Genomic DNA, 46,853 nt, shown 5'->3' on the forward strand with positions numbered 1-46,853 from the left:
CACCGGCCTGAACATGCTCAACACCTTTCATCACACCTCAAAAGCCGATCGGTGGATCGAGGCTTAGGTGCTTCAGCCGATCGACCACCGAGTGGTTCGCCATCCGTAGCACGGACTCGCCGCCCTACCATGCGTTCCATGTCGAACACCGGGTCGGCCGATCGACGGTCGCCGACCCCGCGTCGCGGAGTCTCCTGGCCTCAGCCGAGACCGAAGGTGCTCCTGAGGTTCTGGTCGATGTGGTTGGTTGTCCTCGTCGTCGCGCTGATCGTCACGGCGGTTTGCGCCTCCGACGGGCTCGGCTATCCCCTCGTGTTGGTGCCGTTTCCCACACTGCTGGTCGCGGCTCTCGTGATTCCGTGGCTCACGCCCTGGCTGTCGATCGAGGCGGCGTGGGTAACGCTCGTCGCCACGTCGTGGGCCGTGATGATCGCCGGCCTCGCGTGGTTCGGCATCGGATTCGCCGCCGGTTTCACCACATTCCTGTACGACGTCGTCGTTCGCGGCCTGCTTGCACTGTATTTTCGCCGCCGTAATTTGTCGGTACCACCTGCGAAACTCAAGGCATGAATAGCAATCAACGAAAACGCAATCGCATAGTCATGACCAGCAGGCAGGACGCCGACGGCATGATGCTGCGGACGGTGACGCTCACCGAGGACGGTCAACTCAAGATCGAGGGCCACGATCTCGGCGCGCTTCGACAGCAACCACGCCCTCGAGCAGTTCCTCACCGACAACGGCATCGAGGGCTCGTTCTGGAATCGGATCGGTGACTGACACGGCCCGGCGATAATCGCCACGCCTGCAGAGCTTCTCTCGCGATACGAAGCAGGTATCCCCTGTCCCCCAACCGAAGTAGTCCACCCAAAGGACGCGAAATGCGCCAATCGTCCTGCGGCTAGGCTTCGCTCCGTGAAACGTACTTTTCTGGCGATCCTCGCTCTGATCGCATTCCTGGCACCGGTCTCGGTCTTCTTCTCGGCCGGCACGGCCCACGCAGACACCCCGTCCAACGCACGATTCATCTCCCACAGCGATTGGGCCGGCTACGTCACGCTCCAGAAGGCCTACCTGTCGAGCAGTACCGCCACCTTCACCGTTCTGATCCAGGCGACCAAGGGCGAGATCCCCGTCAATCCCCTGTATTTCGTGGCCAAGGCCGACGATGGAACCACCTACGACGACGTCGAGTACGGCGACGATGCCACCACGCTGCGTGCGGGCTATCTCTCCGCGGGCGAACAGGCGAAAGGCACTGTTGCCCTTGAGGTCGACGGCCCCGACCCGAGCGCACTGATCTATGAGGCCCCGCTCGGCGAGACCCTCGCGAAGTGGTCGATCACGTGGCGCAAGGTCAAGCCCAAGCCGGCACCGGCGCCGCCGTTCGGATCGTCGTCGTAGTCAACGACGCGCGGGTCGGTGCAGGTACTGGACGAACCGAGCCCGAATTGTCCGAACCTCGTGATCTACTCCACCCATGGTTGCCACTCTCTGCCTGCTCGCAGTGATCGTCGTTGCGGTGATCGCCGTCAGCATCGAGGATCGACGGGATCGACGGCCTCGGGCGGCGCGCAAGCGCGGCACCGGGCGTCGATCACCACGACGGACACACCCACTCGACGTATTCACCGCCGAGCAGCGTGACCAACGCCGAGACCGTCGCAGCGAATGCCAGCGAATCCGCCGCGTCACCGATGCTGCGACGCACCAGGGCGACGCCACTGAGGGTGGCCACTTCGCAGGCCACGTCGTGCTGGTGCACGACGTGTGGCGTGGGGCGGATTTCACGCTCCGCAATCGCGCGGTCGGCATGGGCTGGCTCCCCTTTGTCGACGTCCCCGAGCATCATGAGACCGCCGCCGCCGCTACCGCGCGGCTCGACCGTGCCTACCGCCTCAACGGCGAAGAGAAAGAGACCCTCGAGCTCATCGACGAGGACGACGCCGGCCAGATCGCGTTGGCCATCGGCCAGATCGCGGCTCGCATCCACCGATACCCCGCATGGCGTCTTCCCTTTTTCGACGAGAATGGCGTCCGAGTCGATCTCACCGCAGAAGTCACGGAAGTCACCACAGCAGCCAAACGGCTTCGTGCACAACGAGAAATCCTCGGGCCTGCTCCTTTCGGCGCTCTTCGCGCAGATGATCTGATCGTCAGCACGTACATCGCGAAGGCACGCACCCTCGATACCCGCGTCGACGGACTCATGGACCGTTTGCGCGCACTTGCCGAGTACCGCACGGTGGTCGCACGCATTCAGGAGCGCCACGACAAGCAAGAATGGATGGCACGTGTCGACGCCATCGACGATTTCGATCACGCGGTGGAATCGGAGCTCGACCGCCACCACGGCGATGACATACGGGGAGCGGCCAACGAGTCGGAGCTGCTGGCGTCGGTGTACCTCGATACCTTGACACCTCTGACAGCCACACTGACCACCACCGATGCGCCGCAACGCGATTGACGTCACTCACCCGTTCGGGTGAACCTCACCCAAGTGGCGAGTGCCCCACACTCGGGACATCAGCCCGGTCTCACTTCCCCTTCAGTTCGACGATGCTCTGGCACATGCGTGACACCACAGCGGGGCTGTGGGTGATGATCACCAGGGCGAGCCGGCGTTGCACTCGGATTCCATCGAGCAGAGCGAGGATTCGCTCCTCGGTGACGGTGTCAACGGCGCTGGTCACCTCATCGCACAGCAGAATCGACGGATTCGTGGCCAACGCTCGGGCGATCGCCACGCGTTGACGCTGCCCGCCCGACAGGTCGGTCGGCAACCGGTCGGCCAGCTCCGAATCGAGGCCGACATCGCGGAGCAGCGCGTCAACCCGCCCGCCGGTATCGTGGCGGCCTGGTAGCGCTCGGGTGATCGAAGTTCGCACGCGCAGAGCCGGATTGAGTGCGGTGTCGGGGTCTTGGGGTATCAGCGCCACCGGCCTCGGCTGCCATCGGCGGCCGCTGCGTGGCACGGTGTCGATGGTGATCGACCCCGACAGCGTCGGGGCGAGCCCCACCATCGCACGTACCAGCGTTGATTTCCCCACACCGGACGGGCCGATCAGACCGACGGACTGGCCGCCGGAGACCGTGAGATCGACCGGCGCGAACAGCGGCGTCGTCGATCGTCCGGCGCCGACGGTCACCTGATCCAGACGCAGCTGCACACCGCTGTCGGCGTCGCCGTCGGCGGGTACACCCGAGCGGATTGCGTCGTGCGCGCGCACGATCTCACGCAAGGCCGCAGACGCGGGACTGTCGAGAACGTCTGCGATGGAGCCACTTTCGACTGCACGACCGGAGTCGACGACGGTGACCGATGTCGCCAGTTCGCGGGCCACGTCGAGATCGTGAGTGATCACCACGAGAGTGAAGCCGTGTCGGCGGCGCGCGTCGTGGAGTTCGTCGATGACCTGCGTGACCGCGGTGGCGTCGAGTCCGGCGGTGGGTTCGTCGACGATGAGCATGCGGGGTGCGCCGGCGAGTGCCCGCGCCAACGCCACGCGGCGTCGTTGCCCGCCGGAGAGCTGATGGGGATACCGCGCGACGAATTCGTCGTCGGCGGGCAGCCCGACCGACAGCAGGATCTCGGTGGGCTCGACGGTGGGTATCGCGAGCTCGGCGATCGCCGACCCGACGGTCTGGGTCGGCGTGAGCGTGCTACCCGGATCTTGGTGCAAGTATCCGACGCTGCGCCGGAAACTGCGTAACGTGCTGCCCGCCAACGCCAGTGGCCGAGTACCGAAAACAGTCAGGTCACCGCGCGAGTGCCGAAGCCCGCGGGGCACATATCCGAGGAGCGCCAATGCGGCCGTGGTCTTCCCCGATCCCGATTCGCCGACCACGGCGTGCGCGCTGCCGTCGCCGATGCGGAGGTTCATTCCGGCCAGGACGGCGGTACCGGTCCTGTCGTGGACCCACAGGTCCTCCATGTGCACCGTATCCGAGCGCACCGAATCCTGTTGTGCCGAAGTCGGGGTCATCTCCGTCGCTCCAGGTATATGTCGGCGAGGATGTTTGCCGGGATGGTGATGACGGCGATCATCGCGGCCGGTGCGGCCACCGACCACGGATTGAGCGCGAGGCCCGCGGCGTTCTGCTGCACCATGCTCGCCCAGTTGGCTGTGCCGTCGAGCGTCGCGGCGCCGAGGAAGCTCGCGGTCGCCACCAGATAGACGGCGCCGACAAACCGCGTCCCGAGGTCTGCGGCCACCGGGACGATCAGGTTCGGCAGGATCTCACACACCATCACCCGCGCGGTCGAGTCGCCCCGCGCCTGCGCTGCCGCAACGAATCCCGACGACACCAGCGGTGTGGCCAACGCCTGCGCGTATCGGCTGACGAACGGCAGGCTGATCATCAGTACCAGTAGGATCAGGCCGAGCGGATTCGTGCCGGAGGCGGTGAGCACCACCAGCAGGCTCACCGCGGGCGGCACCACGAGCACCACGTCGAGCAGGTACCGCGTCAGACGTTCGGACCGTCGGGTCTGCGCGAACCAGATGCCGGCCAGCACGCCGACGGCCTCGGCGAGGATCACCGCGATCAGCGGGATGACCACGATGGTCGCGCCACCGGCGAGTACGCGCGCAGCGACGTCACGTCCGAGATAGTCGGTTCCCAACGGATCGTGCGCCGACGACGGCAGATACGACGCACCGAGCGTGCGGTCCGGCCCGCCGTGCACCCGATCGGCGATGAACGGCCCACCGAGAGCAACCAGCAGTCCGGCACCCAGAACGGCCGCGCAGACGGCGATGAGGAGCCGCCGCAACGCTGGGGATTTCCCGAGTCCGGCCGTCATCCCACGGTCTCGTACGGTCAACTGACGACCCCCACCGAGCGCCGATCATAATGTGCGACAACGGCGTCAGCGGCGACATACGCGGTCACGGAGACCGCGGCGAGGAGAGTCACCACCGTCAGGACCGTCGCCTCGTCACGCGCGGCGATCCGGTCGACGAGCAACGACCCGATCCCCGGGTACCCGAAGACCCGCTCGATGACCACCGCTCCCCCGATGAGGTAGGGCACCACTTGCGCCCCCACCTGCGCGATCGGACCCCATGCCGACGGCAACACATGTCTGCCGAGCACGGCGGCCGTCGGGAGGCCGGCGAGGACGGCGGCGTCGACGTGCGGCGAGTCGGCGGCCACGCGCACCGCCGCGCGCACCAGACGCGCCATGCTCCCGGCCGCATACAGGCCGAGGCACAGGGCGGGCAGCACAAGGATCTGTGGGGCGCTCAGGACGTTGCCGCCGACCGGCACCAACGACACCGCGGGCAACCAGTCGAGTTGATAGGCGAACACCAGGATCGCCACGGTCGCCACCACGAATTCTGGGCTGCTGATGAGCACCAGTGCGGCTCCGCTGATGATCCGATCGGTCACCGAACCCGGTCTGAATCCGGCTGAGATTCCCGCACCGAGCCCCACGACGACGGCGATGAGAGCGGCGATACCGGCGAGAATCAGACTGCGCACCAACGGTTCCCCGATGAGTTGGGCGACCGGCTGCTGACCGGGCAGCGAGGTACCCAACGTGCCGTCAAAGACACCACGCCACCACTGCAGGTACCTTTCCCACACCGGCTTGTCGAGACCGAACTCGATGCGCAGGTCGTCGACTCGTGTGTAGGACGCAGAGCCTGCGGCCTGAGTGGCTGCGTCGCCGGGAAGTGCTGCGACGCCAAAGAATACGACGATGTTCACGCCGAGCACCACCAGAAGCGCGTATCCGCACCGCCGTACGGCAGCAGATCCCACCGCCCGCCGAAGCCGGTCACTCACGTGAATCGGGCGGTGGCCAACAGCGGGATGCCCTGGCTGTACTCGGCGACCTGCACACCGCGAGCGCTGCCGTTGATCGTGTCCTGATAGCCCCAGATAATCTCTGCGCCATGATCATGGAGATCGCGTTGAGCCGCATTGTATTCGGCAGCCCGCTTGGCCGGATCGACGGTGGTCGTGGCGGCGTCGAGCGCCTTCTCCAAGGCCGGCGAGGAGTATCCGGAGAAGTTGTACGGCGAGGTCGGTCCGGTCATGAACGGCAACGAGGCTGCGACCGGGCGGTTCACGTAGTACATGGTGAGAAACGGTGTCGAGAGCAGCGAGGGCATGTCGGAGAAGAAGCTGGACGGATCCTTGGTCTGCACGGTCACCTCGACGCCCACGTCGGCGAGCTGTTGCTTGACCAGTTCTGATGCGGCGTTGGTGCCCGGGGCGATCTCCGAACTGACCAGTGTCAACGTCCGCACTCCCTTGGCCGCGAGCACACTGCGCGCCCGGGCGACGTCGCGGGTGCGCTGGGGAATCGATGCGTCGTAGCCGGGTAGCCCTTTACCGACGAGATCGTTGCCGACCTGCCCTTGACCGCGCATCACCACGTCGACGAGTTGGTTGCGGTCGACGGCGATCATCATGGCCTCGCGGACCTGCGGATCGTCGAAGGGCGCCATTCGCGTGTTGAGCACCAACGACATGGCGCGGGAGCCGGCACCGCCGAGCCGGGTCACCGTGAACGACGGATTCGACGACAACGTCTGGGCGCCGGTCGCACTCAACTCGAGGGCCATGTCGACTTCCCCACTGGTGAGCGCGTTCTGGCGAGCGGTGGAGTCGGTGATCCCCCGGATCTCCACCTGGGTCAGCGACGGCGTCGTACCGCGGTAATGCGGCGACGGCCGCAGCACATACCCGTCGGTGGCGTTGCCCGAGGACAGCGTGTAGGCGCCGGAGCCGATGGCGGGGTCTGGTTTACCGGAGCGCATCACGATGCTCATCATCGCCAGCGTCGCTTCGACGAAATCGGCACGTGGACGCTTCAGCGCCAGCGTTGCGGTCCGCGGGTCGGTGGCGCGGGACGCGGAAAAGTCTAGGTCGCTGTAGAACTGGGCGATATTCGGAGAAGCCGCAAGCGAACGCAGGCTTGCCAGCACATCGTCGGCGGTCACGGCTGAGCCGTCGGAGAAGCGCAGTCCGTCCTTGAGTCGAACCGTCCACACGGACGCATCGGCGTTCGGTGTGATCGATTCGGCCAGTTGCATTGTCACCTTGTCGCCGACGATCAGTGCGAGGCTGTCCCAGATGTTGTATCCGGCGATATAGGTCATCACGCTGTTCGCCGTTCCCATGTCCAGCGTGTCGGTGGGACTACCGAGCGCGGCGATGCGGAGCCGGTCGGTGGTGGGAGTCGACGACGTCCCGCACGCCGCACCAACCCCCACAACGGCGCTTGCGGCGCCCAAAATCATTGATCCACGCAGAAATTGGCGTCTGTCCACGACACGATACCTCCGGATTGGGCCCACGGTGGGGCGTTGGGTGTTGACGAGCGGTCGACGAGGACCGGTCAGGGGGTGATGGCCCAGCCTTGGGCGCGGCGCCGTTGCTCGAAGAAGTCGCGGTACACGCCGTCCACGCCGATCAGCTGCTCGTGGGTGCCGGTTTGCACCACGGCACCGTCGTCGAGGACAACGATCGCGTCGGCGTCGCGGACGGTGGGCAGTCGATGCGCGATCATGAGAACCGTACGTGCGCGGGCGAGTTCGGCGATCGCGTCCTGCAGCGCGCGCTCGTTGTGGGGGTCCATCGCGGAGGTGACCTCGTCGAGCAGGACGACGGGCGCGTCCTTGAGCAGTGCCCGCGCGATCGAGACGCGTTGCTTCTCGCCGCCCGACAGTGCCGTTCCCCCTTCACCGACGCGGGTGTCCCATCCGTCGGGGAGTCGCGCGATGATCTCGTCGACCCGCGCGGCTGCGGCGACGTGCGCGAGTTCGGCGGGGGTGGCATCGGGTTTGGCCTGCCGGATGTTGTCGGCGATGGTGCCGTCGAACAGATACACGTCCTGGAACACGATGCTGATGTGGTCGAGGAGCCCGGCGGTGCCGATATCGCGGACATCGTTGCCGCCGAGCAGAACTGCGCCGTCGTCGACGTCGTAGAAACGGGCGATCAACCGCAGAATGGTGCTCTTTCCCGACCCGGACGGGCCGACGAGCGCGGTCAACGATTGTGCCGGCGCAGTGAACGACACACCGGTGAGGACCTGGTCGCCGTCGTACCCGAAGGTGACGTCACGTAGTTCGATGTCGAGCCCGGTGACCGGTGCGGGCGTGGCAGGTTCGGGGAGTAAGGGGGCATCGAGAATGGTCATGGCGCGCTCGAGGTGACTGCGTCCGACGCGGAGGTTGCCGGTCAGCTCGCCGAGCTGCAGGAGCGGCTCGACGAACCGGACGCTGAGCACCAGCAGCGCGATCAGCATCCCCGCGTCGACGGTGCCACCCACGTACAGATAGGTGCTCAACGCGATGACTGCGGTGAGGAAGATCTGAATGATCAATGCCGAGAACGACATTCCGACGAATCCGGCCACGAGGGTCAGCCGCCGACCGGCCCGCTCGAAGCGATCGAGCGCGTCGTCGACGAGCCGACGGCCACTGCCGGCACGCCCGAAGATGCGTAACGCAGGCTGCGTGACCGCATACTCGACGATCCGGGCCGACGAATCTGCCAGGCCTGCTTCGTAATCGACCTCGTACCGTTTGACGATCCCGGTGAACAGTCGGGTTCCGGCGACGACCGCAGCGCCTCCGACGACGAGCGCCACCGCGAGTTGCCACTGAATGACGCAGAGTGCCACCACGATGGTCACCGGAACCCCGGCCGCGACGATGATGGGACGCAACAGGTTTGCGGGGGCGGAGGCGATCTGGACCGTGCCGGTGCCGGCCAGTCGGGTGAGTTCACCGGTGCGTTCGGCGTCGAACCAGCCCAGCGGAAAGGTGGCGACCTGAGATCCCAGGCGCCGCAACAGCGTGGCGAGGGTTCGGCACGACAGGTCGTTGCCGACGGCCACCGAGCGTGCCATGAGTAGCAGGTAGGCGAGGCCGAGTGCGGCGATCGCGCCCGCCGCCGCCCACGCCGATCCCCACCGGGCGTCGAAGACCGACCGCAGGAGCGGCACCAGCAGCACGTAGATCACGCCTTGGAGAACCGTCAATACAGCGAGGAGCACAACCAGCCCGCGGAGACGCCGCACATCCGGGGCGTCGAGGAGCTTCGACAGCAAGGTGATCACCCGCGGTTCCCCTGTCGTTCCTGGCGTTGCTCGTCCTCCCAGAGCGCGGCGTATGCACCGCCCGTGTCGACGAGTTCGTCGTGGGTGCCGATCTCGGCGATGCGTCCGTGGTCGAGGACGACGATCTGGTCGGCGTGGCGAATGGTGCTGAGCCGGTGCGCAATGACCACGACGGTCTTGCCCCGCAACAACCCCGTCAAGGCTTGCTGGATCTGCGCTTCGGACTCCGGGTCTGCCGACGCCGTCGCCTCGTCGAGCACGAGGATCGGGGTGTCGGCCATGACGGCGCGGGCGATGGCGACACGCTGCGCCTCACCGCCGGAGAGCCGCAAGTCGGTGCCGACGACGGTGTCGAGGCCCGCCGGCATCTCGGCGATCCGTGTGCCCAGTTGAGCGGTGTCGGCGGCAGCGCGGACCTCGGCATCGTCGGCGTCGGGGCGCGCGAGTCGGATGTTGTCGCGCACGGTTGTTCGCTGCAAAAGCGGGTCCTGAAAGACCAGCGAGACTTTCTGGTAGAGCACCGATTCCGGCAGCTCACGCACGTCGATGCCGTCGATGCGGACAGCGCCGGTCTCGGGATCGCCGAACCGCGCGAGCAGCGCGGCCAGTGTTGACTTGCCCGACCCGGACGGCCCCACGATCGCGGTCACCGTGCCTGGGCGCAGAGTCAGGTTCACCTCGGCGAGCGCACGCGGAGCTGTTGATTGATAACGGAATCCGACGTTGTCGAGGGTCACCGTGGGCTGCTCGCCGACGAGTGCTGGCGCTTCATGGGCAAGGGGTAGTTCGGGCTCATCGACGAAGTCGAGGACGCGCCGGGCCGCCTGCGACGCTTCTCGCAGGGCCTGCGCGCTGTATCCGAGCACCGTGATGGGTGCGGTGATCCCCAGTCCGAGAACGAGAAAGGCGACGAGATCGGGCAGCGTGAGCTGTCCGGCCTGGGTCAGGGCGAGTCCGGCCACACCCACCGTGACCAGCGTGGTGACCGGGCTGGTGGCCAGCTCCATGATCAGCATGCCGCGTTGCGACATTCGCATCCAGGTGGAGTAGAAGGTGCTGAACTCGTCTGCTGCCGAATTGAATTGGCGGTGCGCCACACCGACACGGCCGAATGCCTTGACGACGCTGATGCCGTTGACGAACTCGACCGTCGACGCCCCGAGCTCTCGGGTCGCGGCGTCGTAACGCATGAACATCTGCTCACTCCCGCGCATCGCGAGTGCGTAGCCGACCGCCCCGAGCACCAGTGGCACCACCGTGATCAGCGCCATCACCCAGTCGACGACGATCAGGTAGGCGAGAATAACAACCGGCACCGTGATCGCGCCGGTCACCTCCAGCACGGCGTGGGCGACGAGGTGGTGCAGTGTCTGGACATCGTCGTTGACGGCCTTCTTGACCGCCCCGCTGCTCGCGCGGGTGAAGTATCCGAGGGGAAGTCGCCCGAGTTTGGTGACGAGTTGGCGCTTGAGCGCGCTCGCGAGACGGATGTCGGCGTGATGGGAGAGCCATCCGCCGGCCATCATGAAGGTCACTCGCACGACGAGACCACCACCGATGGCGGCCACGACCCACCACACGCGTCTGCTGTCGAGCGGGCCATCGGCGATCACCAGGCGTGCGATCTCGACAACCCCGATCAACGGCACCAGCGACGACGCGGTGGACACGATCACGCAGGTCAGGGCAGCAAGGAGTTCGCCCCGGGCCGGCCGCAAGACCGTCAACGAGGGACTCTCAACGCGCTCGCCACCCTTGCGCGTACGCGTACTACTTGCAGTCATTGTCGTTAAGTTACAGATATGCCCGTCTCGTGTACATAGCGGGGCGGGTCGAGTAGGTCAGGTCACAGTTCGGCGAGGGCGGGGGGACGCCGTGTGGCGGGTCGACGCGGTGATCGAATAGTTTCTCGATGGCACTGCCGCCAGAACCGTCAGATACCCAACCGGCGCGCCACATCGATTCCACCGACGCTGCACACGAAGTCCGGATCGCCGCACACCACCAGCTGATCACGAGCCCGCGAGAGCCCTACGTAGAGCCGCTCTTTGGACCGGTCCCGAGGCGCGGACTCGTTCAGTGCGAGAACGACGACGCGCCGCTCCAAGCCTTTGAACCCGAGGACGTGGCCGTAGAAGACTTGATCGTCGTCCCAGAAGGTGTCCCAATAGGCCTGTGGCCCTTGTTGTTGCCGCGCGATCTGCTCATTGTGCCGGCTACCGGTTGTGAGCAGAGCGATGTCCTGGAAACGCCAGCCGTCGTCGAGTAGCAGGTCGACCTGATCGTCGGCCCAGCCGAGCGCCTCGTTCGGGGTACACGCCACGAAGCGCACATCGGGCCCTTCTCCTCCCCGCAGTTGCATGCGCTGTCCGACAAGCGGACTGAAGGCCGAGGCGATCTGGCGGGTGTTCCGCAGGTTCTGATCCAGGAGCAGCGGAACCAACGGCACCGCCGGCGCCCCGTGCCGATCGAACACGCGCTGCGCCTCGTCGCTGAACACGTAGACGCCACTGTCGTCGGGGTCTCGCAGGCACGCCAGTATTGGCCGCCACCATTCGTCGGCGAAGTCTTGCGCCTCGTCGATGACAATGGCGTCGAAGCGGTGCCCGGGGTCCAGCGCCTCGGCAAGATCAGTCATCTCGTTCGGCAGCTCGTGCTCCCAGAAGTGTTGTGCGGCATCGCTGACAACCGACTCGTCAGGTCCCGTTGCCGCTCCCCATTCGATGCCGAGCTGATGGAATTCGCCCACGTATGCGGGTCGTTCGGTGTACTTCCAGCCGCCCACCAGACGGGTCAGATATGAGGCGAGACCGTGCGAGTAGCAGAGCAGCGCCACCCGTTGGCCGGCCTTGGTCAGTCGCCGGGCCTGCTCGACGGCGAGGAAGGTCTTGCCACTGCCGGCCCCGCCGCGCACCTCCACACGGTGCAGCAGTGTGATGGCGTTCAGTAGCACCGACTGTTGCTCGGTCAGCGCGTCGGCAGCTTCCTCATTCTCGAGTGATCGGGCAACGACGTCACGTTGAGGCAGTCCGCGCCCGCTCAGCGTGGTGACGAGTTGCTCGATCGCGGAGGCGTCGAGGGCTGGCAGGTTCTGCTCCTTGTCGAGGAGGACCCGACGGATGAGTGGGACGAGGTGATCGAGCTGGTTACGATCGACGACCTTCCATCGCGGGCAGTCCGGCAGCGCGAAGTCGTCGTCGATCAGCGACTGCGGTAGCACCACAACGTGATCCCACCGCAGCCGTCCGCGAGTCCACGCGGGGTGAGTCTCGACGTAGGACCGCAACACATAACACGCGCCGCGTGCTTGGGCAACGGGGTCGATCCGCTTCGGCCGGTTTCCCGGCCGCGACTGCAGCCAGCCGTCACCGTCGTGCCAGACCTCACCACCCTTGACCTCGAGGCACACGATGCCCGCGCCGGCGATCGCGACCACGAAGTCGGCCTCGTGGTCCTTCTCGTGATCGGTGACCCGCTGACCGTGGATCACCAGATCATCGTCGGCCAGCTGGTCACGCAGCGCGAACCACACCGATCTTTCCGTTGGCGTGGCGAAGCGCGGGGACTCGGGGTACATCTGGGGCACGCGACCTCCGTTCGGGCTCACCCTGCACTCTGTCAGATCCAGTCGAGTGCAACGGTGAAGATCGTGAACTCAACTGCGTGGCAGACGCTCACAGACGAGCCACCGCATCACCCTCCCCTGACCATCGACGAGTACCGCGCTTACGGATACCCGCGGTTTGCTTGGTACGACGATTCGTTGGCACGCCAAGGGGAGTCGCCCTTCGCATCCGCACGAACGGTGAAACACACGTCGGTGACTCCCTGTGCGAGCAACCACTGCCCGACAACCCCACCTTCACACCACCGACGCCGATTGTGCTCGGTCCAAAGATCTAGGAAAATCTTGTCTTCCAAGAGTTCTGACACAACTCCGCTGCTCGTCGGCGCAGTGTTGGTGATCGGCGCAGTCATCTGGTTCGTGATCCATTTCTGGTACGTCGTTGTCGGACTGATCGCAGCCGGTGCCCTTGTGTTCGTCGTGATCAAGTTGGTCCAACGGAACGCCGCGCGACGTGAACATCTCGAGGCCGAAAAGACCGCGATGCTGGCGCGTTGCGAAGAAGAGAACAAGCGATACGACGCCGATCCGGAGCGCTATCTCTCAGCACTGCACCCAGACTCGACGATGGGGACACAGAACTGACAACCCAACCCGCCGATCATCTCCCCGCATGTCCACCACCCGGAGGAACCTCCGGGGAAATCGGACTCTTCGGACGTGATTAGTGCGTACCGTTCTGGCGATGCACCTCACCGTGGGCGTGGAAAATTCAGGAGGATCGGTAACGATGAAGACGGTATCTCGTTGTGTGGCAGCTCTATCGGTGACCTTCGCAGTCATACTGACAGCGTCCGCGTGTAGCAGCACCTCGTCGTCCTCGGAGGCCACCTCGACGACCACACCCGCTGTCGCGCCGAATACGGTCACCACGACCACCGAGGTCCTGCCTTCGACCACTGTCGCCACGACGCAGAATGCGGTTCCGCCGGCGGCAACCACGACGGCAGCGGCCGAACCCGCAACCATGCCGAACGTCGTCTGCATGAACCTGCAGGCCGCGCAGAACGCCATCCAGCGTGCCGGAGTGTTCTTCTCCCGCAGCGAAGATGCAACCGGCGAGGGCCGACGCCAACTCGTCGACAGCAACTGGATCGTCGTGTCGCAGACTCCTCCCGCCGGAAGCCCGGTCACCGAGGGCCAGGCCGTGCTGTCGGCGGTGAAGATCGGCGAGCCGAATCCGTGCTGAGCACTGAGCCGCCCAGCTTCGTCTCACCCGGGAGCTCCGCCTGCAGCGCCACCACCCGCACTACACTCCACCCATGCCCACCGATCCGCTCACCCTCGGCCAGCAGTTGGTCGCGGTCCTGGAGGGCGGGCACCGCACGGCGACCTACAAGCTCGCGGTGATGGTCGCGTTGTTGGATCTCGCGGTCGAGTCGGTACCCGACGATCCGGGTGCCGCGGTGTCAATCGATCTCGACGATCTCACCGAGCGGGTGATGGCGCTCTACTGGACGCAGCTTCGGCCGCTGGACGAGAAGTCGCACGTGATCCTCCGCCAGTCCAACGACGGGCGTGGGGTCGTGTTCAGTCAGCTCACTGCGCTGCGTGCTGCGTGTGCCACGGCGCGACTGCGTCAGATCCCGATCGAGAGCGCCAAAATGGCTGTGCCACAGGAGTACCAGGCAGCGCAGTCCGCGATTAAGAAGAACCTGGTGCGCTATCCGCTGAAGCTCCTGCAACGCGTCGGCACCGGCACTTATGAGTGCTTCCTCTACGACGACTCGTGGTTGGGCACCGATTCGACGCGCGTCATCGACGCTCACGGCAATCAGATCGAACTGTTCCCCGGTGTCTGCCACACCCTCGCCCGCCTCGCCCCGCTGGTGAAGCCGGCGTTCCAGCTCGCCTGGGTCGACGACGTCCGGCGCATGAACCGTGAGGTTCTCGGCGATGAGCCCGATATCGCCGCGCACCTCTTCGGCACCGAACGCGTCTCCCTCGCCCGACCGGCCGAAGTGCTCGCCGACCACTTCGGCAACGACTGCTTCTACTGCGGCACGCGGCTGGGCGCGGGACGCCACGTCGATCACGTACTCCCGTGGTCGCGCGTCGGGATCGACGGACTGACGAACCTCGTATTGGCCTGCCAATCCTGCAACAGCAGCAAGTCCGACCTCCTCCCGGCGCCGGCACACGTCACCCGCGCACTCGATCGTGGTCGCGTCGTCCTCGACTCTCTCGCCGAAACCATTCACTGGCCAAGCCAATTCGATCGCGTCGTGTCCGCATCCCACGGCCTGTACTCGACGCAACCCTCCACCACGCCGACGTGGTATGCCCTCAAACGCATCGAACCCCTGCAGCGCGGCGACTTCCGGTGGACGGACGCTCAGCTCTGACCCGACCCTGTCGGTACCCACGTCTACTGTGCGAGTCACCCCGCCACCTGCGGGGAACACTCACCGCTGACGATGGAGCCGCATGACCACCTCTCCCGAACAGATCATCACCGACACCTGGCGAGAGTTCACCGAGGATCTCGCCGCCCGACTCGGCGACCTCGCCCCCGGACGATTCGACTTCCTCGAATGCTTCCGTGCCTCAGATCGTCTGCAGCTCATCACCTTCCGCGCCACCAAACCCGGACGCATTCGCTGCACCATTGCCGACGACGCGCTGGGCGAGGACGGCCACAGCGAAGCGGCGTTGACCAGCGCCGGTTTCCGGCACCTACCCAGCCGCCGTGAACACGTCCTCGACATCACCCGACACCAGCACGGTGTGACCGCCGTGCACTGCATCCGGCTCTTGCGCGAGACCTGGGAGATCCCGTTTCCCACGTCCCTGTTGTTGCGCGACGCCTGCAGAACTGCAACGCCGTTCGCAGATCACGCGCCGCTGTACTCGGCCGCCACCAAACGCCATCTGAGGGCGGTACCCGACCTCGAGGACTGACCCCCACACCGTCCTGTGGATAACCAACACGGCCCCACCCGCGGGCCGTGTTAGGTTCATCCCCGACCGGACAAACGGGACATACGGGGGTGTGGTGGACGTCGATCCAGATGCGTTGCGCGCATTCGGAACACAGGTGACGCAGACGTCGAAGGCGGTGGCCGACGCCCACCTCGCCGATGCGATCACGGGTGCCGGGCGGTGCATTCCCGGCTCGACCACGGCGTACACCGCAGCTCTCGTCGGCGAGGGATTCGTCGATCTCGTCGACACCTTTGCCCGCCACCTCGACGCGATGGGTGCAGCCGTGCGGGGCAGCGCCAACAACTAAGTCGATCAAGACACCGAGGTCGCCACCGCCCTCTCATCGGTGTGGAAGTCCTGACACCGCATGCTGCCCAGTCGTTCTCGCCTGCAGAGCTGGCACCCGGAACAACTCACCGAAGCCGCCGACACCGTAAAGACCGCGGGGTCTGCCATCGAGACCGCGGCCGAATACGCGGCGGGGCAATGCGCCGGACTGCCCGAGTACCAGGGGTGGACGGGCCCGGCGCAAACCGCGGCCCAACGGTCGTTCGATCAGGCCAAGCGTGCAGCGTATGCGATCGCCGATGCGGCCGAGGCCGTCTCAGGTGCATTGACGATCGGGGCACACGATCTTGCGTGGGCACGGTCGTCGCTGCTCGATCACGTGACCGCCGTGGAGACCGGCGATCTGTGGGTGAACGACCTCTGAGTGGTCCTGATCCGACCGAAGGAGTACACGTCGGCGGCGCTGGTTGAGCTACGCAAACAACGGGATTCGGCGCAGGCGACGACCAATACCAAACTCCTCGCCGTCGGCACCGCCGACGACTCGACTGCCAACAGCCTGCGCGCGGCGGCACAATCGCATGCCGTCACCCTGCCGCAGGCGCCCACCATGATGGAGGCGATGATCAACACCAGTGCGGCTCCTCCGCAGGACGAGGTACCCAATCCGGCTGAACTCACGGGGCAGCTCCGGCAGGGCCAGATCCGCGACGTCGACGCCGCGACCACGATCGCCCGCGTCGACACCGACACCGTCGTCAACGGCTCGACGACGACCGTGCTCATGCAGGACGGTAGTCGGACCGTGATCACCGACCGCACGACGTCGGCGGTCGGGAACGACGGCGTCGTCGAGGCGGGTTCGCCGCGGACGACACTCTCGCCTCGCACACCGAAACTCAGTACGATCCGCAGGGCAACCTGGTGGTCGCCATCAACGAAACCCGCGGCGACCGTTCGGGAACCGTTGCCACACGCATCCAAACCCCGTCGGGCGGTGCGTACAAGGTGGTGGCTGCCGACGGCGCCAAGAAGGGGTGGACGCTCAATCCCGACGGCACCCGCAACCAAGACCTGCCGGCCGACGCCGGCTACTTCACCCATCAGAGCGAGACACTTTTCGGCGCCGGCATGGCCTCGATGGAAGTGGCTGCCAAGAACGGACACCTCGAAGCCGGGCCCATCGCCCGCGCCGGCATCGCGTCGGGGATGAAGTTCGGCGGCCCCGCGCTGTCGATCGCGGTCGCGGCATCCGACATCATCAACGCCGACAACAACTACGAGGCATGCCGTGCACTGATGAGCGGGGTCATGGGCGGCGCGGGCGGATGGGCCATGGGCGCCGCAGCAGCAGGGGTGTCAGCCCCGGCCGGCCCCCTGGCAGTGCCGGTGCCGGTGCCGGCGCTGCGGCCGGCACCTGGGTATTCGGCAAAGCAGGCGACGAGATCGGACGGTTGGTGTGCCCGAAATGACAACACGACAACAACTTCCGCTGCCCACGGTGTGGAAGCGGACGCAGCAACTGACCGCACTCTTCGGTCTGATGGTCACTGCGTGCGGTGTCTGGATCCTGGTGGTGGCGGCGATCGGAGCGCAGGATCGCACACCGGCGCACGAGATCTATCTGCTGTCCTGGGGTGTCACGTTCACGATCCTCGGGCTCAACATGTTCGTCCTGCTGTCCATCGACAGACGTTCGCTTGCCCGCGCACCGGTGCGATCGACCGCCAGCGGGCTGGTGATCGACGTGCGTCCGCGGTCATGGGCACTATTGCCGAGCTCGCTCGCAGCGTTCATCGGTTGTCTGGCAATCGGTTACGGCGTACACACCGGGACGGTCACCAACATGGCCGAACCCGGAGACGAGACGCTGGTGACGATCATGATGCTGGTTGGTGCAGCTCTCTGCTTCTGCGGAGTCGTCGCCGCGTTCCGACCGCACACGGGCGTCCCAGTGATCCTGACGCCGACAAAAGTGACCTTCGAACCGGGCACCAGGCGGGAATTCACCACGCCGTGGGAGGCACTCCTCGAACTGCACCCCGTGCGGTTCAAAGCAACGATGCGCGTCGAAGTGCGTTCCCTGGCAGGCCGAACCGACTACGACGCATCGCTGTCATGCGTGGGACCACTCACCCTGCACACACTGCTGCACTACTACTGGCAGCATCCGCAAGCACGGGATGAGCTCGCAGACCGGCGCAGCCGGGAACGACTCCTTGAGCGCCGCTTCGGAATCGAGTGATCTCACGCCTTCGGCGTCGACGCCGCCTCAGTCTTACGGAACGGGCCCGTCACCCACTGCCGCGAGATCCGCGGTTCCGGTTGTCCGGCAACAGAAGTCACCGTGCGGTCGCGGGCCGGACGGCCGGCGAGTCGGTGCGAGAGCCACGAGACGGCCAGCGGCCCCGACAGCGGCAGCAGCGAGTAGTGCTCACTGAGTTGATCACGCACATACGTCACCGACGCCCCGTTCTCGCGGTAGCGCTCGACCAGGCTGTCGATGTCGTCGACGTCGATCACCTCGTCGCGCACCGCCTGCACCACCAGCAGCGGGATGGTCGGTGTGTGACTGCCGAGTTGGATGTCGGTCATCATCTCGGCGATCTCGGGTTGCGCGAGCATGTCGGCTACCGGGATGTCGAGGTAATCGTCGACGTCGTGATTCTTGAATTCGCGCAATGCCTCCGGTGTTCCGGTGCGCGCGATCGCGTCGAGGTTGCGCCGGCCTGCCTCGGTGGCGTGCTCGTTGATGGCGGCGTCGAGCGCGGGGTAGACGCGCCGCAGCCCGGCGATCACCATGATCGGCAGCGCAGCATGGAATCCCCCGTTGAGACGCAGCAACGCGGAGGCCATGTTGCCGACCGGCGAGCCGAGGACCGCGCCGATCAGATTCAGTTCCGGTGCGTACGTCGGTGCCATTTCGGCAGCCCACGCGGTGGCCAGGCCGCCGCCGGAGTAGCCCCACATGCCGACCGGCACGTCGGGGGCAAGATCGAGTTCCGGGAGCGCGAGAGCCGCACGGATACCGTCGAGCGTGCGATACCCGGGTTCGCGGGGCGCACCCCATGCACCAAGCATGCCCTCGTGGTCGGGAATCGACACCGCCCAGCCCTTCGCGAGTGCGCGCCGCACCACCAGGAACTCGAAAGGCGCCACCGCACGCCGCGCCCCTGTCCCCTTGCGCAACGCGTACGACGGGAAACAACTCGAGGTGACGGCGTCAATGGCGCACTGAAACGACAGCAGCTGGAACTTGGCCCCGGTCGCCCGACGTCGCGGCAGGACGATGGTGGTCGCGGCCACCCCGGGCACACCGTTGAGGTCGGTGGAGCGGTACAGCACCTGCCAGCCCATGTTGCGGTGATGCGAGGTCCAGAAGTCCTTGAGCTCCACCTGCCGCGTCCGAATGATCTCGCCCGGCTTCAGGCTCTCCAAGCCCTCCGGCGCATCGTAGAAATCGTCCTCGGTGGGCAGGATCGGCGCAGGAACTTCGTCCACGACGTCCGCGCCGTGCGCCGCCGCATTCGCCGTGCTCAGGTCGGCAACCATCACACACCTCTTTTCCGTGTCGCGGCACCCGCACACCAGGTCAGACGGATGCGAGTGCCTTCTACGTCGTTCAACGGTCGGGGGCCGCACACATTCCAGCATTGCCAGGTTCAGGGCGTACTTTCAGGTTCGACGAGTCGACGCACACGCAAGGAGAACCATCGTGACCATGACCACTCTCGACCCGATGACCGCGCTGATCGTCATCGACATGCAACGCGGGATCGCGTTCCGTGACGATCTGGCGCCGCATCCGACGGCGCAGGTCATCGAGCGCATCGGCGAGCTGGTCACCGCCTTCCGCGCCCACGATCTGCCGGTGGTGATGGTCAACGTCGCGGGCATTCCGCCCGGCCGGACCGACCGCAACGCCGGGCAGCCGGCGCGCACCATCGCACTGGAGGCCACCGAGTTCATCGACGACCTCGCTCCCGAGCCCGGCGACATCGTCGTCACCAAACACTCGCGGAGCGCGTTCGTCGGTACCGGGCTCGCCGAGACGCTGCGGGCGCGCGGCGTCACGCAGGTCGTGGTGGTCGGCATCGCCAGCGGGGCGGGCGTGGAGTCGACCGCCCGCGACGCCCACGAAGCGGGCTTCCATGTGTCACTGCCGACGGATGCGATGACCGACTCGAGCGCTGAGCGTCACGCGCACAGCGTCGAGTCGATCTTTCCGCAGATCGCCGAGACCGGTTCCACAGCAAACGTTCTCGCGCTCATCCGCGCGGACTCCACCAGTCGTCAGTAACCGATCTGGTCGTCGATACGCCTTGGTCCCGACCCCTTCCTGACGGCGCCACGCACACGTGGTCACCGTGCCGACGAGTGATCTCTCGACCCACAAGTCCGGTCGCTCTGTTCGCACCGTGGAGTGTTGTCCGATTCCCGCCTCTGGATTCGGTATCGGTCTGCTACCGCCCCACACATTCCGGACGAGCAGCACCCTCGACCGGGAACCGGCTCCGGAACTCCGCGGCCGCATCGGCCATCGTCACAAACTCGACGCCGTCGAACGACGCCCATCGATCGAGCAACCGCTCGAGCATGAGCAGCACCTGCGGACGCCCCGACACGTCGGGGTGCAGGGTCATCGGGATGACCGCATAGTCGAGCTCCCTATATACCCAGTCGAATTGGTCGTTCCACATCTGCTCGATGTCGCGGGGGTTGACGAAACCGTGTGAGTTGGCGTGGCCTTTGATGAACATCATCGGTGGCAGGTCATCGACGTACCAGTTGCCGCAAAACTCCACCAGATCGATCTCATGCCCGTGCACCAGGGGATGCATCCACGTATGTGCGGGCGCCGAGGTGTCGATGGGAGACCACGTGTCACCGACCCGCGCGTAGAACGGAACGAAATCGTTGTAGTTCTGCGAATGGTCGTAGGTGAATCCGTATTCGGCCAGAATTGCCGTCGTGTGCTCGCTCATCTCCCACCAGGGCGCAACGTATCCCCGCGGCCGTGCCCCGGTGAGTTGCTCGATGAGCGTGACACTGCGTTCCATCACATCGCGCTCCTGCGCGAGACTCAACGACCTCGGATTCTCGTGGCTGTAGCCGTGCGCCCCGATCTCGTGCCCGGCATCGACGCACATCTGCGCCTGCCGCGGGAACGTCTCGATGGAATGGCCCGGCCAGAACCAGGTACTCACCATGCCTCGGCGCGCCAGCAGCCGCAGCAGTCTGGGAACGCCGACCTCGCCGGCGAAGACCCCTTGCTGCATGTCATTCGGTGAATCCTGGCCGCCGTACGAGCCCAGCCACCCTGCACAGGAGTCGACGTCGATGCCGACGCACACCTGGATCGTCTTCGCGGTCATCTCTTCTCTCCATCTCGTCCGGCTATCAGTGCTGCAGTAGCCTTTCCGGCTGTGTCCATCGCTGCGACATCGGCGGCCGACCATTGGCGTTCGCTTCGGCTGTGCGCCGAAAGCCAGGCCGTCACCTCACCGCCGATCTCCACCGGACCGAGCATCTGGGCAGCTATCCCATACACCTCCCGAAGCGACGAGGGCGGAAAGGGCGGACTCTGAAAAGAATTCTGCACCAGCACTTCCCGGTGCCGCAACAGCCACTGCACGGTCTGCATCGACCGCTGATCGACCGGGCCGGCATGCATCATCGACGGCTCCCCCGGCGCGAGAGCCTCGGCAACACTGGTGTCGACGTGCAGGCCGAGTTCCTCATGGTCGACGCGCAGGGTGACGCGGGCACAGCCCAATTGGCGACGTAGTTCGTCGACGATCGCCATGGCTCCGCGCCGAAATGACGCCTGCCTCAGTAGGGTTGCGTGCCCGACGATCTCGGTACCACCGCCCGAGGCTTCCAGCGCCCACCACAACGTGGCAGCAACGCTGTCGAGCACCGGGATTCCCAGTAGGTGCTCCATCTGGCCCGCCACCGCCTCGCCGTCGACGTTGGTGCAGATCAGTGCCACCGCTTCCGGCGCGCTGTCACCGACCGCAGCAGCGAGCAACTCGGCCACCTGGGCCGGCGGCGGATCGGCGAAGGATCTGTTGTCGCTCAATCCCCATTCGGCGTGTGAGACCACACAGATACCGTGCGTGGCGTACTCGGCGGCGATGGCGGCCACCACATCTGGCGTGTACGGGGTGGCGACGGCCAGGCGGGTCACACCGAATGCACGGCAGGCCGCAATGATTGCCAGCGTCGAGGTCGTCGCGGGCACCCCGGTGGCCGCGGTGATCGCGGCGCAGATGTCGTTGTCGTATCGCACACCGAGCCACGATCCGGCGGTGCCGTTCCAGACGATCACATCGACGCCGGCGTCGGCCAACAGTCGTGCCGCCGACACCATCGACTCGGCGTCGAATGCGGCGCCGCTACCTTCGATCGTGATGGTGTGCACGCGGATCCGCGTGTGCACCACTGTCACGTCAGGCCGATGCGCGAGCATTCGCGCGGTTGTCGGCTCCACCACGGTGTTCGACGACGGGACTATCATCCCGATGATGGTCACCTGCCCGCCCCTTCGCTCAGTGCGGCCGGTACCCCGGCGTTGTCGATCCACCACCGCGCGATGTCGATTCGCCGGGCGAACCACACGTCGTCGGATCGCTGGACAGCGTGGTCGAGAAACCGCCGAACTGAGCGAGTACGCGCGGGTCGACCCGCCAGACGCAGGTGCAGGCCGACGCTCATCATGCTTGGGCCCGCCGCACTGTCGGCAACGAGTTCATCGAGGGTGTCGATGAGCTCGTCGCCGAACTGCCGTGCGCCGCTCAATCCCGGCGAGGTCGCGAACCGCATGTCGTTGGTGTCAAAGGCGTAGGGCACCACCAGATGCGGTGATTCCAGGCTTCGGTCCCAATAGGGCACGTCATCGTCGTAGGCATCGGAGTCGTAGACGAATCCGCCCTCCTCGGCGATCAGCCGCCGCGTGTTGGGGCTGGTTCGTCCGGTGTACCACCCTGCGGGTCGCCGACCGGTGGCCGTCGTGATCGCTTCCACGGTGCGCTCGATATGCTCACGCTCGGTGTGTTCATCAACGCCGTGGTAGTCGATCCATCGATAGCCGTGACCGCAGATCTCGTGGCCGCGGTGGGCGAACTCGACGGCCAGCTCGGGATACCGCTCGACGGCCATACCCGCGGCGAAGACCGTCGCCGGAATCCCGTACCCGTCAAAGAGATCGAGGAGCCGCCACGCGCCGACGCGGGTACCGAACCCGTACATTGACTCGGTGCGCAGATCCCGTGCGTTCAGACGCGCCTCGCCGTCGGCGACATCGCATCCGGCGCTCTCGGAGGTCGCGTCGCCGTGCAGCACGTTGCGCTCTGCGCCCTCTTCCCAGTTGATCACCACGCTCACCGCGACGCGTCGTCCGCCGGGCCATCGCCACCTCTGAGGGCTCCGGCCCCGCCCTCGCAGATCACGCGGGTACTCGGCGACACCGCGACCGCCTCCCACACCGGTCGACTGAATCATGATCTCCGTCCTGCGCTGTGCAGAGTCGACTCCGATGCGCTCTGGTTCAACGTGCGCTGCCCAGTGGTCGCAGCCAGTGCCTGAGCGAGATCGCACAGGTCGAGCTCGCCACCGGGCGCACCCACGAGCTGCACCGAGATCGCGCGCTCGCCATCCACCGGCATCGTCATCGCCGGTAGGGCGGTCAGTGATACGGCGCGCAGGTGCGCCATCAGGGCATGGCCTTCCACTCGGACGCCGTCGACCTCCACACCCGCGCCGAACGGTAACGCGCCAGCCGCGGCGCAGGGCATCAGAATAGCGTCGTAGGAGGTCATGGCCTCCCGAAGGCGCTCCCGAAGGCGCAGCGCAGTGGTCCACGCGTCGCGGATCTCGTCGTCGATCACGACGTGGCCAGGGGCGTCCGCCAACACCTCGCGCGTCTGATCACACAGCAGATCCTCATTGCCCCGGACCACAGCGGCCACATCAGACTGATCGTCGAGCCGGGCGCGCAACAGGTTGTAGGTGTCGATGGCCCCGGCAAAGACGTCCTCGGCCATATCGACGGTGTACCCCCGCTCGGTGGCCCGCGCCGCAACCTCGACCACCGCAGCGCGGACCTCACGCGAGATCGGGGCGATCTCGGTGCCGAAGGAGAGCAACAGCCGTCGCGTCCGCGCGCGAGGAATACGGAAATCACACACGGCGTCGGTGGCTCGCCGCAGCGTCTGCGGATCTCGCGCCATCACGCTCACGGTCTCCAGGTGGTTCAGTCGCCACGGTGCAGAACCGCTCCCGGTGGGAGCGCGCCGTGTGGCACCAAGACCGCCGATACGGCCGTCGAGGGGCACTGCGCCGATGCCCGTACGCAATCCGTGGATTCCGAGCGCCTGGGCGGGCCAGCGGGCCGATCCGCCGTAGTCGCCGGCGATGGCGAAGTCGGCGATTCCGGTTGCGACGGCCACGGCATCACCGCCACTGGACCCGCCGGGCGAGAGATCGTCCCGAAACGGGTGCAGGACACGACCACCCAGTCGGGTCTCGGTGTCGATACCGAATCCGAACTCCGCACAGTTGGACTTGCCGACGAACACCGCGCCGGCCTGCCGTGCCCTGGCGACGGCCGTCGCTTCGACAGTCGGCCGATAACCCTGCAGAACGAGACTGCCTGCGCGCGAGGGCACTCCGCGCACCGCGAACAGATCCTTCACACTGAACTGCAGGCCGTGCAGCGGCCCGGGAGGCGCCGACGCCGCCGCCGCGCGGATCGCATAGGGGTCGAAATGGACCATGCAATTGGTCCAGACGTATTCCTCGTGGCACGCCAGGACGTCGGTGATCCGGTCATGTGTGCTCACCGCGTCCGCTCACGTTCGGCGCGGACACCGGCTTCGATACGGTCGGCGATGGCCCGGCGCAGTGCGTTGAAGTCGGGTGCGGTCACGTCGCGTGGATGGGGTGAGCGGACCTCGAAGATCTCGGTCACCTTGCCATCGGCCATGGTGGCCACCCGATCGCTGAGTACCAGCGCCTCCTCGATCGAGTGGGTGACGAACAACGTGGTGACGTTGCGTTCCTGCTGCAGACGCACGGCCAGCTCCTGCATTTCGCGTCGGACGTAGGCGTCCAGTGCAGCGAAAGGCTCGTCCATCACCAAGACGTCGGGACGCATGGCCAGTGCCCGTGCGATACCGACGCGCTGCGCCATACCTCCCGACATCTGGTGCGGATACCGGCCGGCGGCATGTTCGAGGCCCACCTCCGCGAGTTGCTCGATGGCACGGCTCTTCCGTTGCGAGCGCGATAGTTTCAGATGGCGCATACCCTCGGCGACGTTGCCTGCCGCAGTGAGCCACGGGTACAGCGTCGGCGACTGGAACACGACGGCGCGGTCGGGGCCGGGGCCGCCGACGTCGCGGCTACCGATCCGGACCGTTCCCGCGTCCGGGCGCTCGAACCCCGCAAGCAGATTGAGCAGGGTGGTCTTGCCCGTTCCGCTGGGGCCGAGCAGGGAGAAGAACTCCCCGGCTTCGATGTGCAGCGAGCAGCGGTTCAGCGCGGTGGTGCAGCGCCCCTTCTGCCAGTACTGCTTGGTCACGTCATCGAGGTGGACCGAGGTTGCCGCGGTGGCGGCTCGCACCTCTGCGGGGGTGGCACTCATGCGCGAACTCCTGTCGCGGTGTGCCAGCGTAGGGCCGACGAACTGATCGCACGCAAGATCATGTCGGTCGCCAGACCGCAGATCCCGAGAACGATCATGGCGGCGAACACACCCGGGTAGTCGAGGTAGTTGTAACAGTTCCAAATCGTGTATCCCAAACCCGAACGGACAGCCAGCATCTCGGAGGTCACGGCCATCATCCAGGCCAGGCCTAGACCGATCCGCAGGCCGCCGACGATTCCAGGGAGTGCCGCGGGTAACACGATGGCGAAGGTGACGCCGAGCCGTCGACGCCCCATCATCCGCGCCGCACGGACCAGATCGCGCGACACTCCCGAGACCGCCACCGTTGCCGATGCCGCCACCGGGAACACCGCACCGAGAAACACCAAGAAGTAGTTGGTGAGCGAGCCGATGCCCAACACGACGATGCACACCGGAATCCAGGTGGTCGGCGGAACAGGCCCGAGGATCCGCATGGTGGGCGTGAGAAGTTCGTCTGCCCATCGGGATACACCGATGAGGAGGCCGAGGAGAACTCCGACGACGGCGGCCGAGACGAAGCCGATGCCCACTCGCTCGAGGGTCGCGGCGGTGTCGGTCAACAACTTTCCGCTGTAGAACATCCCTCCTTTCGATCCGGTCGCCCAATCGCCGAGGGTCGCCAGCACCATCGACGGCGAGGGGATCAAGGCCGTCGGGAATACTCCCGCCCGCACGATCAGGTCCCAGCCCAGGAGGATCAGGATGGGGACCACCGTCCCCACGAGGACTCTGCGCACCACGCTCATCGAACCGGCTCTTCGTCGATGTTGCTTGGGCGCCAACGGCTCCGGCGGATCTACCACCCCCGTGGCCGACGGTGTGTCACTTACCACCAATACCTCACTCACTGGTTGTCTCCGAGTTCGGCGGGTGAACTCCCGGTCGCTTCCGACAGCGGTGTGTAGTCGACGTGGTCGCGCAGTTGCGCTGCGGTCAGCGACTCGGGAATCAGCTTCTGTGCGTACATCGCGTTGGCGATCGCCTCGATCTGACTCATCGGCATGTCGTAGTCCGGGCTGAGCTGCGGCATCGCCGCAGAGATCGCGGCGTCGGGTACGTTGGTGTATTTCTTGATAGCCGCGACCCACGCTTGCTGTCCGGCAGTGGTTTTCAGATACGGCACGAGCTTGCTCATCCCCTTGGCGATCTCTTTGACCTTGTCGGGGTGCTCGGTGAGGTAGGTCTTGCTGACCACGACGACGTTGGTGAGGTCACCCGCCGGCTGGTCATAGGGGTAGGCGAAGTGCTGGGCGAATTTCTTGTCGATGATCTCAGCGGCGAAGGGCTGTGCCGGGATAGCGGCGTCGACGGACCCGTTCGACAGCGCCTGTCCCATTCCCTCGTAGGGAACGTTGGTCATCTCGACGTCGGTGTTCGGGTCGATTCCCTTGGCGGGCAACTCGAGTCGTAGCTCGATATCTTGCACGGTGCCGAACTGCGAGGCGATCTTGAGCGGCTGCCCCTCGGACTTGGCCTTGCGGGCCGCGGTCACGAAGGCCGGCCAGTCGTTCTCAGCGAGGTGCAGGGCGGGACTGGTGACGAAATCCGAGCCGCCGTTGACCTGGCCGCTGATGGCCACAATCGGTAGCCCTTTGGAGGCCAAACTGACCAGCGCGGTGTAGTCGATCTGCCCGACGCTGATTCGGCCCGACGCCAGACCTGTGCTGAGGTCGGTCAGCTTGGTGAAGTTCTGATAGGTCACCTTCTGCCCGGGCATCTGATCGGGAAGCAACGACATCGCAAGACAGTGCGCGCACTGCGGCGATGCGACGACGATCTCGTCCGAGGCCGCGCTGTCGCCGCTACCGCAGGCGGTCAACAACGCCGCGGACAGGGCGACCGCGGCCGTCATGGTCGAGAGGGTCCTGGTGAATTGTTTCCGGCGCATGGGACGCGCTCCTCCATCTCAATGACGATGATTCGTACGGTCATCGACCGACAAGCATCACGGTATGGCCGCGCAATTGCCCGACCGTAACGCAAAGATCACTGATGATTACAGAGGTGGTCGGACCAATTCTGTGGACATACGTCGGCAAGAGAGCTACCGCTGCGCTATCACCGCCCCCGGCTCCCCCGGCTCACCCGCGTCGACGAGGTGCCCGGGCTATTGGCGAGTCGTCGGCGCCGAAGAGATCGCCACCGATCCTGCGCAGGTGGAGCTCCATCGCCTCGGCAGCGCCGTCGGCGTCACCGAGGGCGATGGCCTCGAGAATCGCCCGGTGTTCGTCGGCTTGTACGTCGGGCTGGTTGGTCGTCGTGCTCGATCCGTTCAGCAGCGCCCACATCGGGTGCGACGCCACGTCCACGAGCTGGCGGGTCACTCCGGCGATGACCGAATTGCCGCAGTACCCGGCGAGTTCGGAGTGGAACGCTTGACTGAGCTGGAAGTAGTTGCCGAAACCACTACGCAGCACCTGCTGGGTCTGTGCGGTGTCCGAGGCGTCGATGAGCGCGGTGAGCCGGCGGATCTCGTCGAGATTGAGACGACCCGCGCACATCCGGGCCATCGTTGGCTCGAGGTGCAGCCGCGCCTCCAGGAGCTCGTTCGGCGAGGCGTCGAGCAACCCCAGGGCGGGATTGTGCATCCGATGCCCCTGCGCGGTGACGTAGCACCCGGAGCCACGCCGGATCTCCACGACGCCGAACAGTTCCAGCGCCAGGAGCGCATCTCGTACCGTCGGTCGCGACGTCCCGCACTCCACGGCCAGATCCCGCTCGTTGGGGAGGCGGTCACCAGGGCTCAGACGTCCCGCGCTGATGGCCGTCAGCACCTGGTTCACGACCTGCATGTACTTGCGGCCACTTCCCGGCGACTCCGGCATCATCTCCGACACGTCGACAGCGTAATCGGTCCGACCACTTGGTGCAGGATCGGCCACCGCGCTACTTCCCCCCGATCAACTCCCGGATGTCGTCGGCGCCGATCGCCGACCCGAACAGGTCGCCGTCGTCGACCACTGCGGTGAACAGTTCGCGCTTGCGATCTTGTAGCGCAACGACTTTCTCCTCGATCGTGCCCGCCGACACCAGGCGGTAGACGTTGACCGGGCGGGTCTGTCCGATGCGGTGGGCGCGGTCGACTGCTTGGGCTTCGGTTGCCGGGTTCCACCACGGGTCGCAGACGAAGCAGTAGTCGGCCTCGGTGAGGTTCAGCCCGAAGCCACCGGCCTTGAGACTGATCAGGAACACCTGCGTCTTACCGCTGGTGAAGCGCTTGATCTCCTTGGCGCGCTGGGTCGCCGACATCGACCCGTCGAGGTAGCTGACGTCGAGACCCATATCGACCAGCCGCTCCTCGATGAGCCGCAGGAATCCGGTGAACTGGCTGAACACCAACGCGGAGTGGCCTTCTGCGATGAGGTCCGGGAGTTGTTCGGCCAGGTAGTCGATCTTCGCCGACGCGATCCCGGCATGCTGATCCTCGACGAGTCCGGCGTGCAAACTCAGCTGCCGCAGCATGGTCAGCGACCGGAAGATCGCGAAGCGGTTCTCGTCGAAGTCGCCGAGCAACCCGAGCACCTTCTGCCGTTCCCGGGTCAGGCGGGTCTGATAGATCTTGTCGTGCTTGGTGTTCAGATCGATCGAGAGAACCTGCTCCTGCTTGGCGGGCAGATCCGCGGCGACCTGCTCCTTGGTGCGGCGCAGCATCACGGGCCGAATCCGGCGGCGCAGCAACGCCAGCCGCTCGGGCTCCACCCCGGATTCGATGGGCTTGCGGAAGTACTCGGTGAACGTCTTCGGTGACGAGAACAACCCGGGCGCGGTCAGCGACAGCAACGACCACAACTCCATCAGGTTGTTCTCCATCGGGGTGCCGGTGATGGCGAGTTTGAACTCGGCCCGCAAGCGTCGAGCGCACTGGTGGCCCTTGGAGTTGTGGTTCTTGACGAACTGGGCTTCGTCGAAGATGACGCCGGTCCAGTCGGCCTCGTCGAACTCCTCGAACCCGATGCGCATCAACGCATACGAGGTGATGACGATCTGTCGGCCGGCGATCCGCTCGGCGAGCGGGACCCCGACGCGGGCGCTGGTGGCGGTGACGGTGAGGACCTCGAGGTCGGGCGTGAAGCGTGCCGCCTCGGCGGCCCAATTGGAGATGACGCTGGTGGGTGCGACCACCAGGAATCGGCCGTCGGGTTCTTCCTGTAGTGCCGTCGCGATCATCGCCAACGTCTGCACGGTCTTGCCCAACCCCATGTCGTCGGCGAGGATGCCGCCAATCCGGTTCTCCCACAGGAAATTCAGCCAATTCAGCCCTTCGGCCTGATAGTCGCGCAGTTCGGCGGTGAAGCCCTCGGGAAGCGCACACGGTGCGGGCGGTTGCGCTGCGGCGAGGCGTTTCATCCGCCTCTCCCACACGGCGAGCTCCTTGTCGACGACGCCGAGTGCCATCAGCTCGTCCCACAGGGTGGCGTTGTGGGAGCGTTGGCGTACCTTGCCGTTCTCGAGTTCGCCGAGCGCACGGGCCTCGTCGATGAGTTCGGCCAGCCGCTTCAGTTCCGGATTGTCCAACGCGAAGTAGATGCCGTTGGGTAGCAGCATGTGGGTGGCCTTGCCGGACAGTTCCCGTACGACGTCGGCAAGGGCGACCTTGTTGCCACCGATGTCGATGGTGATGGTCAGCCCGAACCAGTCGGAATTGCCGAAGTCCTTCCCGCCGAACGAGATCTGCGGTGGGGAGTCCGCCTCACGGTAATCGAGCACCTCACCCTCGAAGATCACCTCCACCCCCAGCTCCCGGAGTTGTGGCAGCACCTCGACGTGCAGCATCGCCGCCTCCAGCGGCGCGAATCGCAGCGGCCGGGTGAGCGCCGGGATGTCGGCGGCCTCGATCAGCGACTTGGCCGGCGTGACGAGCAGTCGGTTCAGGTCCGTCGCGCGGTTCAGGTCCGTCGCGTGATTCGACGACGCGATGCGGTGGCGGACAGCTTGCCTCCGCCAGTCGCCGCACAGCGTCGCCGCGTGCATCAGGAGCGGCCTGATGCTCGCCCACGCCTGCTGCTCCGCGTCGAGATCACGAAGCCGCGACGGGTGGTCGACGGGAAAGACCCGTTGGCGTCCGTTGACCTCGTAGGCGACCTCCCAGGTCACCTCGGAGCCCTCGTCGTCGGAGCGGACGGTGAGCTGCAGTTGTGGGCCGCTGACCTCGGCGTCGACCAGCGCATCCTCGACCACCTCGACCGCCATCGACTCGGCCAGCCGCGGAAGCATCTCGGTGGCGAACTCGTCGATGTCGGCTGCGGGGATGCGCGCCGAACGATTCGCGAACAAGTTCTTGAGCGCCTCGATAGACGCCGGCGGGGTGAACGGACCCATGAGCAACGTCTTGTCGGATCGCGCGAAGATCCCGTGTGGCTCGGGGTCGCCGAGGAGCCCGGCGGGGGATCCGTCCCAGATGTGGCCGTCGATCACGAGGTTCGGCGAGACGACGAGTCCGTCGTCATCGCGCGTCACCACCAGCTGCGCCGACGACTCCTTCACCAGTTGCACCTCGGAGGTGCGGGTGGTCTTGGCGTGCGGCACCAACACGACCCCGGCGTCGACCGCGGCTGCGAGCAGGTCCCAGATGTCGGCAGGTGCGTCCTCGAGCCGAAAGACCTGGTCACGGGCGTGGCGGTCACCGATCCGCATGGCACGACCGATGGCCCGTACCCGGCGGAGGTGCTCGGGCACGAAATCCTCGACCGCGCGGTCCTGTCCGGACGATCCCCACACCGACCGAACCTCCGGCTCGATCGAATTCCACGACACCCCGGTGCGAACCCACGAGCCGTTCTTTCCCGGCGTTACCAGACGCAGGGTGGGCCCGGTCATCTTCTTCGGTCCACCGCCGGGCATCTCGATCAGAATGCCCAGCGGTGCGGTCCCGACAGTGGTTGTCGCCTCGTCGCGGACGAGTCCGTCGAGGAGCAGTCGCCAGGGGGCGATCGAGGTGGTGGCGCGCCGCGGCTGTGCGGCCGCACTCGCGGTCAACAGCAGCGCGACGAGGTGCTTGCAGTCGACACCAACCGGGCACGTGCACCACGCGTCGGTGAGGTCGTATTCGCCGCCGACTCTCGAGAAGCTGGCCTCGACGCGATAGACCTTGCCGCGTGAGCCATCACACTGCCCCACCAGATGCCGACCGTCCGCCGTCCAGGTGAGACCAGAGATCCGTCCCTCGTTGGCATACGCCATCCCGCGGGAGACGGTCGGTCCGTCGAACTCCGCGCGGAGGTAGCTCTCGTCCATATCCAGTGGCTGCAGTGGTGCCATGCGCCCGAGAGTATCGAGGGGCTCCGACATTCTCGGGGCATGACGCGGAGGCCTGTGGCAGGTGTGCATGCTGGTCACGGATGTGATCGGCGTAATCTCGCCCATGGTCGCAGGGTGCAATGTCATCCTCGTAAATCAGGCACCACCGATCAGGAGAACTGATGCGCAGCACCATGCAAGACGTCCCGTTGTCGATCGCGCAGATCCTGCGCCACGGCAGCACCGTCCACGGCACCGCCGAGGTCATCACGTGGATGGGAACCGAATCGCGCCGCCGCAGCTACGCCGAGGTGGGGCGCCGTAGCGCCGCACTCGCCAACGCGCTGCGCGGACTCGGCGTCACCGGCGATCAGCGGGTGGGCACCTTCATGTGGAACAACGCCGAGCACCTCGAGGCCTACCTGGCGGTGCCGGCGATGGGCGCAGTGCTGCACACCCTCAACATCCGGCTGTTCCCCGAACAGCTGGTGTTCGTCGCCAACCACGGCGAGGATCACGTCATCATCGTCGACCCGACGCTGCTGCCGCTGCTCAACCCGCAGCTGCCCGAGCTGACGACGGTCAAGCACATCATCGTCACCGGCGAGGACACCTCCGGCGTCGAGGCGCCCGAGGGCATGACGGTCCACTCGTACGAGGCGCTGATCGCCGATCAGCCGGGCACCTTCGACTGGCCCGAGGTCGACGAGCGTGACGCCGCCGCGATGTGTTACACCTCCGGCACCACCGGCGACCCGAAAGGTGTTGCCTACTCCCATCGTTCGATCTATCTGCATTCGATGCAGGTGTGCATGACCGAAGGCCCGGCGCTCAAGCAGGGCGATCGTGCGCTGGCCGTGGTCCCGCAGTTCCACGCCATGTCGTGGGGACTTCCCTACGCGGCGTTCATGATCGGTGCGTCGCTGATCATGCCCGACCGGTTCTTGCAGCCCGAGCCGCTGGCCGCCCTGATCGCCGCCGAGCAGCCGACGTTCGCCGCGGCTGTCCCGACCATCTGGCAAGGGCTGCACCAGTATCTCGAGCAGCATCCGCAGGACATCTCCTCGATGCACGACGTCCTCATCGGCGGGTCGGCGGTGCCGCCGTCGCTGATGCACATCTTCGCCGAGCAGCACGACATCCAGGTGTTGCACGCCTGGGGCATGACCGAGACCTCACCGTTGGGGTCGGTCGCGCGTCCGCCGGCCGGCACCGAGGGTGAGGAGCGCTGGCGCTACCGCTACACGCAGGGCCGGTTCCCGGCGTCGGTGCAGGCGCGCATCGTCGACGACGGCAAGGTGTTGCCGAATGATGGTGAGAGCGTTGGCGAACTCGAGGTCCGCGGACCGTGGATCACCGGCGCCTACTACGGCGTCGACGCCCCGGAGAAGTTCGACGACGGCTGGCTGCGCACCGGCGACGTCGGCACCATCACCCCCGACGGTTACCTCACGCTGACCGACCGCACCAAGGACATCATCAAGTCCGGCGGCGAGTGGATCTCGTCGGTGGATCTGGAGAACGCCGTCATGGGGCATCCCGACGTCATCGAAGCCGCCGTCATCGGCGTCCCCGACCCCAAGTGGGACGAGCGGCCGCTGGTGGCCGTGGTGCTGCGCGAGGGATCTGACGCCACGCCGGACTCGCTGCGAGAGTTCTTGTCCGACAAGGTCGCCAAGTGGCAGCTGCCGGAGAACTGGACGGTCATCAACGAGGTCCCGAAGACCAGCGTCGGCAAGTTCGACAAGAAGCGCCTGCGCTCGCAGTACCACGACGGCGGGTTGTCGGTGACGCAGCTCTGAGGGTGGGGGTCCGTCTACCCTGAACCCCATGGCGCGAGTGCACAAGCAGGGCCGTCGCGAGCTGATCGACGATCTTCGCGCGGCCCTGTCCACGGCACTCGCGCCGACCGGCACCTCTCGGGGCGCCACAAAGGCCCCGGCGCCGACGACGCTGATCCTCACCGCCGGCCCGGGTGCCGGTAAGTCGCACACGCTGGCGCAGTTGCGGTCCGAGGTCGATGTGCGGACGACGTGGACCTCGGCCCACGAGTTGTCGTGGCGGCAACCGTTCACCGTCGCCGCTGCACTCGTCGGCACCGAGCTGCCCGCGGACATTCCCGACGGCTACGGCGACACCCTCTACGACCACGTCGACGCGATGTGCGCCGACGGGCCACTGGCGCTGTTCCTCGACGACGCGCATCATGCCGATGCGGAGTCCCTCACCCTGCTCACGCGGTTGTCGGCGGCGGCGCGTGATCTACCGCTGGTGGTGGTCGTCGGACGCCGACCGCTGCCCGAACGAGAACTGTTGACCCGCTTGGCCGCTCGCCCGACGGCGCGCGAATGGTCGCTACCGCCGATGTCGGGCAACGAGATCGCCGCAGTGTGCCGCGAGGTCGTCGGCGCCGAGCCGGACCGCGCACTGCTCGGCGCGCTCGCCGCGGCTCATGGCAATCCGATGCACGCGATCTCGCTGCTGCGCACCCTCGATCAGTCGGGCGATCTGATCATCACCGACGGCCGCGCCACCCTGGGCGCCGGGGCCAGTGCCCGTGTGTCGACGGGCGATCGCGATGCCGTCGCCGAGCATCTGGCCCTGCTGGATTCGCGGGCTCGCGATCTGACGCAGAAGCTCGCGGTGTGGGGTGGACCGGCGACACTCGTCGATCTCGCCGCCATCGACAACGCGGCGCCGGCCTCTCTGATCGGTGCCGCCCAGTCGGCCACCGACGCCGGCATCATCACCACCGACGACGACGGGACCCTGTCGTTCACCCACGATCTGTACGCCGATGTCACCTACCAGCAGCTCGCGCCGGCATTCCGCACGATCCTGCACGACGCCATCGCCGATCTGCCGCAGACCCGCGGCGATCACCAGCGCGAAACCCATCACCGACTAGCCTCCGGGACCGACCCGAACGCCATCGCCGACGCGGTCCGCCGGGCTCGGGATGACCTCACCCACTCACCTGCAGTGGTCGTCGACCTCCTCGATCCCCTCGCCCGGCAGGGCGACACCGCAACGGGCGTGCACCTGCCGCTCTCGGTCGCCCTCGCGCGCACCGGACAGCTCACTCGCGCTGCCACCACCGCCACCGAGGGGCTCGCGCACAGCACCGACCCCGAGGAATTCGCCGGCCTGCGCGGTGTCCAGCTGTTCGCGCTCGTCGCGCGCGGCGAGACCCACCAAGCCCGGGCGCTCGTCGACGAGACCCTGGCCCTGCCGATCGACGACTCGGTCGCCGAACGCCTCGGCGATCTCCGAAGACATGTCGGGCTCCTCGAAGGGCTCTCGCCGGTCCCGACGACCCCGTTCGTCGACGTCTCCACCGACCTGAGCCGACGCTCGGCACCCGGATTGACCACCGAGGGGCTGCGTCTGTTCCTCTTGGGACATCTCGACGCCGGGCTGCAGCTGACCTTGCAGGCCCTCGGCCCGCGAGACCACCGACCCGGCCGGCCGTGGACCGCACCCCACCTCTGCCGACATCTGGCCGCCGCTGATCGAACTCTACGCACGCGGCCCGGCCGCGGCCGACGATCTCCTCACCGGTATGACCCGACTACGGACCAGCCGGGGCACCGACTGGATGACCGCATATCACGAATTCACCCGGGCAGGAATAGAACTCGGACTCGGACACCTCGACAATGCGGCCGCCACCTGGGATGCCGGACTGGAGCTGGCCGCCGGCGCCGACATGGGGTGGACGTCGCTGGCCGACGGCGGGCGCGCGATGATCGACGTCCTGCGCGGTGACCTCGCCGCAGCAGCCGCACGACTCGACGACTGGTCATCCGGCGACGCGCCCGACCAGTTCGGCATCAAGGTGCACGACCGCGTGCAGACCCTGCTGCTGGAATCCCGGCGCAAACTGCGTCCCGCCGCCGCGGCGGCCAGCGCCAACTGGGCCTCACTGATGCAGCGACGGCTGTTCACCCACGCCACGACGTTCTCCCTCGACTTCGCCCGGATCGGCACCCGAGCCCAGGACCTGGGCCTCGTCGAGGCGGTCGCCGACGGCCTCGCCGCATCCGGAGCCACCGAGCTGCCCTACCTCCGAGCCGTCGCGGCGTTGGCCGGCGCCCGCTGCGATGCGTCGCTCGGGCGCCGTGATCTGCGCGCGGTGGTCGAGGTGGGCCAAGAATCGGCGGAGGTCCTGCACGCCGCGGGCGATCAATTGGTCGAGGCCTCCGCCTGGGAAGAAACTGCTTGTGCCGCAGCAGCTCTGGGTGACACCGAAGCCGCTCGGGAGTACGCGCGGACCGCGCTGATGCTCACCCAGGGCATGGGCGCGGTCACCGCGTCATCCCGGATCGTCTCCCGCCTGCGGCCGATGGGTGTACGCATGGACCCGAACACGGTCCGCGACCGGCCCACCCACGGCTGGGACAGTCTGACGCCCACCGAACGCACCGTCGCCGACCTGGTGGCGACGGGAGCCTCCGGCGCCGACGTCGCCGACCAACTGTTCATCTCGCCGCGCACCGTCCAGACCCATGTGTCGCACGCACTGGCGAAACTGGGGCTGAAAACCCGCGTCGAGCTGGCCGCTTACGTCGCCGGACGGCATCGCGACTGACCCGACCCAGGTCCCGTTGGCAGAGAAATCTCCGTGGTTGGCAGAGAAATCTCAGTGATGACACAGATGTCTGCGTCATCGGCACGGACGAGAGTGGACAACAGAACGGCACACCACCGGCCGACCACTCCGACAAGGACACACGCCATGAACGCACTGCTCATGATCCTGGGGCTCGCCCCCTGGTTCGTCTTCTCGCTCGTCGCCCAGAACACCGGCGACAACGTCGCCCTCGCCGCAGGGGTCGCGTGCGCGATTGCCTTCGCAATGGCCGCGTGGGGCGCCTTCCGCGGCCGCAGCTGGAAGATCCTCGACGTCACCGCCATCGCCGTCTTCGGCATCCTCGCCGTGGTCGGGCTCTTCGCCGGCGATCAACTCAACGTCACACTCACCAACTTCGCGCGCGGCGGACTGACATTCGTGCTGGCCGCGATCATGCTGATCTCGGCATTCACCATTCCCTTCACCGAGCAGTACGCCCGCGAGAGCGTCGATCCGGCACTGTGGCATTCACCGATCTTCCGTGAGAAGAACCGTCGGATCAGCCTGGTGTGGGCGGGCGCGGTGTTCCTCATGGGCTGCTCCCACGTCGTCTCCGGAGTTCTCGCCGACCACGCCGCACCCGGCACCGCTCCGGGCAACGTCATCCTCAACTGGGTGATCCCGATCGTGCTGATCGTCCTGGCCGTCAAGCAGACCCAGCGCATCGCCGGTGCCCAGGTCCTCGCCACCGCCACCTCCTCGCATCAGGCCTGAAAGGCGCCCGCCATGAGTCTCACCTCGCCCTCCACCCGGCCGGCCCCGGTCGACCTCGCTCACCACAGCCACCTCACCGGGGTGTTCGCCCCGCAACGCGAGGAGGTCGACGTCGCCGACCTCACCGTCCACGGTGACCTGCCAAACAACCTGCGCGGCAGCTATCTTCGCAACGGCCCCAACCCCCGCTTCGACCCGATCGGCTCCTACGTCTATCCGCTCGACGGCGACGCGATGGTGCACCGCATCAGCATCGCCGACGGCGCGGTGCGTTACACCAACAGATTTGTCCGCACCCCGATGGTTGTCGCCGAAGAGGCTGCCGGACAAGCACTCTGGTCGGGAATCACCGACGGCTACGCGCCGGGCGCCGACGAAGTCGGACCGGAGCTCGCGGGCACCTTCCGCCAATTGCCCGACATCAACATCGTCTCGCACTCGGGACGTCTGATGGCGATGGCCGAATCCGACCGCCCCTTTCTGCTCGACCCGGCAGACCTCTCGACGCTCGGCCCGACCGACTGCGCGGGCGCGATGACCGTGGGCAGTACCGCCCACCCTAAGCTCGATCCGGCCACCGGCGAGCTGGTCCTGTTCAACTACGCCCTCGACGCGCCGTACCTCACGTGGTCGGTGATCGTCGCCGACGGAACGGTCACCCGCACACCCACTCCCGTCGACGGGCTGACCGAGCCGGTGATGATTCACGACATGGCGCTCACCGAACGCTATGTGGTGCTGTTCGTGTGCCCGCTCGTCTTCGACATCGAGGCGATGCTCACCGGTGGCTCGCTGCTGTCGTGGCGTCCCGACGACGGCACCCGGATCGCGCTGATCCCCCGCGACGGCGGCCCGATCCGGTGGGTACAGACCGATCCGTTCTGGGTGTGGCACTTCGCGAACGCCTTCGACAATGCCGACGGCACCGTCACCGTCGACTACGTCGAGTGGACCTACCCCGGCGGCTTCGCCGACGTGAAGCGCCCGGCGTCGTCGACCCTGACCCGCGCGGTGATCGACCCGAACCGCGGGATCGTCCGGACCGTCCTGAGCGACCACGCACACAACATGGAGTTCCCGCGCGTCGACGACAGGCTGCTCACCGAGAACCATCGCCGGATCGCCACCGTCGGGCACGGACCCCACGACAGCGGCGTCCGAGACAGCCTCTGGTTCCACGACCTGGCCGCCGACACCGAAACCTGTTGGACCCCTGGTGTTGCCATCGGTGAGCCGATCTTCATCCCGGGCGAGGGCCACGACTACTGGGGTGCGATCGGCACCGATACCGAGTCGATGCGCTCGAGGTTCTATCTCCTCGACGCCGACCGGCCGGCCGACGGACCGATCGCAACGGTCGACCTGCCGATCCGCGTGCCGGCGGGGCTGCATGGGGCGTGGGGGGCCGGGGACTGAGGGAACGGCAGCCCGAAGCGCTCGCGGAGTGTGCGTGCGGGATACGTACGGTGAAACAGACCGCGTTCCTGCAGGATCGGGACGACGAGCGTCGCGAAGTTCTCGAAGTCGACAGAGGTGTCGGCGGGCATGATCGTGAATCCGTCGGCGGTGCCGGCCTCGAACCAGGACTGCAGGTCGTCGGCGACCTGCTCGGGTGAACCGACCACCAGCCGGTGGCCGGAACCCCCGGCGCCGGACTGCACCAATTGCCGTGGCGTGCGCGGTGACTGCGCGATGAGAGCGCGGGTCGAGACACTGAAGCCGGTCGAGAACGCGGTACCCGGGATGGCATCGGGCAGATCATGGATCGAGATCGGGTCATCGGGGCCGAACGATCCCGGTGGCAGACCGAGGTTCGCGACCAGCTCGTTGGTGAGCCGGTCGATCGGCAGGGTCGCGTAGAGTTCGTCCGCGCGTCGCGCCGCCTCGTCGGCCGTCGCACCGACCAGCACGACGACACCGAGCGACACCTTGACGTCGTCGGGATGACGTCCGTCCGCGGTGGCGCGGCGTCGGATCTCGTCACGGAATGCTGTTGCCTTGTCTTTTGTTTGGGCGACGGTGAACACGACGTCGGCGTACTGACCGGCAAGTCGGAGTCCGCCCTCGGAACCACCGGCCTGCACGATCACCGGGCGCCCCTGCGGGCCGGGCGCGACAGGCAGCGGCCCGGCCACCGAAAAGAACTCCCCCACATGGTCGATCGACGCGATCTTCGCCGTGTCGGCATAGCGACCGGACTGTTTGTCGGCGATGAGCCAGTCGGGTTGCCAGCTGTCCCAGAGTCGTGTGGCGACCTCCAGGAACTCCGATGCCCGCCGATACCGGGATTCCTTGTCAGGGTGGGCGGGCAGGCCGAAGTTGGCTGCGGCCGCCGGTGTTCCGGTGGTGACGATGTTGACCGCTGCGCGCCCCTTGGTCACATGATCGAGTGCCTGGAAGCGCCGCGCCAGGTTGTAGGGCGAGTTGTAGGTGGTCGACGCGGTGGCCACGATGCCCAGGTTCTCGGTGACCGCGGCCAGAGTGCCGAGCAGCACAGCCGGATCCAGACCGGTACCAGGAGCTTCGGCGATCTCGCCGCGCAGCGCGGGGCCGTCCCCGAGGAACACCGCGTCGATGGTGGCGGCCTCGGCGATCCGCGCGAGCCGCTGGAAGTGGTCGATGTCGAGGTAGGCGAGCGGATCGACGTGCGGCAGCCGCCACGCCTGCCGGAAGTGACCCGGCGTCATCAACGAGATGGTGAGGTGAAATCCGGTCATACCTGGCTTCTTTCGGACGGTGTCCACCCCAGCAGCGGCGCCAGGTCTCGGGCGGTGGACTCCAGCAGTCGGAGATGTTCGTCGAGGTCGGGCACCCCGGGGACGAAGCTGATGAGCAGATCGGTGGCCTCACCGACCGCGGGGTCGGCGGCCAGCGCCTCGGCGATGGAGTAGGCCGGGCCCAGCAGCGCGCGGTCGGCGGCCAGGTACTCCTCCACACTCTGCGCATGTTTGGGGGCACCCGAGGTACTCCAGCTCCGCCACCGATGGACGCCCGGCGTCACGAGCCGGACCGCTTCGGCGCGGTCGGGATGTGGATAGACGGCCCGCGACACCTGGATTCGTGGCGGGTGCCGGGTGTCGGTCCACGCGGCTCGATACGACGAGATCCACGATGCCTGCGCGGCTTGCGCGTCCTCGACCGTCCCGCCGCTCCACGCGTTGGCCCGCGAGAGCTGCAGACCGTCACCGGCGAGCGCGGCCGCCGCGGCGGAGGCGTGCGCATAGTCCGGGTTGCTGGTGGTGGCCTGCCACAGTCGGCGGCGCACACCGTCGCCCGGCGGGTACAGGGATTCGCCCGCCGCATTGACCGGTGCACCCTCCAACACCTCGTGCAGGCGCGACACCGACTCCCCGAAGATCCGTTGACGATCGGCCAGGTCCTTCCCGAACGCCTCCCACGCGCCCGGGAAGGGGCCCGACCCGACACCGAGTTGCAGCCGTCCACCCGAGAGGGCATCGACGGTGGCGGCGTCCTCGGCGACCCGCAGCGGGTCCTCGAGCGGCAGGACGAGCACACCGGTTCCGAGCCCGATCCGCTTGGTGTGCTGGGCGATTGCTCCGAGTGCCACCAGCGGTGCGGAGATCTGTTCCTTGCCCTGCCGGAAGTGCCGCTGGATCACCCAGCCCGAGTCGAAGCCCAATTCCTCTGCGGCGACGAAGATGTCGATGGTCTCGCGGTAGGCCTGGGCCACCGGTAGATCGTTGTCGAGGTGCAGGAGGAAGTTGAGCCGCAGCGGCCGCTTTCGCTCGCTCATGTCACAGGTTCAGTCCGGTGCCGTGCACACCGTGTTCGTCGATGAGGGCCAGCTCGTCGGCGGTGAACTCCGGGAAGTCGAGTGCCTTGAGATTGTGATCGAGCTGCCAGGTGGAGCTTGCGCCCACCAGCGCCGAGGTGACCGCCGACTGCCGCAGCACCCATTGCAACGCCAACTGCGCCAACGACTGTCCGCGCGCCTCGGCCAGCTTGTTGAGCTCATTGGCGCGCTGCCGGTAGGTGTCGTCGATGACGTCCGGGCTCAGGAAGGTGCTGTTGACCGCGCGGGCGCCGTTGGGGATCGATTCCAGGTACTTGTTGGTCAGCAACCCCTGGGCCAGCGGCGAGTACACGATGAGTCCGAACCCTTCCTGCTCGGCGAGATCGAGGAGCCCGTTCTGTTCGACGCGACGATCGAAGATCGAATACCGCGGCTGGTGGATCAGCAGGGGAACACCGGCCTCCCGCAACAACTCCGCGATCTGGTGAGCACGATCGGGCTGGTAGTTGGAGATCCCGACGTAGAGCGCCTTACCCTGCGTCACGGCCGAGGCCAGGGCACCGACAGTCTCCTCGAGCGGTGTCGACTCGTCGGGGCTGTGGTGGTAGAAGATGTCGACGTAGTCCGTGCCGAGATCACGCAGACTGTGTTCGAGGGAGGACAGCAGCGACTTGCGCGAGCCACCCTTCTGATAGGGACTGGGCCCGATGGCGTTGCCCGCCTTGGTCGACAGGATGATCTCGTCGCGGTACGGCGCGAGATCCTTCGCGAGGACGCGACCGAAGTTCTTCTGCGCCGCACGGTGCGGAGGGCCGTAACGGTCGGCGTTGTCGAAGTGGGTCACGCCCAGATCGAAGGCATGCAGAATGATCTCGCGTTGGGTCTCGAACGGGTAGTCGGTGCCGAACTTCTGCCACAGCCCGAACGAGAACGACGGGAGATCGAGACCGGACCGGCCGGTCCGGCGGTACGGGATGTTGTCGTACCGGGTGGGTTCGGCGGTGTAGGTCAGCTCGGTGGGTCCGAAGGTAGCCATCGGTCAATGCCTTTCGTGGTTGTGCGGGTCGGTGTTCAGCGACGCAGAGCGGCGGGTTGCAGGGAGGGTGTGTCGCGGCCGGTGTCGCGATCGTGGAATTGGGTTCCGGGCTCGACGATCTCATCGATGCGGTCCAGGACGTCGTCGGTGAGTCGGATGTCGACGGCCTTGAGGTAGGCCTCGAGGTGTTCCTGAGTGCGTGGGCCGATGATCACACTGCTCACCGCAGGATGGTTGAGCGCGAACGCGATCGCGAGTTCCACCAGCGACAGACCGTTCTCCTCGGCGAGGTTCGCCAGCGCGTCGGCCGCACGGAGCTTGCGTTGATTGGCCGACGCCGCGATGTCGAAGCGTCCCGGGATGAGTTCGGAGCGAGCCGATTCCGGTTGCCCGGCACCCACCCGGTACTTCCCGGACAGCCAGCCGGCCGCGAGCGGCCCGTACGACAGCACGCCGACCCCGTACTTCTGGACGGTCGGGAACACCTCACGCTCGACGCCACGCACCAGCAACGAGTACGGCAGTTGCTCGGTGTGGGGTGCGATCAGCCCGTACCGCTCGGCCAGCCAGTGCGCCTCCACCTGCTGATGCGCCGGAAACACCGAGGTCCCGTAGTACAGGATCTTGCCCTGGCGGATGAGGTCGTTGAGTGTCTGGAGCGTCTCCAACAGCGACGTCGCAGGGTCTGGTCGATGGGCCTGGTACAGATCGATCCGGTCGGTCCCGAGACGGCGCAGACTGTCCTCCACGGCGCGGGTGATCCAGCGTCGGGAGTTGCCCGCCTGGAACGGATTGTTCCCGATCGTGCCGTGGAACTTGGTGGCCAGGAACAGGTCGTCACGGCGTCCGGCGATCGCCTTGCCGACGACTTCCTCGGTCACGCCCTGCGCGTACACGTCGGCGGTGTCGACCGAGGTGATCCCGGCGTCGAGGGCGGAGTGGATGATCCGGATGCTCTCGTCTTCCTCCTGCCATCGTCCGAAGTTCATGGTGCCGAGGGTGAACGGGGTGATGGGGACCCCGGTACGGCCCAGGGTGCGGGTGACCTCGATGGTCATGGGGTGCCTTTCACTGCGTGATCGGTGCGGGTGGGGTGGGTGGTGATCAGAAGAGTCCGGTGGTCGGCGGCTCCTCGCCGGTCAGGTGCCAGGCGCCGGCGACGGCCGCTTTCCATTGGCGCGGATTGTGATTGGCGGCGGTGCGCGCGTTGCGCCAGTGCCGGTCGAGGCCGAGGTCGCGGTCGGTGATGGAGGCACCTCCGACGTCGAAGAGCAGTTCGGCTGCGCGCAAGGATGATTCGATGGCCACCACGCCTGCCTGTGCGACCGTCACCGCAGCTGCGGCTCCGGCTCGGCGCGCGTCATCTCCCGTTCGGCCCTGCACGTCGGCGACGGCGTCGGCTCCGAGCAGCACGACGGCGCGCGCAGCCTGGGCGCGGGCGGCGATCTCGCCGACGGTCACACGCACATACGGATCGTCGACACTCTTCTCGGCGGTGCTGTGTTTGATGGGTCGGGCCTTCTCGCGGACGAACCAGGTGGCATCGTCGAGAGCGCGGGCGGCGATCCCTGCTTGTACCGCAGCGAGATACAGCTGGGCGAAAGCGCCCTGCCATGGGTTGTCGGGGCCCGGATTGTCGGCAAGTACCACTTCGTCATCGGACACGTGCACGCCGTCGAGGATCGTGGTGCCGCTCTGGGTGAGCCGTTGGCCGATGGCGTCGAAGTCGTCGAGACGCTCGACACCGGGTCGGTCGGTGGGCACGGTGAAGCGCAGCACGGCGCCGTCGTCGGTGCAGGCCTGCGCGGAGAAGTACGACGCGTACAGACCGCCGGTGGAGTAGTACTTGCGGCCGTTGATCACGTAGCCGTCGTCGGTGCGGGTCGCGGTGGTCGCGACGCTGCCGCCTGCTCCCCCGTTGCGTTCGTTGGCCGTTCCGGCGAACAGCGCACCACTGCGTAACCTGGCCAAGCTGACCTCGCGGAACGGGAGATCGTGGCGTCCGGCGACTTGATTCGCGAGCAAGAAGGTGCCGCGAAGTGCCTGGGCCACATTGGAGTCGGCGCGGGCGATGTCGATGATCACCTCCACGACATCGCGGACCGATCCGCCGGCCCCGCCCTCTTCTCGCGCGATCCCGGTCAGCGCGACCCCGGCCTCGGCGAGGGCGCGCACGTCGTCGAATGCGAAGTCCCGAGCGTCCTCCCGGGCCCGCGCGGACGCCGCGAGCCGCGCCAGGATCGGTACGATCGCCGACCGAATGCCGCTCGGTGTCAACGTGGTTCGCGGTCCGAGATCAAGTGCCGTCATCGAACGTACTCCTCGGCGGCGGGGAGACCGAGCGTCTCCCGAAGATACTGTGGCGTGGTCCGGTCGGATTTTCGGACGATGTCTTCGAGGGTGCTGATCGTGTCGTCGACACCTTCGTGCGCAGCGAGCACGACACCGCTGACCGTGCTCGATGCCAGAGCTGCCCGCACGGTGTCGGGATCGTCGATGCCGATGCGGCTCAGTATCGCGACCTCCCGCCGAGGGCGTCCGGCGCGCGCGAGCGCATCCGCCAGCGCCGATTCGGCGTCGCCGATCCCGGCATGGTCGACGATGACCGCGTCGGCGACACCCGCGATGCGGTCCCACCCCACCGCGTCGGCGTTGTCGGCGAGCAGCACCGGACGGCCCTGCGGCGACGACGGACCGTCCAGCGGCCCGGCAACACGATAGAAGACGCCGTCGTGGCCGATGGGCCGGATGAGCGCGTCGTCGGCGACGATTCCCGCCGCCTGGTCACCCCGGAGTGCTTCCGCGGGAAACGACTTCCACAGCGCGGCGAGGATCTCCGCGTATTCCGCCCAGCGCGACGCCGAGTCGGAGTCGGCGCTGTCCGGTCGCGGTGCGGCCGGATCGCTGACCTCGTCGCCGACACCGGTCCGCAGCGTCAGGCCCACGCGTCCGCCGGTGGCCCGATCGATGGACAGCACCCGTCGAGCCAGGTTGTAGGGCGCGTTGTGGGTGGTCGCGACATCGACCAGATAGCTGATCCGCCGATACTCCCCCGCCAGGTACGCCCCGACGACCGACGGATCGAGCGTCGGCACACCGCCTGCACGATCGACCAGCCGGATCGCGTCGATCCCGGACGCCTGTGCCGCCGCCACCAACCGCTCGGCGTCGGGCAACGAGACCTGGCCCGGGCCCTCGCCCACTGCGAGTTCGAGAATGACACTCACGTTCTTCTCCTCATCGGAACTCCTCGGATCGGCGTCCCCACCGATCCCTATGTCATTGGGCACTGACAAGGGTTTTCGGTGCCTCGCGCCGGATCGGCGGCACCGGTAGACCCAGGTGGCCGCGCAGGGTGTCCGACTCGTAGTCGGTGCGGAACAGTCCCCGCCGCTGCAGTTCCGGAACGAGGTGATCGGCGAAGTCGTCGAATCCGGAAGGCAGGACGTCGGGCATGACGTTGAAGCCGTCGGCGGCACCGGCGCGGAACCAGCGTTCGATGTCGTCGGCGATCTGCTCGGGTGTGCCGACGACGATCCGATGACCTCCGCCGCCGGAGAGCTTCTTGAGAAGCCCCCCGAGAGTGGGGTTCTCGCGGTCGATGATCTCCCGCACCACCCGATAGAAGGTTTGCGAGCCGCCCGCCTCGTCCGCGTCGACGAGCAGTTCGCGGGGAATCGGCTCGGCGTCGTCGAGCCCTTCGAGAGAGAAGCCCAACTGGCCGGAGAGTCGTTGGCGGGCATAGGCATCGGGAAGCAGGGCATCGAGGGTCTCACGGCGCTCGAATGCCTCGGCCTCGGTGCTGCCCAGCACCGTCGACAGTCCCGGCAAGACCACGATCTCATCCGGATCGCGCCCGAACGATGCTGCACCGGTGCGCAATTCCGTACGGAAGGCCCGCGCCGAGTCGATGTCCTGATCGGCGGAGAAGATCACCTCGCCGACCCGGGCGGCCAGACGTTTGCCGTCACTGGACCCGCCGGCCTGCACCACCACGGGACGGCCCTGCGGCGACACGAGCCGGGTACGCGCCGCCCATTCGGCGACCACCCGGTCGACGAAGTCGGCGGCGCGTTGGTAGCGCAGGGCGTGGTCCGGTTCGGCGTCGCGACCGAAGTTGCGGGCCGCGACCGGTCCGGCGGTGGTGACCACGTTCCACCCGAACCGACCACCACTGAGATAGTCGAGATCGCCGAGACGCCTGGCCAATTCGTCGGGGTCGTTGTACGACGACGACAGCGTGCCGATCAGTCCGATGTTCTCCGTCTGCGCGGCGATACGCGCCAGCACCGACGTCGGCTCCAAATTGTTGCCGGTGCGATGGCGGATGCTGGGATCGAGAAGCGGCCCGTCGGCCAGGAAGACGGCGTCCAAACGTGCCTGTTCGGCCTTGTGGGCGATCGAGGTGTAGTGCTCGATGCGGTAGGCAGAGAGGCCGTCGGTGTTCGGAAATCGCCAGGAACCGCCGAAGACACCGGCATTGAGGATGTTGACGTTGAGATGCAGTTGCCGGGTCATGAGTTGTCCTTGAGGTGGTGGAGGTAATAGCCCGATACCGGGGCGGTGCCGTTGACCCGGAAGTCGCCGACCACGCGCGCCTTGTAGATGACCGGGTTGTGCGACGCCAGGGTTCGCGCGTTACGCCAATGCCGGTCGAGGTGAACGCCGTTGCGGACCGTCGACGAGCCACCGGCGTCGAATGCGCGCGACGCCGCCTCGAGCACGGCATCGATCACCCCGACCTGAGCTGTCGACGTGGTCAGGTACGCCCGCGCGAAGGCGTCCTCGGACCCGGCGTCGTGCGCCGACTCGAGGGCGGCTGCCGCGGTCTGCGTGAGCGACGACGCGGTCAACACGGCGAC

42 protein-coding genes and 1 pseudogene are annotated in these 46,853 nt (G+C 66.7%); 18 read left to right on the forward strand and 25 right to left on the reverse strand.

The window, feature by feature from the left end:
• Positions 1-237 precede the first annotated feature (237 nt).
• The 4 genes from B1964_RS19035 to B1964_RS19045 all read left to right on the forward strand — a co-directional run bounded on the left by B1964_RS19035 (position 238) and on the right by B1964_RS19045 (position 2,470).
• On the forward strand, positions 238-570 hold the full coding sequence (locus B1964_RS19035; RefSeq protein WP_139765796.1) for a hypothetical protein: 333 nt from the start codon (positions 238-240) through the stop codon (positions 568-570).
• Between the two features lie 32 nt (positions 571-602).
• On the forward strand, positions 603-776 hold the full coding sequence (locus tag B1964_RS30490; RefSeq protein ID WP_172398896.1) for a hypothetical protein: 174 nt from the start codon (positions 603-605) through the stop codon (positions 774-776).
• 139 nt (positions 777-915) lie between these two features.
• Positions 916-1,404 carry a DUF1942 domain-containing protein gene (locus B1964_RS19040; protein ID WP_079930869.1) on the forward strand — a complete coding sequence of 163 codons (489 nt, stop codon included), beginning with the start codon at positions 916-918 and terminating at the stop codon, positions 1,402-1,404.
• Positions 1,405-1,480: 76 nt separating this feature from the next.
• Complete coding sequence (locus B1964_RS19045; protein WP_253194062.1) at positions 1,481-2,470, forward strand: hypothetical protein; 990 nt, start codon at positions 1,481-1,483, stop codon at positions 2,468-2,470.
• 70 nt (positions 2,471-2,540) lie between these two features.
• Here B1964_RS19045 and B1964_RS19050 read toward each other — a convergent pair whose 3' ends face one another.
• The 7 genes from B1964_RS19050 to B1964_RS19080 form a co-directional block, all read right to left on the reverse strand.
• A complete protein-coding gene (locus B1964_RS19050) occupies positions 2,541-3,989 on the reverse strand; it encodes an ATP-binding cassette domain-containing protein (RefSeq protein WP_079930871.1) in 1,449 nt (482 codons plus the stop codon).
• Positions 3,986-4,831: an ABC transporter permease subunit gene (locus B1964_RS19055; protein ID WP_216354263.1), complete on the reverse strand. Its 846-nt coding sequence runs from the start codon at positions 4,829-4,831 to the stop codon at positions 3,986-3,988. The genes B1964_RS19050 and B1964_RS19055 overlap by 4 nt, the downstream gene beginning before the upstream one ends.
• Entirely contained in the window at positions 4,828-5,799 is a 972-nt protein-coding gene (locus B1964_RS19060) for an ABC transporter permease (protein ID WP_346348423.1), read from the reverse strand. The genes B1964_RS19055 and B1964_RS19060 overlap by 4 nt, the downstream gene beginning before the upstream one ends.
• On the reverse strand, positions 5,796-7,262 hold the full coding sequence (locus tag B1964_RS19065) for an ABC transporter substrate-binding protein (RefSeq protein ID WP_079930874.1): 1,467 nt from the start codon (positions 7,260-7,262) through the stop codon (positions 5,796-5,798). Before B1964_RS19065 ends, B1964_RS19060 begins: the two co-directional genes overlap by 4 nt.
• A gap of 98 nt (positions 7,263-7,360) precedes the next feature.
• The gene (locus tag B1964_RS19070) at positions 7,361-9,088 is read right to left on the reverse strand and encodes an ABC transporter ATP-binding protein (RefSeq protein ID WP_079930875.1); all 1,728 of its coding nucleotides are present in this window, start codon (positions 9,086-9,088) and stop codon (positions 7,361-7,363) included.
• Positions 9,085-10,815, reverse strand: a complete 1,731-nt coding sequence (locus B1964_RS19075; RefSeq protein ID WP_172398898.1) for an ABC transporter ATP-binding protein — start codon at positions 10,813-10,815, stop codon at positions 9,085-9,087. Before B1964_RS19075 ends, B1964_RS19070 begins: the two co-directional genes overlap by 4 nt.
• Positions 10,816-11,021: 206 nt before the next feature.
• Positions 11,022-12,674, reverse strand: a complete 1,653-nt coding sequence (locus B1964_RS19080; RefSeq protein ID WP_079930877.1) for an NERD domain-containing protein — start codon at positions 12,672-12,674, stop codon at positions 11,022-11,024.
• 324 nt (positions 12,675-12,998) lie between these two features.
• On the opposite strand from B1964_RS19080, the gene B1964_RS19090 reads away from it, so the two are divergent.
• The 8 genes from B1964_RS19090 to B1964_RS19120 all read left to right on the forward strand — a co-directional run bounded on the left by B1964_RS19090 (position 12,999) and on the right by B1964_RS19120 (position 18,171).
• Entirely contained in the window at positions 12,999-13,298 is a 300-nt protein-coding gene (locus tag B1964_RS19090; RefSeq protein WP_079930878.1) for a hypothetical protein, read from the forward strand.
• Between the two features lie 181 nt (positions 13,299-13,479).
• A complete protein-coding gene (locus B1964_RS19095) occupies positions 13,480-13,902 on the forward strand; it encodes a PASTA domain-containing protein (RefSeq protein ID WP_079930879.1) in 423 nt (140 codons plus the stop codon).
• 73 nt (positions 13,903-13,975) lie between these two features.
• Positions 13,976-15,058: an HNH endonuclease gene (locus tag B1964_RS19100; RefSeq protein ID WP_079930880.1), complete on the forward strand. Its 1,083-nt coding sequence runs from the start codon at positions 13,976-13,978 to the stop codon at positions 15,056-15,058.
• Positions 15,059-15,140: 82 nt separating this feature from the next.
• Positions 15,141-15,614, forward strand: a complete 474-nt coding sequence (locus tag B1964_RS19105; protein WP_079930881.1) for a hypothetical protein — start codon at positions 15,141-15,143, stop codon at positions 15,612-15,614.
• Between the two features lie 94 nt (positions 15,615-15,708).
• The gene (locus B1964_RS19110) at positions 15,709-15,945 is read left to right on the forward strand and encodes a hypothetical protein (protein WP_253194063.1); all 237 of its coding nucleotides are present in this window, start codon (positions 15,709-15,711) and stop codon (positions 15,943-15,945) included.
• 60 nt (positions 15,946-16,005) lie between these two features.
• On the forward strand, positions 16,006-16,350 hold the full coding sequence (locus B1964_RS31110) for a hypothetical protein (RefSeq protein ID WP_253194064.1): 345 nt from the start codon (positions 16,006-16,008) through the stop codon (positions 16,348-16,350).
• Positions 16,351-17,139 carry a hypothetical protein gene (locus B1964_RS31115; protein WP_253194065.1) on the forward strand — a complete coding sequence of 263 codons (789 nt, stop codon included), beginning with the start codon at positions 16,351-16,353 and terminating at the stop codon, positions 17,137-17,139.
• A 255-nt stretch (positions 17,140-17,394) separates the two neighbouring features.
• Positions 17,395-18,171, forward strand: a complete 777-nt coding sequence (locus B1964_RS19120; RefSeq protein ID WP_079930882.1) for a hypothetical protein — start codon at positions 17,395-17,397, stop codon at positions 18,169-18,171.
• A 2-nt stretch (positions 18,172-18,173) separates the two neighbouring features.
• On the opposite strand, the gene B1964_RS19125 is transcribed toward B1964_RS19120, so the two are convergent.
• A complete protein-coding gene (locus tag B1964_RS19125) occupies positions 18,174-19,478 on the reverse strand; it encodes a lipase family protein (RefSeq protein ID WP_079930883.1) in 1,305 nt (434 codons plus the stop codon).
• A gap of 163 nt (positions 19,479-19,641) precedes the next feature.
• On the opposite strand from B1964_RS19125, the gene B1964_RS19130 reads away from it, so the two are divergent.
• Positions 19,642-20,226: an isochorismatase family cysteine hydrolase gene (locus B1964_RS19130; RefSeq protein WP_079930884.1), complete on the forward strand. Its 585-nt coding sequence runs from the start codon at positions 19,642-19,644 to the stop codon at positions 20,224-20,226.
• A 163-nt stretch (positions 20,227-20,389) separates the two neighbouring features.
• Here the strand turns inward: B1964_RS19130 and B1964_RS19135 are convergent, their stop codons facing one another.
• From B1964_RS19135 to B1964_RS19175, 9 genes are all read right to left on the reverse strand, one after another.
• Positions 20,390-21,301, reverse strand: coding sequence for a polysaccharide deacetylase (locus B1964_RS19135; protein WP_079930885.1), 912 nt, complete (start codon positions 21,299-21,301; stop codon positions 20,390-20,392).
• Complete coding sequence (locus B1964_RS19140; protein WP_253194066.1) at positions 21,298-22,368, reverse strand: GAF domain-containing protein; 1,071 nt, start codon at positions 22,366-22,368, stop codon at positions 21,298-21,300. Before B1964_RS19140 ends, B1964_RS19135 begins: the two co-directional genes overlap by 4 nt.
• 89 nt (positions 22,369-22,457) lie before the next feature.
• The gene (locus B1964_RS19145; RefSeq protein WP_253194067.1) at positions 22,458-23,312 is read right to left on the reverse strand and encodes a polysaccharide deacetylase family protein; all 855 of its coding nucleotides are present in this window, start codon (positions 23,310-23,312) and stop codon (positions 22,458-22,460) included.
• Positions 23,313-23,425: 113 nt separating this feature from the next.
• Positions 23,426-24,769: an amidase gene (locus B1964_RS19150; protein ID WP_079930888.1), complete on the reverse strand. Its 1,344-nt coding sequence runs from the start codon at positions 24,767-24,769 to the stop codon at positions 23,426-23,428.
• Positions 24,766-25,572 (reverse strand): ABC transporter ATP-binding protein, encoded by an 807-nt coding sequence (locus B1964_RS19155; RefSeq protein WP_079930889.1) that lies wholly within the window; start codon positions 25,570-25,572, stop codon positions 24,766-24,768. The genes B1964_RS19150 and B1964_RS19155 overlap by 4 nt, the downstream gene beginning before the upstream one ends.
• On the reverse strand, positions 25,569-26,363 hold the full coding sequence (locus tag B1964_RS19160; protein ID WP_079930890.1) for an ABC transporter permease: 795 nt from the start codon (positions 26,361-26,363) through the stop codon (positions 25,569-25,571). Before B1964_RS19160 ends, B1964_RS19155 begins: the two co-directional genes overlap by 4 nt.
• A 98-nt stretch (positions 26,364-26,461) precedes the next feature.
• On the reverse strand, positions 26,462-27,469 hold the full coding sequence (locus B1964_RS19165) for an ABC transporter substrate-binding protein (RefSeq protein ID WP_172398899.1): 1,008 nt from the start codon (positions 27,467-27,469) through the stop codon (positions 26,462-26,464).
• A 229-nt stretch (positions 27,470-27,698) separates the two neighbouring features.
• Positions 27,699-28,445: a FadR/GntR family transcriptional regulator gene (locus tag B1964_RS19170; protein ID WP_253194071.1), complete on the reverse strand. Its 747-nt coding sequence runs from the start codon at positions 28,443-28,445 to the stop codon at positions 27,699-27,701.
• Between the two features lie 58 nt (positions 28,446-28,503).
• Entirely contained in the window at positions 28,504-31,875 is a 3,372-nt protein-coding gene (locus tag B1964_RS19175) for a DEAD/DEAH box helicase (protein ID WP_079930893.1), read from the reverse strand.
• 161 nt (positions 31,876-32,036) lie between these two features.
• Here B1964_RS19175 and B1964_RS19180 point away from each other — a divergent pair, with 161 nt between their 5' ends.
• The 5 genes from B1964_RS19180 (at position 32,037) to B1964_RS19195 (ending at position 38,617) form a co-directional block, all read left to right on the forward strand.
• Entirely contained in the window at positions 32,037-33,656 is a 1,620-nt protein-coding gene (locus B1964_RS19180) for a long-chain fatty acid--CoA ligase (RefSeq protein ID WP_079930894.1), read from the forward strand.
• A gap of 28 nt (positions 33,657-33,684) precedes the next feature.
• Positions 33,685-35,622, forward strand: a complete 1,938-nt coding sequence (locus B1964_RS19185; RefSeq protein ID WP_253194068.1) for a hypothetical protein — start codon at positions 33,685-33,687, stop codon at positions 35,620-35,622.
• On the forward strand, positions 35,564-36,445 hold the full coding sequence (locus B1964_RS31120; RefSeq protein WP_253194069.1) for a helix-turn-helix transcriptional regulator: 882 nt from the start codon (positions 35,564-35,566) through the stop codon (positions 36,443-36,445). Before B1964_RS19185 ends, B1964_RS31120 begins: the two co-directional genes overlap by 59 nt.
• Positions 36,446-36,592: 147 nt before the next feature.
• Complete coding sequence (locus tag B1964_RS19190; RefSeq protein WP_079930895.1) at positions 36,593-37,201, forward strand: hypothetical protein; 609 nt, start codon at positions 36,593-36,595, stop codon at positions 37,199-37,201.
• A gap of 12 nt (positions 37,202-37,213) precedes the next feature.
• Entirely contained in the window at positions 37,214-38,617 is a 1,404-nt protein-coding gene (locus B1964_RS19195) for a carotenoid oxygenase family protein (RefSeq protein WP_079930896.1), read from the forward strand.
• On the opposite strand, the gene B1964_RS19200 is transcribed toward B1964_RS19195, so the two are convergent.
• The 8 genes and pseudogenes from B1964_RS19200 to B1964_RS19235 form a co-directional block, all read right to left on the reverse strand.
• Complete coding sequence (locus B1964_RS19200; protein WP_079930897.1) at positions 38,512-39,918, reverse strand: NtaA/DmoA family FMN-dependent monooxygenase; 1,407 nt, start codon at positions 39,916-39,918, stop codon at positions 38,512-38,514. The genes B1964_RS19195 and B1964_RS19200 overlap by 106 nt on opposite strands.
• A complete protein-coding gene (locus B1964_RS19205) occupies positions 39,915-40,955 on the reverse strand; it encodes an LLM class flavin-dependent oxidoreductase (protein WP_079930898.1) in 1,041 nt (346 codons plus the stop codon). Before B1964_RS19205 ends, B1964_RS19200 begins: the two co-directional genes overlap by 4 nt.
• Before the next feature lies 1 nt (position 40,956).
• Entirely contained in the window at positions 40,957-41,991 is a 1,035-nt protein-coding gene (locus tag B1964_RS19210) for an aldo/keto reductase (RefSeq protein WP_079930899.1), read from the reverse strand.
• A gap of 35 nt (positions 41,992-42,026) precedes the next feature.
• Positions 42,027-43,049, reverse strand: coding sequence for an aldo/keto reductase (locus B1964_RS19215; RefSeq protein WP_079930900.1), 1,023 nt, complete (start codon positions 43,047-43,049; stop codon positions 42,027-42,029).
• A 46-nt stretch (positions 43,050-43,095) separates the two neighbouring features.
• A complete protein-coding gene (locus B1964_RS19220) occupies positions 43,096-44,301 on the reverse strand; it encodes an acyl-CoA dehydrogenase family protein (protein ID WP_079930901.1) in 1,206 nt (401 codons plus the stop codon).
• The gene (locus B1964_RS19225) at positions 44,298-45,218 is read right to left on the reverse strand and encodes an LLM class flavin-dependent oxidoreductase (RefSeq protein ID WP_253194070.1); all 921 of its coding nucleotides are present in this window, start codon (positions 45,216-45,218) and stop codon (positions 44,298-44,300) included. The genes B1964_RS19220 and B1964_RS19225 overlap by 4 nt, the downstream gene beginning before the upstream one ends.
• Before the next feature lie 52 nt (positions 45,219-45,270).
• Positions 45,271-46,509 carry an LLM class flavin-dependent oxidoreductase gene (locus tag B1964_RS19230; RefSeq protein ID WP_079930902.1) on the reverse strand — a complete coding sequence of 413 codons (1,239 nt, stop codon included), beginning with the start codon at positions 46,507-46,509 and terminating at the stop codon, positions 45,271-45,273.
• Positions 46,506-46,853 (reverse strand): annotated as a pseudogene (locus B1964_RS19235) (acyl-CoA dehydrogenase); the annotation flags it as partial. The pseudogene B1964_RS19235 and the gene B1964_RS19230, both read right to left, overlap by 4 nt.

It is taken from the genome of Gordonia sp. i37, from assembly GCF_002043085.1.
Lineage (GTDB): Bacteria > Actinomycetota > Actinomycetes > Mycobacteriales > Mycobacteriaceae > Gordonia > Gordonia polyisoprenivorans.

Excerpts from the sequence above, each read along its gene's own strand:
- B1964_RS19035 (WP_139765796.1), top strand. The coding sequence starts at position 238 with ATGTGGTTGGTTGTCCTCGTCGTCGCGCTGATCGTCACGGCGGTTTGC.
- B1964_RS30490 (WP_172398896.1), top strand. The coding sequence starts at position 603 with ATGACCAGCAGGCAGGACGCCGACGGCATGATGCTGCGGACGGTGACG.
- B1964_RS19045 (WP_253194062.1), top strand. The coding sequence starts at position 1,481 with ATGGTTGCCACTCTCTGCCTGCTCGCAGTGATCGTCGTTGCGGTGATC.
- B1964_RS19050 (WP_079930871.1), bottom strand. The coding sequence starts at position 3,989 with ATGACCCCGACTTCGGCACAACAGGATTCGGTGCGCTCGGATACGGTG.
- B1964_RS19065 (WP_079930874.1), bottom strand. The coding sequence starts at position 7,262 with ATGATTTTGGGCGCCGCAAGCGCCGTTGTGGGGGTTGGTGCGGCGTGC.
- B1964_RS19100 (WP_079930880.1), top strand. The coding sequence starts at position 13,976 with ATGCCCACCGATCCGCTCACCCTCGGCCAGCAGTTGGTCGCGGTCCTG.
- B1964_RS19105 (WP_079930881.1), top strand. The coding sequence starts at position 15,141 with ATGACCACCTCTCCCGAACAGATCATCACCGACACCTGGCGAGAGTTC.
- B1964_RS31110 (WP_253194064.1), top strand. The coding sequence starts at position 16,006 with ATGCTGCCCAGTCGTTCTCGCCTGCAGAGCTGGCACCCGGAACAACTC.
- B1964_RS19120 (WP_079930882.1), top strand. The coding sequence starts at position 17,395 with ATGACAACACGACAACAACTTCCGCTGCCCACGGTGTGGAAGCGGACG.
- B1964_RS19125 (WP_079930883.1), bottom strand. The coding sequence starts at position 19,478 with ATGGTTGCCGACCTGAGCACGGCGAATGCGGCGGCGCACGGCGCGGAC.
- B1964_RS19135 (WP_079930885.1), bottom strand. The coding sequence starts at position 21,301 with ATGACCGCGAAGACGATCCAGGTGTGCGTCGGCATCGACGTCGACTCC.
- B1964_RS19155 (WP_079930889.1), bottom strand. The coding sequence starts at position 25,572 with ATGAGTGCCACCCCCGCAGAGGTGCGAGCCGCCACCGCGGCAACCTCG.
- B1964_RS19160 (WP_079930890.1), bottom strand. The coding sequence starts at position 26,363 with ATGAGCGTGGTGCGCAGAGTCCTCGTGGGGACGGTGGTCCCCATCCTG.
- B1964_RS19165 (WP_172398899.1), bottom strand. The coding sequence starts at position 27,469 with ATGACGGCCGCGGTCGCCCTGTCCGCGGCGTTGTTGACCGCCTGCGGT.
- B1964_RS19170 (WP_253194071.1), bottom strand. The coding sequence starts at position 28,445 with ATGATGCCGGAGTCGCCGGGAAGTGGCCGCAAGTACATGCAGGTCGTG.
- B1964_RS19175 (WP_079930893.1), bottom strand. The coding sequence starts at position 31,875 with ATGGCACCACTGCAGCCACTGGATATGGACGAGAGCTACCTCCGCGCG.
- B1964_RS19180 (WP_079930894.1), top strand. The coding sequence starts at position 32,037 with ATGCGCAGCACCATGCAAGACGTCCCGTTGTCGATCGCGCAGATCCTG.
- B1964_RS19185 (WP_253194068.1), top strand. The coding sequence starts at position 33,685 with ATGGCGCGAGTGCACAAGCAGGGCCGTCGCGAGCTGATCGACGATCTT.
- B1964_RS31120 (WP_253194069.1), top strand. The coding sequence starts at position 35,564 with ATGGGGTGGACGTCGCTGGCCGACGGCGGGCGCGCGATGATCGACGTC.
- B1964_RS19190 (WP_079930895.1), top strand. The coding sequence starts at position 36,593 with ATGAACGCACTGCTCATGATCCTGGGGCTCGCCCCCTGGTTCGTCTTC.
- B1964_RS19195 (WP_079930896.1), top strand. The coding sequence starts at position 37,214 with ATGAGTCTCACCTCGCCCTCCACCCGGCCGGCCCCGGTCGACCTCGCT.
- B1964_RS19200 (WP_079930897.1), bottom strand. The coding sequence starts at position 39,918 with ATGACCGGATTTCACCTCACCATCTCGTTGATGACGCCGGGTCACTTC.
- B1964_RS19205 (WP_079930898.1), bottom strand. The coding sequence starts at position 40,955 with ATGAGCGAGCGAAAGCGGCCGCTGCGGCTCAACTTCCTCCTGCACCTC.
- B1964_RS19210 (WP_079930899.1), bottom strand. The coding sequence starts at position 41,991 with ATGGCTACCTTCGGACCCACCGAGCTGACCTACACCGCCGAACCCACC.
- B1964_RS19215 (WP_079930900.1), bottom strand. The coding sequence starts at position 43,049 with ATGACCATCGAGGTCACCCGCACCCTGGGCCGTACCGGGGTCCCCATC.
- B1964_RS19220 (WP_079930901.1), bottom strand. The coding sequence starts at position 44,301 with ATGACGGCACTTGATCTCGGACCGCGAACCACGTTGACACCGAGCGGC.
- B1964_RS19230 (WP_079930902.1), bottom strand. The coding sequence starts at position 46,509 with ATGACCCGGCAACTGCATCTCAACGTCAACATCCTCAATGCCGGTGTC.